This is a genomic window from Mesorhizobium sp. LNHC252B00 (assembly GCF_000502955.1).
Lineage (GTDB): Bacteria > Pseudomonadota > Alphaproteobacteria > Rhizobiales > Rhizobiaceae > Mesorhizobium.
The window spans coordinates 171890-228798 of record NZ_AYWO01000001.1 but is presented as its reverse complement, the minus strand read 5'-3'; the positions used below and the strand labels follow the sequence as shown (position 1 = coordinate 228798).

Sequence of the window (56909 nt, the reverse complement as noted above, 5' to 3'; positions counted from 1 at the left end):
GTAGCGGGTCGGCAGGTTGGTTCCGGTGCCCGCAATTTCGGAAGGGATTGGCTTTGGATTGTTACTGTTTCCGACGCGATGATTGATATTCCAATAAGTGGTGAAGTCCCAATTGCCATCGCCCATGCGTCCGCCCAAATATGGACAATTTGCTGTAGCAAAGCAGTTGTCCAAGCCAAGGCTTTGTGTCTTTCCCGTTACGTCAAAAGTGAAGTCACTTAAGGACGGGCAAGTATTACCACTGTTATTTCGGTAGCCGCCTTTGCGTACGTTCGTGGCAGGACCGAATTCGGGAGTCTTGAAGGCGTTGTGTGTACTGGGCTCTTCCATGCCAAACCGCAGATTTATTGCCGCCTTTACCTTTCCGGCCTTCTCGCCAGTCTCCGTGGTTACGCCACGCTTGCTAAAGCAAGCCTGCGGCTTTGATGATGCCAGTGCGGTCGCCAGATCTTTCGCGCCGTTCCCGTCGGTGCTCAGGAATCCAAAATTGCCGGGGAAATAGGCAGCTCCTCCGCCAACGCTTCGCAGTTGAATGAGCCGCCGTCGGTATTGCCTCTCCGCTACGGCCTGCTGCAGTGTGATACCCCCGGCACTATTGGTGCCATTGACCATTTCGTACGGATTGCACATGAAAACAGGAGTAAGGTCACACACCGCGCTGTTGAACCCGGCGACGGCCTTGGCTCCGACAGTGAAGCTGTTGCTGGCGGTATTTCCCGAGAGGAACGACGCCGGAAATATTGCCGCGAAACCCGTTGGCGTTACAGTCACTTCGATAAAGCGAGCGAGGGTCGCATCCGTGGTCACGTTTGCGTTGGCGATAGGGTCGCTGTCGTTGGCCGGCAGGCTGCTTAGATAGCGCCGGGTAATGCCGCTCGACGCCAATGTTTGCTGGCTGCCCTGAGCGGAGAAGCGGTATGTGTTGTAGACAAGCGTGGCAAGAGCGCTGTCCGCGCGAGTTATCGCATCGGTCCCGCCATCGAGCTCAGCCGCCGCGGCGAGTGCAAACGCATCGGCGCCCTTCTGAAGGTCGTTATGCAGGCTGTTGGCGCGGGCCATGTCGATGACCAGCAGGGCAAAACCGATGATCACCGGCAGCATGATAGCCACCAGGATCATCGCTACCCCGCGTTGATCGTTCCAGAATGCACGAATGGTCCCCAACATGACCTTACTCTCTGCCTTCTTGCGCCAGAGGCCCTCGCATGCCCGGCGCCCTCCGCATCCTTCCGTTCAGTTCACTGTGTCACGCCCGACCCACCGACATTGACCGTGATCGCCGGCGGCGGTGGCGGTGGCGGTGGAAATTTGTAATTGTGCGCAACAATTGCGGCGCGCGTGCCGTCGCCTTCGATGTGTGTGTTCCTGGAGGCTGGGTTGAGCGGGTCGACCGTCTGCAGCAGCGAATTGAATTTCTGTGTGTCGCCGGCAGCCAGGGTCACCGAATCATAGTGGTTCAGATAGTCCGCGGCACAGCCCGACAGCGCAGCGGCGCATAGGATGAGGATCAAGGCGCTATTTCTTGACATAGAGCATCTTGTCCTTCGATTTGAAGTCGAGCATGTGGCCATAGGGGCCGGTGACGCCGTCGCCCGTTTCGTATTTTCGGATCATGTCCTTGTTCACCTCGAGCTGGCCGAGCACGAAAAATTCCGGATCGTTGGCCGGCCGTGTCTTGTCGAAGGGCGTCGCCAGCTGCTCGCCGGGCTTCACCGGCCGCACGATATGCGGCGTGACGACGACCACCAGCTCGGTTTCTTCCTTCTGATTGCTCGAATTGCGAAACAGCGTTCCGATAATCGGCACCTGGCCGAGCCACGGAACCTGGTTCTGAAGCTTGGTGGTCTTGCTGGACAGAAGCCCGCCGACGGCGAAGCTCTGGCCGTCGCGCAGTTCGACGACGGTTTCCAGCTTGCGGTTGGTGAAGATCGGGTCGCCGGCGGTGGTGAAGCCGTTCAGGTCGCTGACCTCCGGCGCCAGCCTCATATGGATCTTACCTTCGTCGAGCACGACCGGCGTGAACAGAAGGTTGACGCCGAATTGCTTGTACTCGATCTGGACTTCGCCATCCTTGTTGACGCTGCGGATCGGCACCTGGCCGCCAGCATTGAAGCTGGCCGGCTCACCGGAAAGCGTGGTGAGGTTGGGCTCGGCCAGCGTGCGCACCACGCCCTTGGCCTCCAGCGCCTCGATGATCAGGTCGACCTTGATGTTGCTGTCGATAACCCGGGTGATCAGCGCCGCGAACGGATTGGTGTTCGACAGGAGGCCGCTGACCAGATTGCCTGGCCCAAGCACTACATTGTCTTCGTCGACGGCAGCAATACCGGTACCTGTACGGGTCGTGCCATCCCCGTTCTTGCTCCTAATCGACACGCCGAGGTCGCGCCCGGCATTCCGCTTGGCTTCCAGCACGCGCACTTCGAGGTTGACCTGCTGGCTGTCATCTACGATGACGGAATTGATGATGGCGTCGGGGCCATATTCCTGCGCAACTGCCATGATCGCCTCCAGCGTCGCGCCGTCCTTGACATGGCCGCCGAGCCTGACCCTGCCGTTGACCGAGCCGATTTCGATGCGCGACCTTGGCGCCACCTGGCGGATCGCCTGCGCCATGTCGCTGACATCGACGCCGACCTCGACCTGGAGGGCGCCGAGCGAGCGCTTGTCCGTGGAGAAAAGATTGACCGTGGTTGTGCCGGCGCCCTTGCCGATGACATAGAGCGTGCGGTCGGTCATCGGCTGGGCATCGGCGATCTTCTCGTCGCCAACGACGATGTCGCCCAGATTGGCACTCACCTGGACCGTTACCGATTGCGACATCGGCAGGAAAATCCGATGGACGCTTGGGGTCGATACGTCGATGAACCGGTCGGCTGCATCGGCCGTCAGGCTCGACAGCAACAGCGCCGCCAGACCGGGCAACGCGGCCGCCGCCATCCTCAACCAAGTCCCCTGCATCCCCATCTCCCCAATCGCTGCCTATGGCAGCCCCGTTTTATTTGCCGCACTCTATCATGGTTGTCGCGGCACGTCATATGTCTCGAGTTTCACGCCCCGAAAAACGCCCACGGTAGCACGCGACGGTGGCTCGGGTGTGACATATTTGACGACTTCCTTAACGACTTCCCGTACTTCAGGAGCCGACGCCACGGCCGGAGCCGGCTTGACCTTGCTCAGATCGTCCAGCTTGCTTCCCACCCGGTCTACGGCTTGGGCCAATCCGGCAATCTTGTCATCGGCGCGCTTGCGATCATCCTCCGCGCGCTGGCGATCGGCTGCGGCAGCAGCGTCGGCTGCAGCCTGTTTGGCGAGTTCGGCTTGCCTTTTGGCGACGTCAGCCGGCATTTCCCCGGTCAGGTCGGAAAGAGTCACCCGCTCGGTGGTCTCGCCCTTGCTGGCAGCTGCCTGGCGAAGCGCCAGGGACAACTGGCCGGCGCCGGCGGCCAAGGTGAGCTTCTGCGCGTCCTTGGTGCTGGCCTCGACCGTCACCGATTTGACGACAGTCGGGCTGTCCTTGCTCTCGTCGGCAACCTGGTCGACGGCGAGCACTTTCATGCTCTGCAACAGCACGTCGACAAAACTCTTGTCCGCGCCGTCTTCGCCGCGCACCGTGCGCGTCAGCAGCACATCGACGCGGTCACCCGGGAAGATGAAGCCGGCGACGCCCAGCACGTCGTTGACGCGGATGGACACTGCCTTCATGCCTTCGCTGAGCACTGCCGAAAGCGTGGCGCGTTGGCCTGGGCCGGTGATCTTGGTGGCGAGAACGGGTTCGTTGACGCCGATCGTCTGCAAAGCCTGCTTTGTGCCTCCGCCAGCCGGAAGGTCCTTCGTCAGAAGTTCTTCTGTCGTCTTGAAGGCGCCGGCAGGAACCGCGCCCGCCGGCCATGCGACTTCACGCAATTTGTCGGCGGACAGAATGTCGCCGAACTTCAGCGCCACCGCAGCCACCACGACCGTGTCGCGCTCGACGCCGTTGGTCTGCGCCATGGCGCTGCGCTGATTGGCCAGCCAGATATTGGCGAGCACAACCGCTAGTACGCCGAACACGCCGGCGAGGAATATCATAATGAGTGTATTGGCGCGCATTTTTCCAAACCCCAAGCCCACTATGCGGGAATTTCGCCCGCCACGACAGGTCTCAGGCCCGGGTCATGCAACCCGGGCCTGAACGCCAATTCTAGAGTGCCGCCTGAAGATTATTCCACTGGGTGCTGACCCATCCGCCGACAAACACGATGGCGGCGATTGTGGCTACGGTGATAATCCCGATCAGGATAGAGTATTCGACCATGGCAGCGCCGTTCTCATCGTCGCGGAACTGCCGGGTCATCGTCATGAGCTTCTTCATGATAATTTCTCCCTTTGGAGGTTTGAACCCGACGAGACGAGCCAAGGATGAAATCCATACCCAAGCATCCCCCGTCATCTCAATCCTAGGTCCCACGAAAAAGCAGAGTCAAATGCGATTAAGGGTCTGTTAAGGTTTCAATACCTGATCTATCGAAGTTTGAGCCGACTTCAATTTCAACAAGATCTTGATTCGACTAATTTTTCAAGCGTCCTTAACCATTCGTTCACAATTCCATCGCAGTTGCGGATGTGCCGCTAGTACATTAGGCGTAGTGCATATTCCTTTATATCTAAGGGGTTACGAACTGTTTTGGGTGCCGCCCCGCCTGTTGCGGTTTGTAAGGTTCCGTGAGGCTGGGCAGGCGGGCGCCTCGGGTAAGATAAAACGACATTTTCGGCCGAGGGCCTTAACTATGTTATAAGTATTGGCTTTCAGCTCGTCGCTAGGCGCTTGCCCGCCTCCGTGGTTAATGGTTAGTTTAAGCGTTACGAATTTAGCGGGAGGCTAACTTTCTATGTTGGGTCGATCGGAAGCGGGGCAGGCGAGGAGTTGGCAGGGGTTCGCGAGGCCGCAGGATCTCGCACGTCACATGACCCAGTTGCGCCTCGCCGGCGTGTTGGTCGGCGGCGCTGCCTCGCGGTCGACAGACAGTTTCCGGGCAAGGGAATTCGGGGGGCGCACAAAATGCTAGGCCGATTCATGAAGGGGCCAGCCGAGCCGCTGGCGCAGCAAGTAACCCAATATGTGCCGCTACCCGTTGCAGCGCCGCCGCCACCAATTCCGGATCTTGCACCGCATGGCGACGAGTTCCTGGCGTTGAAAGTCGATTTGCATCGACATTTGATCGACCGGTTCAATCTTGCGGCACTTGAAAGCGCGTCGAAGGATGAGATCCTCAACGAAATCCGCCCCATCGTGCGCGAATTCGTGCGTGGTCGCAATGTGCCGTTGAATGCACGCGAGCTCGATCAATTGACCAGTGACACCGCGGACGAGATGCTGGGACTCGGGCCGATCGAACCCCTGCTCAAGGACGATTCAATCGCCGACATAATGATCAACACCCATAAGCGCGTCTTCATTGAGCGCCGCGGCATGATCGAGGAGACGGCGATCCGCTTTCGCGATGAGGCGCACCTGCTCCGTATCATCAACAAGATCGTTTCGGCCATCGGCCGGCGTGTCGACGAATCCGCGCCGATGGTCGATGCCCGGCTGGCGGACGGCTCGCGTGTCAACATTGCGGTGCGCCCGGTCTCGGTAGACGGGCCGCTGGTGTCGATCCGCAAGTTCTCCAAGAATCCCTATTCGCTGGAACGCCTAATGGCATTCAATTCGATCCGGCAGCCGATGGTCGATCTGCTGCGCATCGCCGTGCAGGCGCGCAAATCGATCCTGGTTTCGGGCGGCACCGGCAGCGGCAAGACGACCTTGCTCAACGCGCTGTCGAGCTACATCCCCTCGAAAGAGCGGCTGATCACCATCGAGGACGCGGCAGAACTGCAATTGCAGCAGCCGCATGTCGGCCGCCTGGAGACGCGGCCCCCCAATGTCGAGGGCAAGGGCGAGGTGCGCCAGCGCGAATTGCTAAAGAACGCGTTGCGCATGCGGCCGGACCGCATCATTGTGGGCGAGGTGCGCGGCGAGGAAGCCTTTGACATGTTGCAAGCGATGAACACCGGCCACGAGGGATCGATGACCACCATCCACGCCAACACGCCGCGCGACGCGATCTCGCGGCTGGAGCAGATGGTCGGCATGGCCGGCATGCCGATGAGCAATGATTCCATCCGGGCGCAGATCGCTTCCGCCATAGACATCATCGTGCAGACGCAGCGCCTTTCCGATGGAGGAAGGCGGGTCGTATCTATATCGGAATTGACTGGCATGGAAGGCAATGTCGTCCAACTCCAGGAGCTTTATCATTTCGTTCGCCGCGAGGTGACGGCTGAAGGCCAGATCGTCGGCGAGTTTCGCGCTACCGGTATTCGTCCGCGCTTTGCTCAGGAAGCGGCGACGCTCGGCCATCATTTTGCCAAGGATGCTTTCAACCCACAGGCTCCGCTTTGATGCCGACCAATCAGACGCTGCTGTATTTCATCTATGTGTTGGCAGCGGCGTCGGTTATCCTCGCGGCCGAGGCTCTCTACGTTACCTATGCCAAACGCCGCTCCAGGGTCAGCACGATCAATCGTCGGCTGAACCGGCTCGCCGATGAAGTTCCGGCCGAGCAAGCCTTGCAAGGTTTGCTGCGCGAGCGTGGGCTTACCAATTCGGGCGATTTTCTTTTCAGTATGGTTGGACTGAACAGACTATACACTCAATCCGGTATAATCGGTAATCCGCTTTCGTTTGTCGCAATGTTTGTTTCCTCCGGATTTGTATTGGCGCTGGTGTTTGCGTTCCTACTCCACTTCTCTGCCATATTCTCGATGATCGTTTTTTTGTTGACCACATTTGTGCTCCCGTTTTTCGTTCTCCGGCGCGCGCGAAACAAGCGTATCCAGAAATTTGCAAAGCAGTTGCCGGATGCACTCGACATGATCGTGCGTTCGCTGCGGGCCGGACATCCGGCCTCCGTGGCGATAAGCCTTGTCGCCCGTGAAATGCCCGACCCGATCGGCACTGAGTTCGGCATTGTCTCGGACGAAATCACTTTTGGCCTCAGCATTGAAAATGCGGCGCGGAAACTTTCCCAACGTGTCGGTTTCGAGGGTCTTCAATTACTGTCGGTGTCGCTATCGATTCAGGCCAAGACAGGCGGCAATTTGACCGAGATCCTGTCCAATCTCTCGTCGGTGCTGCGCGAACGACAGAAACTGCGTTTGAAAATCAAGGCGCTTTCTGCCGAGGGCCGAATGTCGGCGTGGATCATCTCACTGTTCCCGGTGGTAATGTTCTTGATCCTCCAGTTAATTGCGCCTTCTTACTACGGCGCAGTGTGGAACAGTCCTATCGTAATGCCGGTCTTCGTTATTTTCGGCTCACTTGCGCTATTTGGCGTATTCATTATGTATCGGATGGTCAATTTCGATTTCTGACGGGAGCGAGACATAAACCTGTTTTCGAACACTGACGACCTGAGCCTCGTGGTCTCCATAGCCGTTTTCGTAGCGGCAGTGGCGCTTTTTCTCTTCGGCGCGCTCATCTTCTTGCCGGCGCTGCAGACGCGGAAACTCGTTGTGCAAAGTCTGATGGCCGACGGAATTGCCAACCGCCGCTCCCTTGTGGGCCAGGAAGAATTGGCGAGGATTTCAGCTCAGCGGCCAGTCGAGGCATATTTCCGATCGATGGAGAAGGAGCGGAATGAGCCCAGCGCTTTGGAAGCGAAACTCTTCCGCGCCGGCTTCTATCAGTCGAGCGCCCCGCTGATTTATACCATTTCGCGGCTTGGCGCCGTCTGTGCCGGCTTTCTGGGTGCCTATGCGCTGCTGTCGCGGATATTGCCACCGCAGCTGCCGGGTCTCGTAGCCTTTGGTGGGGCTGCCTTTTTTGGACTTGGCTGCATTGTCATTCCAAGTATTCTGCTTGATCGCTTCGAGAATGGGCAAAAGCAGATCTATCGTCGCGGGTTCCCGGATTTTATGGATATGATGATTACCTGCGCCGATGCCGGGATGAGCCTGGAGGCGGCAGTCGAGCGTGTCAGTCAGGAATTGGCCGGCACCCACAAATGGCTCGGCATCCAGCTTTCGATTATGACTCTACAATTGCGCGCCGGCAAACCGTTGCGTGAGGCTCTCCGAGATCTCTCAGATCGTCTTGGCCTCGACGAGGCTCGGGCGCTCTCGATACTGTTCCGGCAGTCGGAAGAACTGGGTACGAGCCTGACGGATGCCCTGCGCACTTATAGCGACGAAATGCGCGGGCAGAGAATTATGAATGCCGAGGAGCGAGCTAATGCCCTGCCGGTCAAAATGATGATTCCATTGGGGTTGTGCATCTTCCCGGTTGTGATGATGGTCATCATGTTGCCTGTCATTATCCGAATGAGAGGTGTTTTCTTCTAGTTAGGTATATGCTTTGGTCCTAAAACGAGTCGGGGACCCTCGAGGGGAATTATATGAAAAGGGTTATCGCTGTCGCAGCCTGCCTGTTGACGGTAGTGCTTGCCGGCTGCCAGACAAATGGGGCAGCCGATGGTGTCGTTCGCACCAACGAGCCATCGAAGGGTGATGTCACATCGTTCGGCGATGCCTTCGACGGGCTGAAGACGGTCGGTGACGTCGAATATTACGCCTCGGACCAGGCCGTGGCCGAAGCCAAGAACCAGTTCCGCGCGGAAAACTATGGCAATGCCGGCGCGCTGTTCTTCAAGGCGACTCAGCTGGCGCCCAATGACGGCGGCGCCTGGATGGGGCTGGCCGCCTGCACCGACCGGATCCACCGCTTCGATCTGTCCGACCGGGCCTATGCCCGTGCGTCCAAGCTGGTCGGCGCGACGCCCGAATACTATAACAATGTCGGCTATTCCTATCTGCTGCGCGGCAAGCTGCAGGATGCACGCTCAAATTTCCTCAAGGCATACGAACTGGCGCCCAACGATCCGACCGTCGCCAACAATCTGAAGCTTCTGTCATCAAGCGTGCAGAATATCGAGCGCTAGCATGTTGCTCGTCGAAGCGCTGCTGCTGAAAGTCCTCACCATTCCTCTGCTGGCAAGGATTGCCTGGCTCGACTTCACCACCCAGAAGATATCCAATCGCGACGTGCTGCTGCTGCTCTGCCTGGGGGCGGGGGGCATGCTGCTGCTGTCGCTCCAATCCGGATCCTGGTGGGACACGGGGCTCAGTGCCATGGCCGGACTTTTGCTGTTCGTCGCGCTCTTCCCGTTCTGGGCCTTGCGCAAGATCGGCGCCGGCGATGTCAAGCTGATGGCGGTGGTGCCATTTCTGATCGGAGGAAGCGATCTGATCGTGTTTTCCGCACTGCTGCTGGTTTTCGCCCTAGCCACGGCGTTGATCGTGAAAACTCCCTTCATGCTGCCGCAAAGCGCATTCCGCCTTTACGTTCAACATCTGGATCACAAAGGCGTCGTGCCGTTTGGCGTGCCGATTTCAGCAGCGGCGATCTGCACGATCGCATTCCAAGCCTACAGCGACGCGATGGTTCTTGGTGGCGTATCGGTCTGAGAGCCCGAGAGATCGTCGCAACCGCCAATCGGTCGTTGCCCAGGAAGCACAGCGACAGAGGAGTTAACTCTTTGCAAACCATTTCCTTGTCGGCGCGCGGAAGTGGTGCTTCAATGTCCATCTCGAGTGGGTGGGCAAAATGTTAACTGAGGATTTTTTCGGCCGCGTTGCCATCGTCTTTGTCATCACGGTTTTGGCGATATTTAGCGCGGCTCCTCTGTTCTTCTATTTCCACCAGGACACCACGGCAAGTTCGCTGGCTGTCGTCACAAAGGCGGCGGGAACTGTCTTGTTGTTGTTGCAGATTCTCATGACAATCGGCCGCCTTCCGCCAAAGGGAACGGCTCGGGGACTTGAACCAAGGATTACATCGGTAGCTGGGTCTTTCATGATATTGGCGGCGATGTTTCTGACGCCCGCGCTGGACAGCGAAGCAGCGCAAGTGGTGGCTCTTTGCTTGATTTTCATTGGCACGGCCAGTTCGATTTTTTGTCTTTACTGGCTTGGGCGCTCTTTCTCGGTCATGGCTACGGCCCGGCGTCTGGTTACAACAGGGCCATACTCAATTGTTCGCCATCCACTGTACATATGTGAGGCTGTCTTCGTTATCGGTATGATCATTTCACATTTTTCGATGCTGATGGTGGCGCTCGGTGCGCTGCAGTTTCTGTTCCAGTATCGGCGCGCCAGAAATGAGGAAGCCATCCTGCGGCAAACCTTCCCCGAATATGATGGATATGCTCGGCGCGTCCCCATGCTTCTGCCGCGATTCCCAGGCTCGGCACTGCCGGCATCTGGCCAGCGATAGTCGGCATTGGGCTGGCCCTCTGGAACTTGCCGCCGACTGCCAAAACGGTTCAATCTATGTGGGCATTGGCTTGATCTGGTCTCTGCAAATACTTCGGTTCATCGCCGCGCTCATGGTCGTATATGTCCATGCGGCTCAGACTGCCGTTCTGGCCACCGGGTCCAATGGTCTACTGCCTCATGATTTTCAGGTGGTCGGTCGCGCAGGCGTAGATATCTTCTTCGTCATATCAGGCGTGATCATAGCAAGAACGGCACCGGGTTTGACCTGGCGATCTTTCGCTTGGCGGAGGTTCCGGCGCATTGTTCCGCTCTACCTGCTGACCAGCATCCCGTATGCGATCGTCGCTTACAAAACCGGCTTCGGCTGGCGGGACGCAGTGGCGACGCTGCTGCTCTGGCCGGCTACCGATCAGATGACCGCGCCAGCGCTGCCGGCGGCCTGGACGCTGTGCTTCGAGATGCTGTTCTACGCCGCAGCGACCGTTGTCCTCGTCGATCGGCGGCTGTTGCCGGGACTCCTTGGCATCTTCGGCCTTGCAATGATATTTCGCTCGGCGGGTCCAGTGCCGCAGTTTCTTGGCAACCCGCTGATCATCGAGTTCGGCTTTGGCGTCGTTCTCGCCTACGTGCCCAGGTGGAGACCGGCGGTGTGGTGCCTGCCTGTCGGCGCCGCGGCGATGATAGCCGCCGGATTCATCGGGATAGCCCCGCAAGGGGGGACCATGGAGTTCCTCGCGGGCGACAACGGCTTCCAGCGCGTGCTGGTCTACGGTCTCCCAGCGGCAATGATCGTTTTCGGCACGATGCAGATCGACGCGAAGCCGAGCGTCTGGACGGTTCTCGGTGACGCCTCCTATATGCTCTATCTGATCCACACTCTGCCGATAACGCTGCTTCTGATGGTGTGGACTGCTTTTCCGGTTCCCCCAGACCTTATCATCGTGATCGGCACGGCTACATCAGTTCTTCTGGCCTGGCGGATGTACATTCGGTTCGAGTTGCCGCTACGCAAATTCCTGCGCCGGCATGATCCCCATCTGAAGACAGGCCGCCAACCATCCGGCTTGGCATTACGGGACTGAACGAAAAACCCGCCTGTGCGGCGGGGTCACTGGCGCAAATCAGCACCATGGGCAAATATGTACCATAGCTGAGGTCGCGAATCAAGGAAAAAATTCCTATCACGGCACAAAAGCCGCCGGCGCCGTCGGCTGTCGTCAGGTCTTTTGTCAGCCTGAGTTCGGAGCCCGGGGACCTTGCCCGGCAATCAGGTCGATGGCTAAATAAACGATCACAGGGAGAAGGCAGCATGGCACTTCACCTTTCGGCGGATGCCTCGGTTTCAGTCGCCCCGCAGAAATATCTCTTTGGTCCGTTCATCGACTTTTTCATGCTTGGCGGGAGCGCGCTCGTGATCCTGCCGGTGCTGTATTTTGTGCCGCTCAAATACGAAGGTCTGGTGGCGCTGACGGCGTTCCTGCTGTCGCATCTCATCAACCAGCCGCACTTTGCGCATTCCTACCAGATTTTCTATCGCAACTACGCGCGCAAGGTGCGCGGTGAAGGGTACGACAGGAGCCTCCAGCTTCGCTACATTTTCGCGGGCATTGTCGTGCCGCTGATCATGGGCGCCTTCTTCGCCTATGGCTCCGTAACCGGGAACGCTCGCCTGCTGGGATATGCCACCAATGCGATGGGCTTTTTCGTCGGCTGGCACTACGTCAAGCAAGGCTACGGCATGCTGATGGTGGACGCCGTCTTGAAGCGCAAATTCTTCAGCGATCAGGACAAGAAGGTGCTGCTGTTCAACGGCTATGCCGTGTGGCTGTTCGCGTGGCTTCAGACGAATGTGGTGATCACCGAACGGCAGTTCTGGGGCCTGGACTACTACACATTCGCCGTCCCGCCATGGCTCCTCAACATCGCCGTCGCGGTCGCCGCTGCGTCCTCGGCGGCCACCGTCGTGATGTTTGCCAATCGCTGGCGCAAGCATGGTGGCGCGCTGCCCTATAACGGCGTCGTCGCCTATGTCGTCACCCCTCTATGCCTGGATCCTGTTCGTGACGATAAATCCGCTCTGGCTGCTTGTGGTGCCGGCGCTCCATTCGTTGCAGTACCTGGCGGTGGTCTGGCGTTACCAGACCAATGTCGAGCGCGACCGCGCGGATGCCGCCAGGGATCCGGGATTCAAGGTCCTGTCCATTCTCGGGCCGCTGTACAGGCTGCGGGTGCTGATATTCATCGTCGCCGGCACAATTCTTGGCGCGCTTGGTTTCTGGCTCGTGCCGATGGCGCTGACCGCCTTGGTCCCCTACGACAAACAGGTGCTCGGCTCGTCGCTTTTCCTCTTCATAGCGTGGATATTCATCAACGTGCACCACTACTTCCTGGACAATGTGATGTGGCGTCGCGGCAACCCGGAAGTGTCGAAATATCTGTTCCGCTAGCTGCTATTGGACGATATCGCGCTCGAAGGACGGTCCACGCGACGCATTGCGGGCAAAATAGCAGCTTGGAACATTATTTGCCGACAGGCCATCATATGCAGCGCTGGCGTTCTTCCATTCGGACCAGATTGGAGCGCCCGTTGCTTTGATCGGCAGCCACCGCGTGCCACTTTTGGAGGCGCGATCCGTGCCCGGATCTCCTGCCTGTGGTCGCTTCTACTTCTCCCAGGCAAGGCAGAGAATGGAAGGAACCTGACCATGCCCAGAATTGTGCCGGTGCTCGATCTCAGCCGTCTCGAACAAGGTGCGTCCGAGCATCGCACCTTTCTCCTGGACCTGCGCACGGCGGCCCGGGACGTCGGCTTCTTCTATCTCAGCGGCCACGGAATTTCCGCCGCGGAGATCGACGACGTGCTCGATGCCTCGCGCCGGTTCTTCGCATTGCCCGAAGCCGACAAGCTGGCCATCGAAATGGTCAAATCCCCGCAGTTTCGCGGCTACACCCGCGCCGGCGGCGAACTGACCAGGGGCACCGCCGACTGGCGTGAACAGCTCGACATCGGCGTCGAGCGCCAGCCGATAGCGCAAGGGCCGGGAGTAGCACCCTGGACGCGGCTGCAAGGGCCGAACCAGTGGCCCCGGGCCCTGCCGGAGCTCAAGCCGGCGCTGTTGGCATGGCAGACCAAGGCGACGGCGGTGGCGATCCGCTTGCTGAAGGCCTTCGCGCTGTCGCTCGACCAGCCCGAGGACGCCTTCGACGCAATCTACCGGGATTCGCCCAACCATCGCATGAAGATCGTGCGCTATCCCGGCCGTCAGGCGACCGGCACCGACCAGGGTGTCGGCGCGCACAAGGATGGCGGCTTCCTGACCCTGCTGCTGCAGGACGACAACAAGGGGCTGCAGGTCGACTATGATGGAAGCTGGGTGAATGTCGACCCGCTCCCCGGAACGCTGGTCGTCAACATTGGTGAACTGCTCGAACTGGCATCGAATGGCTATCTGCGCGCCACCGTGCACCGCGTCGTCACGCCGCCTGCCGGCGTCGAGCGGATTTCCGTTCCCTTCTTTTTCAGCGCGCGGCTGGATGCCATCATCCCGCTCCTCAGCCTCTCCGAGGAACTGGCGGCGCAGGCACGCGGACCGGCAAGCGATCCCGACAACCCACTGTTCCGCGATGTCGGCACCAATGTGCTCAAAAGCCGGCTGCGTTCACATCCCGACGTGGCACGCCGCCACTATGCCGATCTGCTCGAGACCGGAGCCGCGGGCTCGTGAGGGCCCTATGGTGCCGAGCACGAATTTTTGCCAATTTGCGCATTTTTTGGAATTCCATTCGTGGCCGAGGCGCAGAAATAAGCCCAGACTGGCAAAATCGTTCGGCGGTTTCCTCCCATTCCGCCGGACGGTGTTCCCCTCTGAAGGTTTGACCTTCTTTTGGCCGGGCCGTCTTCGCGCCCGGCCATTTTTCGTCCTGGTTTCGGACGGCGCAAGACGGAAATGCCGCAAAAGCCCGTCAAACACCCGTGTCGTGCTCATTTCCGCATCAAGGCAGTGTTGAGGCATAGGTTGTTCAGCCAGCCGAACCCCACATGGCATCCGGCACCACAACCAGCTTGCCGACGAAATCCTTGGCGACAAAATCCGCCTGCGCATGGTGGAAATCGGAGAGCTTGTAGACGCCGCCGACCAGCGGCCGGATTTTCTTCGCCTCGATGTACCCGACGATGCGGCGGAAATCCGCGCGCGTGCCTTGGCTCGAGCCATGCAACTGCAATTGCTTCAGGTACATGGTCCTGAGATCGAGCTGGACGACCGGACCGGCGATCGCGCCGGCGGTGGTATAGCGGCCCTCGGGCCTGAGAATACGCAACAGATCGTTGAAGATGGCGCCGCCAACGAGGTCGGCCACCACATCGATCGGCTGGCCGCCAGTCGCCTCGTTCACGGCATGCGGCAGGTCGGCAATGCCACGCGTGATGACGGCCTCGGCGCCGATGTCGCGCACCGCCTGTTCCTTGCCCTTGCCGACGATGGCGTAGGGAATGGCGCCGCGCGCCCGAGCCAATTGCACGATGCCGGAGCCGACGCCGCCCGAAGCACCGGTGACAAGCACGCGTTCACCGGCCTTGAGCGCGGCCCGTTCCAGCATCTGTTCGCCGGTCAAATAGGCGCAGCAGAAGGTGGCGAGCTCGACGTCTGTCATGTTCGTATCGACGAGATGAGCATTCTCGGCCGGCACGGCCTGGTATTCGGCATAACCGCCGTCGCGGCCGTGGCCCATATAGTCGATGTCGGCGAGCGAATCGTCGTCTCGGTTGTAGATCGAGAAATCGACCATCACCCGTTCGCCGATGCGGTCAAACGAAACGCCTTCGCCAACGGCGGCGATGGTGCCGACAGTGTCGGTGCCCTGGATACGCGGGAAGCTCAGCGTGTTGCCCTGGCGCCGCCAGGTCGACACCGCAGCCGCGTCCTCTTCCGTGCCATAGGCGCCCTGGCGCACCCAGACATCGGTATTGTTCATCCCGCAGGCGCTGACTTTCACCAGCACCTCACCAGGAGCAGGCGAGGGCACTTTGACATCGCTGCGGTAGACGAGTTTTTCCGGACCGCCGTGCCCGGTAAGCAGCACGGCGGCCATGGTGGCAGGAAGGGTTTTGGTCATGGCATTCATGGTCGATCTCAGAGATTGGCAAACACGCTCTTGACCGCGTCGGCGGTCTTCGAAACGATGATGTCGGCTTCTTCGCGGGTCAGGCAGAGCGGCGGCGCGAAGCCTAGAATGTCGCCCTGCGGCATGGCGCGGCCGATGACGCCGCTTGCCGCAAGTGCTGTTGCCACCTGCGGTCCGATCTTGAGCGAAGCGTCGAAGAACACCCGGTCGTCCTTGTCGGCAACGAACTCGACCGCCGCCAGCATGCCGTCGCCGCGCACGTTGCCGACATGTTTGTGACCGCCGACCGCCTTGGCCAGCTCGGCGCGGAAATAGGCGCCGGTTTCGCGGGCATTGGTCACAAGATCCATCTCGTCGATCAGTTCGAGATTGGCGACGCCGGCGGCAACGCAGATCGGATGCGCCGAATAGGTCCAGCCATGGCCGAGCGAGCCGAGCTTGTCGGAGCCTTGCACCAGCACCTGCCACATCTTGTCGGCGACGATGACGCCCGACAGCGGCGCATAGGCCGAGGTCAGGCCCTTGGCGATGGTGATCAGGTCCGGCTTAATGCCGTAATGGTCGGAGCCGAACATGGTGCCCAGCCGGCCAAAGCCCGTCACCACCTCGTCGGCGACGAGCAGCACGTCATACTTCTTCAGCACCGACTGGATCTTTTCCCAGTAGCCCGCCGGCGGCGGCACGATGCCGCCGGTGCCGAGGATCGGCTCGCCGATGAAGGCGGCGACCGTTTCCGGCCCCTCGGCCAGGATCATCTCCTCGAGCTTGTCGGCGCAATGCTGCGAAAACTGCTCCTCGCTCATCGAGCGGTCGGCGCGGCGGAAATAATACGGCGCCTCGGTGTGCAGGATCGGCGCGCGCGGCAGGTCGAAGGCGTTGTGGAACAAGTCGAGCCCGGTCAGCGATCCCGTCATCACGCCCGAGCCGTGATAGCCGCGCCAGCGCGAGATGATCTTCTTCTTCTCCGGCCGGCCGAGCACGTTGTTGTAGTACCAGATCAACTTGATGTTGGTCTCGTTGGCATCCGAGCCCGAGAGGCCGAAATACACCCTCGACATGCCCTTCGGCGCGCGGTCGATGATCATCTTGGCGAGCGTGATCGAGGCCTCGGTGCCGTGGCCGACATAGGCGTGATAATAGGCGAGGTTTTTCGCCTGGGCGGCGACGGCGTCGGCGATCTTCTGCCGGCCGTAGCCGACATTGACGCAATAGAGGCCGGCGAAGGCGTCGAGGCTCTTCTTGCCATTGTCGTCCCAGACGGTGACGCCTTCACCGCCGGCCATGATGCGCGTCGGGCTCTCGCCGCGCGCATGCGTGCCCATATGGGTCGAGGGATGGAACAAGTGATCGCGATCCCAGGCGGCGAGTTCGTTGGACTGGTCGAGCATTTTTTGACTCCTTGAGGGATGGCCGGACGATTTACGAGATGTCCAGGCAGAGATACTTCAGATCGGTGAAGGCTTCGAGCCCGTGGCGCGAGCCTTCGCGGCCGATGCCGGATTGCTTGATGCCGCCGAAGGGTATCGGCGCGCCGGTGATCTTGACGCGGTTGATGGCGACCATGCCGTAGTCGAGCGCGCGGCCCATGCGCTGCTGGCGGGCGCCGTTCTCGGTCACGACATAGGCGACGAGGCCATATTCGGTGGCGTTGGCGCGGGCGATTACCTCGTCCTCGCTGTCGAACGGCGTCACGGCGGCAACCGGTCCAAACGTTTCCTCGCGCATGATCAGCGCTTCATCGCTGACATCGGCCAGCAGCGTCGGCTGGTAGAACAACGGCCCGGCTTGATGCCGCGCGCCGCCGGCGAGGCAGCGCGCGCCATGGGTGAGCGCGTCGGCGACCTGTTCCTCGACTTTCTTGACGGCGCGCTCATGCATCAGCGGGCCGATGTCGATTCCCTGAGCAAGGCCATTGCCGGTCCGCAACGTCTCAATGCGCCTGGCGAAGGCGGCGCAGAAGCGATCATAGATCGGCCGCTGGACATAGATGCGGTTGGCGGCGAGGCAGTCCTGGCCCGATGTGGCGAATTTGGCGTCAATGGCGATGTTCACCGCTCTGTCGATATCGGCGTCGGCAAAGACGATCAGCGGCGCATGGCCGCCAAGCTCCATCACCAGCCGCTTCATCGTCGGCGCGCTCTGGGCGGCGATCAGCCTGCCGATTTCGGTCGAGCCGGTGAAGCTCATGGCGCGAACGCGTGGATCTTCGCACATCCGTCCGACGATGGTCGAAGCCTTGCCAGTGACGATGTTGAAGACGCCGGCGGGCAGGCCGGCGCGCTCGCCAAGTTCGGCCAGCGCCAGCGCCGACAGCGGCGTTTCCGAGGACGGATGCGCAACGATGGTGCAGCCGGCCGCTAGTGCTGCCGCTGCCTTGCGGGTCAGCATCGCCGACGGAAAATTCCACGGCGTGACGACGCCGACGACACCAAGCGGTTCGCGCCGCACCATCATTTCGGCGTTCGGCAGATGGCTGGTGACGCTCTCGGCGTTCAGACGTTTTGCTTCTTCCGCATACCATTCGACGAAGGAGGCGGCATAGTCGATTTCGCCCAGCGATTCCTGCAGCGGCTTGCCCTGTTCCAGCGTCATCAGCAAAGCGAGGTCTTGCTTGGCGGCAATGATCAGCTCGAACCATTTTCGCAGGATTTTCGAGCGCTCCTGCGGCAACAGCGACCGCCAGGCCGGAAAGGTGCGCGCGGCGGCATCGATCGCCTTTGTCGTCTGCCGTGCATCGAGCGCGGCGACGAAAGCGACAGTCGTGCCGGTGGCCGGATCGGTGACCTCGAAGCTTTCAGCAGCCTCGCTTGCCGTCCAGTGCCCATCGATATAGGCGAGCTCACGAAGCAGCCGGCGGTCGGCTAGGCGATCGAGCGCTTCATGGCGATGCGAGCGGGCAAAATGCGCGGACATGGTCGAGGCCTCCCGGTTCGGACTGATGCGGGAAGACTATTCGTCCTATGCAGACAGAGGGGCTGTTTGGATGCCCTGATGTAGAGAGTTTCTCTCTATTGCGTCCTTGGGCGAGACGATCTCTCCGATCCCTATGGCGAGACCGGCAACAGGTCCGCTACAGGCAGCGCAATCTCGTCCTTCACCGTCTTGATGACGATGTAGGTGAAGTAGCGATCGATGCCGATCTCGCGGTCGAGCAAGCCATCCACCAGACGCTGGTACGCGTCGATGTCACGTGCCATCACTTTCAGCACATAGTCGACGCCGCCGCCGACGGACCAGCAGGCGACGATCTCGGGAATGTCGCGGATGACGCGCTCGAAGCGGTCGAAATCGGCCTGGCGGTGGTTGGCCAGCGTCACCTCCATCAGCACGGTTGCGACGGGTGCGACGACGCGCATGGCGATCCTGGCGTGGTAGCCCGAGACGATGCCGGCCTTTTCCAGCTTGCGCAGCCGCATCCAGCACGGCGTCGGCGACAGGCCGACCTGCTCGGCCAGTGCCAGCTTGGTGATGCGTCCGTCGCGCTGGATGGCGTCGAGGATTTTCAGGTCGATCGGGTCGAGTTTCGCGGCAGTCATCAGCATCCACTTTTCGTCGACTGCACCATGACGGCGCATTATTTCGATTGTCAATTGCACTGATTTCGATCTCTAATAAGTCATGACATTGTGGCATCCCGATCCCAAGCTCATCCGGCGGCCAGCGTATCAGTCGCTTGCCGACCAGTTCGCGCGCGCCATTCATGACGGGCGCCTGGCCAATGGCGCGCGGCTGCCGACCCACCGCCGGCTGGCCGACGACCTCAAGCTTTCGGTGCAGACCGTCAGCCGCGCCTATGAGGAACTGATCCGGCGCGGGTTGATTTCGGGCGAGATCGGCCGCGGCAGCTTCGTCCAGACGCAGCGCCGCGAGCCGGAACCGCCCTATCTGCCGGAGCGGCTCGGCGAAGTCATCGATCTGTCGATCCTGAAGCCGGTCTGCGAGCCGATGCATCTGGAGCGGTTGAGGCAGGCCTTGGGCTGGCTGGCCGAGAATCTGCCGTCGAGTTCAGCACTTTCGTTCCGGCCCAATATGGTGTTTCCACGTCACCGCGCGGTGGCGGTCGAATGGCTGAGACTGTGCGGGCTCGACAGCTCCGCGCAGAACATCAGCCTGACCAACGGCGCCACCGCCGGCATGACCGTGGCGCTGATGAGCGTGGCGCCGCCCGGCTCGACGGTCGCCACCGAGGCGATCGGCCACCACACGCTGGTGCCGCTCGCCCGTTATCTCGGCTTCAACCTCGAAGGCCTGCCGATCGACGACAATGGCCTTATTCCGGAGGCGCTTGACGAGGCGTGCCGGCTTTCCGACATCCGGGCCGTCTTCGTGCAGCCCTCGGTGATCAATCCGACGGCGACGCTGATGGACGCGCGACGGCGCGAAGAAATCGCCGCCGTCGCACGCAAGCACGACATCGCCATCATCGAGAACGATGTGCTCGGTCCCCTGGTAGAAGACCGGCCGCCGCCGGTTGCCGCCTTTGCGCCGGAGCGCACGCTCTACGTCACCTCCTTCACCAAGATCGTGGTGCCTGGCCTGCGCATCGGCTATCTCGCCGCGCCCGATCGCTATGTCGCCGCCGTCGCCAACCGGCATCTGGTCTCGAACTGGATGGCGACGCCGCTGGTGGCCGAGATCGCCACGAAATGGGTCACCGACGGCACCGCGATGGAGCTTGTCCACTGGCAGCGCGCGGCGCTGCGGCGACGACTGGATATCGCGGCGGAGGTGCTGGCCGGGGTCGACTATCGCGCCCGGCGCGATGGGCTGCATGTCTGGCTGCAGCTGCCGGCCAACCGCGCCGAGGAGAGCTTTGTCGCCCAGGCCCGGCTGCAGGGCGTGGCGATTGCACCTGGCACATCCTTCCGCATCTCGGATGCGCCCTGGCAGCCGGCCGTGCGCATCTCGCTGGGCTCGACCACCGAAGGGGAACTGCGCGCCGGCCTGGGCGTTGTCACCAAGCTTTTGCTTGGCGATCCGGAACATCTGTTGCTCGCCATCTAGGCCGCAAGTGCTCGGAAATTGTGCGGAATTAGAATAATTGTCATGGTATTATTTTCCCAATTGACATGATTTTGCGCGTTCCGCATCGTTAAGAGCCTAGACCTCTCCAGGACGGGGAACCGCATTGCCCACGCCCATCATCAACATCGACGCCATTTCCAAAAGCTTCGGCACTTTCAAGGTGCTGGACGGCCTGTCGATGCAGGTCATGCCTGGCGAGAAGCTGGCGCTGATCGGCCCGTCGGGCTCGGGCAAGACGACGATCCTGCGCATCCTGATGACGTTGGAGCGCATCGATGGCGGTCATATCCAGATCGACGGCGAGCAGCTCTATCACGTGGAGCGCAACGGCCAGTTGCTGCCCGCCGATGAGCGGCACCTGACGAGGATGCGCCAGAAAATCGGCATGGTCTTCCAGCTGTTCAACCTGTTTCCGCACAAATGCGTCATGGACAATGTCACGTTGGCGCCGATGCTGACCAAGGGCACGCCGCGCGCCGTCGCCGAAAAGCGGGCGATGGAACTGCTCGAAATGGTCGGCATGGCCGACAAAGCCAAGAGCATGCCGGCGCAGTTGTCCGGCGGACAGAAGCAACGCGTCGCGATCGCCCGTGCACTCGCGCTGTCGCCGAAGATCATGCTGTTCGATGAGGTGACGTCGGCGCTCGATCCGGAGCTGGTCGAGGAGGTGATGAACGTCATGCGCAAGCTCGCCGCCGAGACCGACATGACCATGCTGCTCGTCACCCACGAGATGGGTTTTGCCCATGATTTCGCCGACCGGGTGCTGTTCTTCGATCGCGGCAAGATTGTTGAGGAAGGCAAGCCCGACGAGATTTTCCGCAATCCCAAGCAGGAGCGTACGCAAGGCTTCCTGAAGAAGATCATCGCGGCCGGACATCGCGTCTGACCGCAATGCCAAGGGCGGCGAAACCGTCCTTCAGGCGGCAACGCCGCCCGTACAAAAGCAGGACAAGGAACAAGGAGTTGGGAACAATGAAGAAATTTGGCATTCTGGCCGGCGTCGCCGGTCTTGCGCTAGCCGCGGTGCTGGCCGCCTCGACAGCCGGTTCGGCCGACGACAGCAAGCTCGAGCAGCTCAAGACGCAGGGTTTTGCCCGCGTCGCCATCGCCAACGAGCCGCCCTATACGGCGGTCGCTGCCGACGGCAAGGTCTCGGGCGCGGCGCCCGATGTGGCGCGCGAGATCTTCAAGCGCCTCGGCGTCGCCGACATCGTCGCCTCGATCTCGGAGTATGGCGCCATGATCCCCGGCTTGCAGGCCGGGCGCTTCGACGTCGTCACGGCTGGCCTGTTCATGAAACCGGAGCGCTGCGCCGCCGTTGCCTATTCGGAACCGGTCCTGTGCGACGCCGAGGCGATGCTGGTGAAGAAGGGCAATCCGAAGGGTTTCAAGAGCTATGAGGATGTTGCCAAGGACGCGACCGCCACCATCGGCGCGCCCGGCGGCGGCACAGAAGAGAAGCTGGCGCTCAATGCCGGCGTGCCACGCGAGCGTGTCATCGTCGTGCCTGACGGCCAGAGCGGCGTGAAGATGTTGCAGGATGGCCGTATCGACGTCTACTCGCTGCCTGTTCTGTCGATCAACGACCTGGTCAAGAAGGCCAATGATCCAAACCTCCAAGTCATCGCGCCGGTGCAGGGCGCGCCGGTCTATTGCGACGGTGCCGCCTTCAAGAAGGGCGACGAGGCGCTGCGCGATGCCTTCGACGTCGAACTGGCCAAGCTGAAGACATCGGGCGAGTTCGCCAAGATCATTGAGCCCTACGGTTTCTCGGCCGCGGCCGCGATGTCGACGACACGCGACAAGCTCTGCGCGGCGAAGTAGGCGCGCCTTTCTACCCTTCTCCACGTAAACGGGAGAAGGTGTCACGAAGTGACGGATGAGCGGCGGCGCCTACTTCTGAGAGTTTAGCGTCGCCCCTCATCTGCCTGCCGGCATCTTCTCCCCGTGAACGGGGAGAAGGAGCTAAACCTAACGTTGGAACCCTCGATGACCCAGTGGTCCGGCTATTTCGGCCTGATATTGCAGGGAGCGCTTGTCACCATTGAGCTGACGCTGATGGGATCGGTGCTTGCCCTGTTCATGGCCTTTCTTGCCGGAATGGGACGGCTGTCGCGCTTCTTCATTCTGCGCGCGCTGGCCACCGCCTATATCGAATTCTTCCGCGGCACCTCGATTTTCGTGCAGTTGTTCTGGGCCTATTTCGTGCTGCCCTTCATCGGTATTTCGTTGACTCCGCTACAGGCCGGCGTGCTGGCGCTGGGCCTCAATGTCGGTGCCTACGCCGCCGAAGTGGTGCGTGGCGCCATCCAGTCGATCGGCCGCGAACAGTACGAGGCCTGTACCGCGCTCAATCTTGGCCGCTGGCAAGGTATGCGTCACGTCATCCTGCCGCAGGCGCTGCTGGTGATGCTGCCGACCTTCGGCAACAACGCCATCGAATTGCTCAAGGCGACCGCCGTCGTGTCGCTGATCTCGCTTGCCGACCTGACCTTCCAGGCGCAGGTGGTACGCTCGCAGACCGGTAACACCATGGTGCCGTTCACCACCATCCTGTTCATCTACTTCATTCTGGCGCTGCTCATCTCATGGGGCGTGCGCTCGCTGGAGCGCCGCATGGCGCGCGGCCTCGATGGGGTGCGCGTCTGATGGCCAATGCCCTTCTGATAAATTGGGCCTGCTGATGGAATGGGATTGGAATTTCGTCTGGCAAATCATGCCGACGCTGATCCAGGGGGTGAAGATCACCATCCTGGCGACGCTGCTCGGCTCGGTGCTGGCGGCGATCGTCGGGCTGGGCATCGCGCTGGCGCGCCGCTCGCCCAACAAGGCGTTGTCACGCACGGTCGGCTTCCTGGCCGAATTCATTCGCGGCACGCCGTTGCTGGTGCAGCTCTATTTCATCTTCTACGTGCTGCCCGATATCGGCATCCTGCTGCCGCCGTTGGTGGCCGGCGTCATCGGGCTCGGGCTCCACTACGGCACCTACACGGCGGAAGTCTACCGCGCCGGCATCGACAATGTGCCGCGCGGCCAATGGGAGGCCGCCAAGGCGTGCAATCTGAGCGCCGGGCAAACCTGGACCCACATCATCATTCCGCAGGCCATTCCGCCGATGATCCCGGCGCTTGCCAATTATTTCATCGCCATGTTCAAGGAAACGCCGCTGCTGTCGGCGATCACCGTGCTTGAGCTGATGAACCAGGCGAAAAGCGTCGCCAACACCTATTATCGCTACATCGAGCCGATCACGCTGGTCGGTGCCTTTTTCCTCGTCATCAGTCTGTTTTCGGTGGTGCTGCTGCGCTGGCTGGAACGCCGCTACGGCAAAATCGAGAGGTAGTTCGTGAAACTCTTGCCCGAGATCAAGGTCTATCAGAAGCGGCCAGCGCTGGATGCGCGCCCGCTTGAGCGGCGCGTTGGCCTGATCATCCTTGCCACCGATCACACCAGCGAGCCGGATTTTCGCCGCATGGTGGCGAGCGAACGGATCGGCGTCTATGTCGCGCGCATTCCCTACGCCAACCCGACGACACCAGAAAATCTGCGCAAGATGCAGCCGGCGCTGACGGCAGGCGCGGCCCTGATCCTGCCCGACGAACCGCTCGATGCGATCTGCTATTCCTGCACGTCGGCCTCGGTGGTGATCGGCGATGCCGAGATCGAGGCCGCGGTCCAGGCCGCCAAACCCGGCGTACCAGTCGTCACGCCGCCGATGGCCGGCGTGCGCGGGCTGCGTGCGCTGGGTGCACGCAAGATCAGCATTCTCACGCCCTACACGGTCGAGACATCCAGGCCGATGGCCGCCTATTTCGCCGCGCAAGGGTTCGACATCGCCAGCTTCACCTGTCTCGGGTTCGAGGACGATCGCGAGATGGCGCGCATTGCCCCGGCAAAGCTTGTCGATCTCGCGCGTGAGGCGACGGAAGCCAGCGCCGATGCCCTGTTCGTGTCCTGCACGGCGCTGCGCGCTGCAATCGCGGTCACGGGCATCGAAAAGGCGATTGGCCGCCCCGTAGTGACCAGCAACCAGGCGACAGCCTGGAATTGTTTGCGGCTTTGTGGAGATGACGCGCAGCGTCCTGAATTCGGCCGTCTGATGACACTGCCACTGCCGCGTGATTGATGATCATGACACGGGTAACCCTTGAGCACATTCGCGCCGCGCGTGAGCGTATTGCAGGCAAGGTCGAGCGTACCCCGACCGTGCTATCCCCGAGTCTTTCCGAACGGCTGGGCGCGCAAATTTACCTCAAGCTCGAACATCGCCAAATCACCTGCAGCTTCAAGCTGCGTGGCGCCTCCAATGCGGTCGCTTCGCTGAGCACTAATGAGAAGGCGCGGGGCGTGGTCGCGGCCTCGACCGGCAATCATGGTCGGGCGCTGGCGCACGCGGCAAAGCTCGAAGGCCTGCGCGCCGTGATCTGCATGTCGCGGCTGGTGCCGGGAAATAAGCTCGACGAAATCCGCCGGCTTGGCGCGGAGGTCCGCATCGTCGGCAACAGCCAGGACGATGCCCAGCAGGAGGTCGAGCGACTGGTCGCGCAGGAAGGGCTGGTGATGCTGCCGCCCTTCGATCATCCTTCCATCATCGCCGGGCAAGGCACGCTTGGGCTGGAGATGATCGAGCAGGTTCCGGATGCTGCTCTCGTTCTGGTCCAGCTCTCCGGCGGCGGGCTCGCCTCCGGCGTTGCCGCAGCCATCAAAGGCGTCAGCCCCGGGACAAAAATCATCGGTGTCTCGATGGCGCGTGGTGCGGCGATGAAGGCCAGTCTCGATGCCGGCCACCCGGTGCTGGTGGAAGAATTGCCAACGCTGGCGGATTCGCTCGGCGGCGGCATCGGCCTCGACAACCGGCTGACCTTCGCCATGTGCCGCGACCTGCTCGACGATGTCATCCTGCTAAGCGAGGACGAGATCGCCGCCGGCATCCGCCACGCCTATGCGCAGGAGCGCGAGATCGTCGAGGGCGCCGGCGCGGTCGGGATCGCCGCGCTGCTCGCCGGCAAGGTCGGGGCGAATGGGCCGGTGGTCGTGCTTCTCTCCGGCCGCAACATCGACATGAATGCGCACCGCAGGATCGTTTGCGAGGCGCCATCGTTGAAGGAGGATGCCATATGAGCCGGATGACGATCCTTACCGAAGCCGAATTGCGCTCGATCGTGACGCTGGATCTCGATGCGGTCGCCTGCGTCGAAAATGCCTTCCTCGCGCTCGCCACTCTGCCGGTGGCGATGCCGCCGATCCTGCGGCTCGACATTCCCGAGCATCGTGGCGAGGTCGACGTGAAGACCGCCTATGTGCCAGGCATTGACGGCTTCGCCATCAAGATCAGCCCCGGCTTCTTCGACAACCCCAAGCTTGGCCTGCCCAGCGTCAACGGCATGATGGTGCTGCTGTCGTCGAAAACCGGTTTGGTCGAAGCGCTGCTGCTCGACAATGGCTATCTCACCGATGTCCGCACGGCTGCCGCCGGCGCGGTCGCGGCCAAACATCTGTCGCGGTCGGACTCCTCAGTGGCAGCGATCTTCGGCGCCGGTGTGCAGGCGGGCTTGCAGCTCGAAGCACTCATGCTGGTGCGGCCGATCGCCGAGGCACGCATCTGGGCGCGTGATGCCGTCAAGGCTGAGACGACTGCTGGCGCATTGCGCGAAAAGCTCGGCATCGCCGTGCGCGTCGAACCCGATCCCGCAAACGCGGTTGCCGGCGCCGATATAATCGTCACCACCACGCCGTCGACCGAGCCGCTGCTCAAGGCGGGGTTTGTTTCCGCGGGCCAGCACGTCACCGCGATGGGCTCCGATGCCGAGCACAAGAACGAGATTGCGCCGGCAATCCTGCGCATGGCCGATCTCTATGTCGCCGACAGCGCCATCCAGACAAGGCGGCTGGGTGAACTGCATCATGCCATTGCGGCGGGTGTAATGGCCGCCGAGGAAGAGGTGACCGAACTCGGCCAGGTCATCGCCGGCGAACGGCATGGCCGGCGCTCGGCCAGCGACATCACCATTGCCGATCTGACCGGCACCGGGGTGCAGGACACGGCGATCGCCACGCTCGCCCGCGACCGCGCGCGGGCGGCAAATTCCGGAACCATTTTCGAAAGCTGATGCTGGCCGCAAGGCCCAACAAACGAGGACCAAGAACAATGCAGCCGAACCTGAAATTCTCGCGAGGCGAATACGCGGATCGCCTGGCCAAGACGCGGAAAGCCATGGAAGCGAAGGGCGTCGATCTCCTGATCGTCAGCGATCCCTCCAACATGGCCTGGCTGACCGGCTATGATGGCTGGTCGTTTTATGTACACCAGGCCGTCATCGTGCCGCCCTCGGGCGAGCCCGTGTGGTACGGCCGCGGCCAGGACGCCAACGGCGCCAAGCGCACCGCCTATCTCGCGCATGACAACATCGTCGGCTATGCCGATCACTATGTGCAGTCGACAGAGCGCCACCCGATGGACTTTCTGTCCAGCGTGCTTGCCGATCGCGGCTGGGGCCAACTCACCATCGGCGTCGAGATGGACAATTACTGGTTTTCGGCCGCCGCCTTCGCATCGCTGCAGAAGCATCTGCCTAACGCCCGCTTCGTCGATGCCACCGCGCTGGTCAACTGGCAGCGCGCGGTCAAGAGCCCGACCGAGATCGACTATATGCGCAAGGCTGCCTGCATCGTCGAAGCGATGCACCAGCGCATCTTCGACAAGATCGAGGTCGGCATGCGCAAATGCGATCTCGTTGCCGAGATCTATGATGCCGGCACGCGCGGCGTCGATGGTATCGGCGGGGACTATCCGGCGATCGTCCCATTGCTGCCGTCGGGCGCCGACGCTTCGGCGCCGCACCTGACCTGGGATGACAAGCCGATGCGGCGCGGCGAGGGCACCTTCTTCGAGATAGCCGGCTGCTACAACAGGTATCACTGTCCGCTGTCGCGCACCGTCTTCCTCGGCAAGCCGACGCAGGAATTCCTCGATGCCGAGAAGGCGACGCTGGAGGGCATGGAAGCGGGCCTGGCCGCAGCGAAACCCGGCAACACCTGCGAGGATATCGCCAATGGCTTCTTCGGCGTGCTGAAGAAATACGGCATCGTCAAGGACAACCGCACCGGCTACCCGATCGGTCTGTCCTATCCGCCGGACTGGGGCGAACGCACGATGAGTCTGCGTCCCGGCGACCGCACCGAGCTCAAGCCCGGCATGACCTTCCATTTCATGACCGGCCTGTGGTTGGAAACGATGGGACTGGAGATCACCGAGTCCATCCTGATCACCGAAACCGGTGTAGAGTGCCTGGCCAACGTGCCGCGCAAACTCGTGGTGAAGGATTGAACCCGATGTCGAGTCTACGCCCATCACCGATCGCGCCGACGGTGGATTTTGACCGTGACGGCGTCCAGCACGGTTTCCTGCGCCTGCCCTACAGTCGAGACGACTCGGCCTGGGGCTCGGTGATGATCCCGATCTGCGTCATCCGCAACGGCAAGGGGCCGGCGGCACTGCTGACCGGCGGCAACCATGGCGATGAGTATGAGGGGCCGCTGGCGCTTTACGACCTCGCCCGCACGCTCGATCCCAAGCATGTCAGCGGCACCGTGATCATCGTGCCGGCGATGAATTATCCGGCCTTCCGCGCCGGCACGCGTACCTCGCCGATCGACAAGGGCAATATGAACCGCAGTTTCCCCGGCCGGCCGGACGGCACGGTGACCGAGAAGATCGCCGACTATTTTCAACGTGAGTTGCTGCCTCGCGCCGACATCGTGTTCGATTTCCATTCCGGCGGCAGGACGCTGGACTTCGTGCCGTTCTGCGCCGCGCATACTTTGCCGGACAAGGCACTGGAGCAGAAAGCCTTCGAGGCGGTTGCGGCATTTTCCGCGCCGTTTTCGATGCGCATGATCGAGATTGATTCAGTCGGCATGTACGACACGGCAGCCGAAGAGATGGGCAAGGTTTTTGTCAGCACCGAACTTGGTGGCGGCGGGACCTCGCGTGCGCAAACCGTACGGATCGCGCGGCGCGGTATTCTCAATGTGCTGCGTCATACCGGCATCGTTGCCGGAGCGGTCGAGAAGAGCCCGACGCAGTGGCTCGACATGCCGTCGGGCGATTGTTTTTCGTTCGCCGAGGAAGACGGCATGATCGAAACCATGGTCGATCTTGGCGAGCCGGTCGAAGAAGGCGCGGTGCTTGCCCGCATCCATTCCACCGGTCGCACCGGCGCAGCCCCCCAGGAAATCCTGGCAAAAATGTCGGGCATGCTGGCGGCGCGGCATTTCCCCGGCCTGGTCAAGGCCGGCGACTGCGCGGCGGTCGTGGCTGTGCACGTCTGAAGCTTGAACCTGCGGCAAGCTTGTCCATCCTTGGCTTGTTTCCGCCCCTCGGCGCGGCGGAAAGAAGCAGGATGGCGAGCGGAGTCGACATTGCCTGAGGATGCCACTATATAGCGGCGGCTTCGACCCGCGCGCCTGAGGGCAGCGACCTCGAAGCGACTGTAAATGTGTTGTGAGTTGCGCCATCTATTGTGACGAAAATCGGCTCGAAAACCGGAAAAAAGCAAATAGAAACAGTGGCGCGACGCTGGGCGTAACCCAGCCTACGGTACCGACCCTCCAGAATCAGAAAATGCTCTTGACCCCTCGATTTCCTATGGCTCTGTGGACGTTGGACGGCATTGGCTTGCCGACTGCCCGCGACTCGGCTGGAATGGGGACATGCATCCTTTGCGGGGTGCCGACGTTTATGATTACCAACCGGCTTTGCCGCAAGGGAACAGCAGTATGAGTGAACATGCGATCGAGTTCTTGCAGGAATGGATCGGTGAGAAGGTCCACTGCCAGCCTTCCGAGGCCCGGATCGAGAAGCAGGCCGAGACACTGGCCAAGGAATGCGCCGCCAAGGCGGCCGAAGTCGGCATACCCCTGGAAGATATCCAGGAGGAAGTCGGCGACATCAAGGAACTCATCGCATCCAGGCTCGAGGAAGCAGCCGAGGCCGACGAGCGCCAGCAGGCGACCAGCAAAGCAGCGGAATGATCAAATAGGGGCGACCCCGTATGAAACACGCGGGCTTGCTTGGCCCGCGTTTTCGTTTCAACGATCAATTTCAGCCAAATTTTTCTTTCAGCCACGCCTTCGGCAGCGCCGGCACGAAATTGCCGTCGCGTCCGCTCATGTCGTCATTGGCGACCAGCGCGTTGAGGATCGCTTCCTCCACGGCCTGGATCACCGCGTCGAAAAACGGATCGATGTCTGTGTCAGGGATGAACTCGGCACTGGCGATGGTGCCTGACGGTACCAGAGCCGCTGCGGGATTAGCGGTCGAGAAGGCGAGAAAAATGTCGCCGGAGCTGTGGTAGCCGAAGCCGCCGGTCATGGAGACGCCGAGCGGCACCCGGCGTGCCAGCCGCTTCATCTGGTGCGGCAGGAACGGCGCATCGGTGGCGATGACGGCTATGATCGAGCCCTTTTCGGCGCGCGGCGCCCCTTCGCGGATCGCCGGTTCGACGAGTTCCAGCCCGGCACGCAGACCACGAATGGTAAAATTGTGTCGCTTGCCGAAATTCGACTGCACGAAGGCGCCGACGGCGTAGCCATGGCCTTGCCATTCGACGAAGCGCGACGCGGTCCCTGAACCTGCCTTGAAGCCGAAGGTGATCATGCCGGTGCCGCCGCCGACGCTGCCTTCCTCGATCGGTCCGCCGGTCGCACCGTCAAGAGCATGGGCGACGTGCTCAAAAGTCAAATGGTGGCCGTTGATATCGTTGAGGAAGCCGTCATAGGTCTCCGCCGCTACCGGTAGGCCCCAGGCGCTGTCGAGCGCCGTCGGCAGCACGCTTTGCATCCAGCGCAGCGTGCCGTCGCGTGAGACACCGCAGGAATGCGTGTTGGTGATGGTGATCGGGAAGTTGAAAGCGCCGGTTTCCTCGACGATGTGCGAGCCGGTCAGTTCGCCATTGCCGTTCTGGCTGAAGATGCCGGCGAAGACCGGCGTGGCAAGATCGGCGCGCGGCCTGGGCAGGATCGCGGTCACGCCGGTGCGCACCGGTCCCTGGCCGACGACGAGCGCGCCGTCGCCGGAAATCAGCGTCGCGTAACCGACCGCCACTCCGGGCACATCGGTGATCGCGTTGCACGGCCCGGGCGTCCCGTCGAAGACGATGCCAAAACTTCGCGCGCGCGGTTTGCCTGAAGGCGTTGCCAGATGGTTCGGATTGTCGGTCATGGCATCAGAACAGCGATCCCTGATTGCCTGGTACTTTGGCCTTGGCTGCTGGTTTGGCCAGCGCTTTCGGTTTTGCCGTGCCGCTGGTTGCAATCGCATCGGCGATGCCGTCCGCGAACTCAAGCGAAAGCGCCATTCCCGACGCCACCTCAGATGCTTGCTTGATCACCGCTCCGTCGGCGTCCTTCACCAAGGCGAAGCCGCGTGCAAGCACCGCCTTATGCGACAGCGTCGCCATCAGCCTTTCGGCTTGTACGATGCGGCCGCGCAGGCGCTCCAGCCTGAGCCCCACGGCTTGCGTGCCGCGTCTTGTTAAAGCTGTCAGCAAATCCCTCTGCACGCGTTGCCGCCGCGCTGTGGGCTCGATCGTGATGCGGCCTTGCAGCAAAGCCAATTGCTGCCTGTGCCGCTGCAGCGATGCCCTGGCGCATTTCGGCAACTGGTCCGCCGCACGATTTAATTCCGCCCGCCGGGCTCTTGCCAACGCGCGTAGCGCCACTTGTGCCCTTAAAAGATTGCGCTCATTGGAGCGCCGCACCTCGGCAATGCGCTGGGACAGCATCGCCGGTGTCAGCTTTACAGCGAAGAATCGTGCCCGCTTTCGTTCGGTGGAGACCATCAGGCCGCGGCCGAGCCTAGATGTCGCATCATCGAGGCGCCGCCGCGGCAGCGCCAGCAATTGATCGGGCGAGGGGAGAGCACGGGCGGCCGCACGGGCGGCCTGCCGCTTGCGTTCGAAATTGCGCAGGGCCGCCGCCTTGAGCCGCGCGCCGAGGCTGGCAAGCGTGGCTTCAAGGTCCGCCTTCACCGGCACTGCAATCTCGGCCGCACCGGTCGGGGTCGGTGCCCGCACATCCGCGACGAGATCGACTAGCGTCCAGTCCGTCTCGTGGCCGACAGCCGAAATCACCGGAATCGCGGAGGCGGCAACGGCACGGGCGAGCGCCTCGTCGTTAAACCCCCAGAGGTCTTCGAGACTGCCGCCGCCGCGCGCCACGATCAGCAGATCGGGGCGCTGGATGGCACCGTCCCAGGCCAGCGCGTTGAAGCCGTTGACCGCCGCAGTCACTTCCGCGCCAGACGTTTCGCCCTGCACGCGCACCGGCCAGACCAGGATATGCAGCGGAAACCGGTCCTTGATGCGGTGGATGATGTCGCGGATGACGGATCCGGTCGGCGAGGTGACGACGCCGATGACGCGCGGCATGAACGGCAGCAACCGCTTGCGGCTGGTGTCGAACAGGCCCTCGGCCTGCAGCCGCCGTTTGCGCTCTTCCAGCAGCGCCATCAGCGCGCCCGCGCCGGCTGGCTCCAGATTGTCGATGACGATCTGGTAATTGGACTTGCCGGGATAGGTGGTGAGCTTGCCGGTGGCGATCACCTCCATCCCCTCTTCGGGGCGGAACTTCAGCCGGCTCATCGTGCCCTTCCACACCACGGCGTCGAGCCGGGCACGGTCGTCCTTCAGCGCGAAATAGGCATGACCGGAGGAATGCGGCCCGCGATAGCCCGAGATTTCGCCGCGCACCCGCACATTGCCGAACACGTCCTCGACCGTGCGCTTCAGCGCGCCGGAAATCTCGCTCACCGTGTATTCGGTGGCGTTGGTGCGTGATTCGGATGATGCGTCGCTCATCGGCCGATTGGGGGACGGTTGGGCGCCCGCGTCAAGGTGGCCGCTCTCGGCCAGGCATTCATAACCCGCATGCCTGACCCGCCTACCAGCCGGGCAGGATCTGGTTCGGCTTGCTTCTCCGCAGCTTCGTGAAGGCGAGCGCTGCGAAATCGAATGTCCCGGTGTCCTCGCTGAGCGGCACGGAAATATTGTCGAGGCTTTCCGAAATATGGCGGGCGAGCGCGTCGACGATCTCGGGTCGCGACGTCTGGCCGCGCATGATGCCGATACGGCAATCGGGCAGGGCGCCGAAGCCGTCGGCCTCACCCAGCACCCGCATGCCTGGCCGCAGCGCGCATTCCGGCAGCACCGAGATCGCCAGGCCGGAAAGCACCGCGGCGGTGATGACAGTGGCCGAGAAGCTGGTGAACAGGATGCGATAATCGCGGTTCTGCTGGTCGAGCACATCGACTGCAGCGCGCCGCCAGATGCAGTTCGGCCGGCCAAAGGCCATCGGCAGCGTTTCCTGTTCATGCGTTGCATGGTTGGCCGAGGTGACCCACAGCAGCGGTTCGCGCCGCACCACCTCCGACTGGCCGCGAACGTCGTTGTGCGTCACCAGCGCCAGGTCGAGATTGCCGCGCTTGATATGCTCGACAAGCCCCGGTGTCGGCTCGCAGATGACAGTCAGTTCGACGCGCGGATTGGAGCGCGTGAACCGCGCCATGATTTCCGGAAGGAAACGGTCGGCATAATCGTCCGGCGTGCCGATGCGGATCGTGCCTTCGAGCCGCCGATCATCAAAAGCGGCGAGCGTCTCGCGGTTGAGATAGAGCAGCCGGCGCGCGTAGGACAGCAGCTTGTCGCCTTCCTCGGTCAGTCTGTTGGTGCGCCCGTCTTTCTCGAACAGCGGCTTGCCGATCCGCTCTTCCAGCCGGCGCATCTGCATCGACACCGCCGACTGCGTCCGGTGCACCTCTTCGGCCGCTCTGGTGAAGCTGCCGGTGTCGGCAATCGAGATGAAGGTCTGCAACTGATCGAGATCGAGAGGCGATTTCATCGATATGATCCATCACTAGTGTTGATGCCTAAGATTAGAAACATTCGTTGGATTAATCAATCGCATCATGTCAAATTCGCATTGTCCACATGAAAGCATGTGAATTGGGACCGGAACCGCCGCTGTTGTCAGCGCCGATTGCTGGCCTTGCTCGTTCGAGTCTGAAGGAGACCGACATGACCACGTTTGATTTCGCCACCGAGACCTCGCGCATCACCTCGCGTCCGGCCGTTGCGACGCGCGTGGCAAACACCATTTCCAACGTCTACCGCGCCTGGAAAAACCGCCGCGCCTTCTATCGCCTGGGAGAGATGTCGGACGCCGAACTCGCCGATATCGGCCTGACGCGCGCCGACCTGCATGTCGCCATCGACGTGCCGTTTGGCCGCGACCCGACGGCGATGTTGCGCGAAATCGCCAGCGATCGCATCGAGACGATCGAGGATTTCGCCCGCAAGGTCGCTTGATCGACAGCTTGTTGTTCAGGTTGCTTTGAACCTCTTAGAGGTTCGGCGCGACTGAAAAGTATGCAGGCCCCACTCCCTGCCGGATCCCCGCCGGCCGCCTGCACTCTGCCCGGTCCTCCCAGGACCGGGCTTTTCTTTTGGCAGTCAGGCGAATGCCAGCTTTCGCGATGGCCTTGGTATCGATCTGCCGAGCTCGTGCGCGGCCTCTATCCAAGATGCTATGGCGTCCTGGACATTCGCGATGGCCTCTTCAGGGGTGTCGCCGTCACTCACGCAGCCTGGCAGATCAGGCACCAAAGCCGAAAACCCCCCTCCGTCCTCTGCAGAAAGTGGCGCAATGACGACGGGATATTCAAGTCTGTCCATCATGTCTCTTTGCCTCGTCGATAAATGCCACGAGCTTTCGAATATATACGGGTTTGATCGGCCGTTTGAAAGGCACGGTCAAAATATCGGTTATTGCCGAATGATAGACCTTGTAGTGTGAGCCGCCTGACCTTGGCGGCACGCATTGGACACCAGCCTCGTCACAAACCGCCTTTACATCGGCTATCGACCAGTCGCCGCGCGGGTTGCGGCGCATCTGCTCCAGTCTCTTACCCACGGATGTCGACTACCGCCGGTCCATGTCGCGCTTGAACTGGTCGAAGATCGTTTCCACGCCCTTCTGGTAGTCGTCACGCTGCTGGGCGCCGGTCTCGAACATCTTGCCGAACAGGTCGTCGAACGGATTCTTCGGCCGACCGCTCGGATTGGTCTGAGGTGCCTGACGTTGCTGTGGGGGCGCTTGAGGCTGTTGCGGCGCCGGCTGGCCGCCCGGGACGCCGAAGCCGCCACCGCCGCCTTGCCGCAACATCTCCTCGAAGATCTTTCCCAACGGATTATCGCCATAGGGGCTCTGCGTCTGCTGTGGCTGCGCCCGGCCTTGCGACTGCGGCTGAGGCGTACCGCCGCCGAACATGTCCTGCAGCACCTTGCCAAGCGGGTTGTCGCCATAGGGATTGGGTGCCGGCTGCGGCTGGCTTTGCGGTTGGGGCGTTCCGCCCCCGAACATGTCCTGCAAGACCTTGCCGAGCGGGTTGTCCATCGGGTTCTGGGGCTGCGGCGTCTGACGTGGCTGCGGCGCCGGGGCCTGCATGCCACCACCTTGCCGCATCATCTGCTCGATGATCTCGCCGAGCGGATTGTTGCCGCCACCGCCAAAGCCGCCGGCGGCTTGCATCTGATTTGTCGTTTGCTTGAACAGCCCGCCCATGACCATCGAGGCGATCGCCGGTAGCATCTGCTGCAGGATCTGCTGGTTGACACCGCTCGCTTGCGCCGCCTGGCTGGCCACCGCGCGCGACAGATCCTTCGAGCCGAACAGGTGCCCGAGAATGCCGTTGCCCTCATCGACGCCCTGCGGCGAGAAGGCCCGGGTTGCGTCCTCGAAATACTTGGCGTGCTGGCCGCTGGCCATCGCCGTCATGAAGGCGCCGAGCCCATAGGGGTCGGCGGTGTTGCGTTGCAGCCCCTGCGAAAAGGCCGGCAGCAATGCGGCAACCGCCGCCTGGGTCTGCTGCATCGAAAGCCCGTATTGCTGGGCAAGGGCCTGCATGCCGTTGCCGTTCTGGGCCTGCGTCAGCATGTCGAACAAGGTAGGCATCGGCGTCTCCTCCGGAAATCCTCGCCGAAGAAGCCTAGTTTGTTTCGACTTCCGATTGAAGCGGCTTTTGCCGATCGATCGGCTGCGTCAAATCCGAGGGCTAATAGGCATATTCCATAAAGACCGGCTCGATCGAGCCGCCCCAGCGCGTGTGATAGGCTGACAGCATCTCCTCGGCGCTGGTTGTGCCGCGGGCGACGACCTCGTCCAAAGTGTTGAGGAAGGAGGTCTCGTCATAGCCGTCGCGGTTCTTCTTGCCGCGGTTCTTCAGCCCCATGCGCGAGATGACCAGCACGTCGCGCGCGATTTCGCGCAGCGTGGCGTTGCGGAAGGGCGCGGAAATGCCTTGTTCCGGCACCGCGTTGCGCATCGCCAGCGTTTCTTCATACGTCCAGCTCGAGGTCAGCGCCTCGGCGGCGTCCAGCGCTGCCTCATCATAGAGCAGCCCCACCCAGAAGGCCGGCAATGCGCAGATGCGCCGCCATGGCCCGCCGTCGGCGCCGCGCATCTCGAGGAAGCGCTTCAGCCGCACGTCCGGAAACAGCGTCGACAGATGGTTTGCCCAGTCGCCCATTGTCGGCAGCCCGTCCGGCACTTCATTGCGCGCGGCCCCGGCCATGAACTGGCGGAAGGTGATGTGCGTCATGTCGTGATAGTGGTCGTCGCGGATGACGAAATACATCGGCACGTCGAGCGCCCATTCGACATAGTCGGCGAAACCGAAATCGGGTGAGAAGCAGAATTCGAGCAGGCCCGAGCGCTGGTTGTCGGTGTCGCGCCAGATGTCGCCGCGCCAGCTTTGCAAGCCGTTCGGGTGACTTTCGGTGAAAGGCGAATTGGCGAACAATGCCGTCGACAGCGGCTGCAGCTTCAGCGACACCTGCATCTTGCGGCGCATGTCTGCCTCGCTCTCGAAGTCGAGATTCACCTGGATCGTGCAGGTGCGGTACATCATGTCGAGGCCCTTGGTGCCGACCTTGGGCATGTAGCGCGTCATGATCTCGTAGCGCGATTTCGGCATTTTCGGCGTCTCGGCCAGCGACCATTTCGGGCTGCCGCCGAGGCCAAGAAAGCGGATGCCCATCGGCTCGGCGATCTCGCGCACCTGCGCCAGATGGGCATTGCCCTCGCGGCAGGTCTGGTGGATCGTCTCCAGCGGCGCGCCGGACAGCTCGAACTGGCCGCCGGGTTCCAGCGAAATCGCACCCTGGCCGGTCGGTTCGACAAGGCCGATGATGCGGCCATCATCGATGATCGGATCCCAGCCGAGTTTTGACTGCATGCCTTCGAGGATGGCGCGGATGCCGCGCTCGCCGCCATAGGGCACAGGCGCGTTGCCGTCGACATAGAAGGGGAATTTCTCGTGCTCGGTGCCGATGCGCCACTTGTCGCGCGGCTTGTTGCCTTCGGCCAGATGCTCGACGAGTTCGTCGACACCTTCGATCGGGCGGAAATCGGTTGTATCGCGCGCCATTTGTAAGCCCTCAGCACATGACCGCGAAAATCTGCTTTCGATTTTCGGAAGGACCATGAACCCAATGAAATGCTACAGCGTCCTTTGTGTGTCCGAAAGGACGCGTGGCGCTATAGGACGATCGGACGATCGCCGGCGCTAAATGGACGAAATGTCAGCAGACGAGCAAGCGAAAAATCCTGAGCCACAGGTGAACAGGAATTGAACGGTGACGACGGTTCTTCCTTCTCCCACAAGGGGGGAGAAGGGAAGGGGGTAGCTCACCAGTCTCCAACCGTCGCCTGCATCACCGCGAGCGCGGCCACCGCGGCCGTGTCGGCGCGCAGGATGCGCGGTCCGAGTGGAATGGCGGTGACGAAGGGCAGGGCGCGCAGCATCTTGCGCTCGTCGTCGGAAAAACCGCCCTCCGGCCCGACCAGCAGGCCATGCTTCTTTTCCTTGACCGCCTGCAGCGCGGGCAGCGGATTGTTGGTCGAGGCATCCTCGTCGCAGAAGATCAGCCGCCGTTCCTTGTCCCAACCGGTCAGCAAACGCTCGAATTTTTCCGCTTCGAGCACTTGAGGCACCGCCAGGATGCCGCATTGTTCGGCGGCTTCGACGACATTGGCGCGCAGGCGATCGATCGAAGGCTTGGCCACTTGCGTGTGCTGGGTGATGACCGGCTGCAGGATGCCGGCGCCCATCTCGACCGCCTTCTGCACGAGATAGTCGAGGCGGCCCTGCTTCAGCGGCGCAAAGCAGTAGATAAGGTCGGGCAGCGGCGGCTGCGGCCGTTGCAGCACGGACACTTTCAGCCGCACCGCCCTTTTTGTCTTCGCCGCAATGGCCGCCGACCATTCGCCGTCGCGGCCGTTGAATACCAGGATTTCGGCACCTTCGCCGAGCCGCAGCACGTGCAGGAGATAATGGCTTTGCTGTTGACCGGCCTCAAATTCGATGTCTGGCCGCAGATCGTCGGGCACGAAGAGACGTTGCATCTTGTAGTTGGCGCGCATTGGCGAGGAATGAGCGAGCCGGCCGCCGGCGTCAAGCCTCTGCCGACGGATGCCACACGGGTCGAAAGCCTTGCCGCAGCACGGCAAGCGTCGTGGCCGGTGTCAGCAGCGAGAGCGTCTTGCCTTCGAGCAGGGCGAAATCGGCGGGTGGGCCATATCCGCCAAAAGACCAACGCAGTACCTTGCCGCCGCGCAAGGCATAAGCGTCGCCGCCATCCGCGATCAGGGCGCCGTCCGGCAGGCCGGCAAGCTCCTCAAAGGCCACCATCGCCAGCCGGCCGCCCGACGCCAGCCGCTCCTTGTGCAGCCGCTTGTCGACTTGCGGGGCGCGCGGCTCGGCAATGCCGAAAGCTTCGCCGAAGCGGCCGACGAAATCCTTGGCCTGTTCGCGCTGGCAAAAGAAACAGGGGCGATGCCCGGCCGCCAGTGCCGTCACCTCGTCGAGGAAGAACAGCTCGGTCCAGCCCGCTCTACCGCCCTCCCGGTTGCGGCCCATCGGCTCGCGCCGCACATTGCGGAATTGGCAGACGCAGATGATCCAGGCCTGAAGCGCCCAGCGCTTCTTCAACAGCGTCTTCGTCTCGGGATCGTGGATGATGCCGCGATTGCCGGTGAACAGCCCGCGCTCGGGTACGGCGTGGATGACACCGAACGGATCAACCCGGTTCTGCAGTGGCATAGTTTTCTCCCGCAATACCCACCTTGGCTGCAATACAGACGGCATGATATCGCTCGTCGCATTCATTTTCATGTCGGCAGGGTTTTGCGATGCGGGTGCTGGTGGTCCAGAACTACGACAATACCGGCCTTGGTCAGGTTGGTGCCGCGCTTGCGGAGGCGGGCGCCGATCTCGATCTGCGTCTCCCCTACAAGGGCGACAGCCTTCCGGACGACGCGACCGGGCATGATGCCATGGTGGTCCTCGGCGGTGGCCAGAATGCGCTGGCCGATGACGAGTACCCCTATTTCCCGGCACTGCTCCAACTGACCCGCGATTTCGCCGACAAGAATCGCGCCGTGCTCGGCATCTGCCTCGGCGGCCAGCTCGTTGCCCGTGCCTTCGGCGGCGAGAACCGCATCGGCGGCGCCAACGAGTTCGGCTGGCGCGGCGTGTCGCTGACGCTGGACGCCAAGGCCGATCCGGTGCTGGGCGCGCTGCCGGAACAATTCCCGATCTTCCAGTGGCATGACGACACCTTCGTGCTGCCGGAGAACGCCGTGCGGCTAGCCGGCAACGATGTCGCCGAGAACCAGGCGTTTCGAGTCGGCCGCGCGGTCTACGGCTTCCAGTTCCATTTCGAGGCCGACCGGCCCATGGTCAAGGACTGGAGCACGTCCTTTGCCCCGATCATCGCCGCGCGCCACCCCGATTGGGCCGGCACGCTCGACGGCGAAATGGCCCGCAACGGGCCCGACGCGGACGCTGCCGGCCTCGCCATCGCCCGTGCCTGGGTGGCGACGATCTGAGCATCCGTCCCTCAGGGCCTCGCCGCGTGACATAATTGGCACGCGGTGGCGAAACCGTTGGGGAAAACCGCTTTCATCCTTGGCTTGTGTCCGCCCGCTATCCTAGAAGGCGCGCGCTCCGCATCTTTTGTGCAACCGCGATGAACCTTTGGTGTGACCGGCGCGACACACCGTCGATACAGAACGTGCCTAGAAGCGCAAAATCGTCGAAATTTTGAAGCGAATTCTCCGTTTCAACGCATTGGTAACCGCCTCGTGCACAGATGCAGAAAGCTCAACAAGAGATGACCTCCGTGAAAGCAGCGCTTCTGTCCTTTGCCATGTTGTCCGCCATAGTGCTTTGCGGTCTGGGTATCTATGCCGCAGACGCGGCCAACAACCACAACGCCGTCGACGGCTACGGCGTGACTGCCTCGCTGCACTAAAGCCGAGCGTCGACGCAGCGCTCAAGCTTCCCCTATTTTCCCAGGTTTCTTGATCGTCATCGTCAGGATGCGTTTGTCCGAGCCGTCGACGACGAGCGCGGTCAGCATGCCTGATTGCCAGGCAAGCGTGTCGACATTGACGCGGTTGGCCATCACTTCCGCCTCCGGTACCGGCGTGTGGCCGTGCACCACGATCTTCGGATAGAGGCCGGTGTGATCGTGGAAGACGTCGCGGATCCAGATCAGATCCTGCGGGTTTTGCCTTTCCAGGGGGATGCCCGGCCGGATGCCGGCATGGCAGAAGAAGAAATCGCCTAGCGTCACTGAAAACGGCAGCGACCGCAGGAAGTCGACGTGGCTTTGCGGCACGGCCTCGACCAGAGCCTGATGTCCTTTGCGCACGGCCGCCTCGGCCTTGCCGAACCACGCGCTGGCGCTATCGCTGATCGCCACGCCGTAGGACTGCGCCGTCTGGATGCCGCCAAACCGGATGAAAAGTCCGTCCGGGTCGGGCCTATTGAGAAAATCGAGAAAGCCGATGTCGTGATTGCCGGCCAGCATCAGATGGCGCGGGTCGCGCTCCCGCGCTTCGATCAGGAAGTCGATGACACCCTTTGAATCCGGACCGCGATCGACATAGTCGCCAAGATGGATGACACGCCAGTCGGCGGGCGCCTGCGTCTCGATCTCGGTCTTGATGCGCTGATGCATGGCAGTCAGCAGGTCGAGCCGGCCATGCACGTCGCCAATCGAATAAACACGCACCCCCTCCGGCCCATGCGCGTCGAGAAAGTGGATACCGGTTTCCGCCAATTTCTCATTGTCTCCGTGATCAGGCTGTCACGGAACTCTAGAGCAGTTCCAGGAAAATTGTGAAACGCTTTTCCCGGAAAAAGCGCATAGCGATTTCACTTGGGAACAGCGACAAAACAAAGAGATAGAGCGTTTCTGCGTTTCGTGAAACGACGCCAGCTCTAACGCCGGAGCTGGTCTTTGCCCATGTCGGTGACCAGACGCTTTCCGCACAGCGCCAGCGTGATGTCCATCTCCTTGCGGATGATTTCCAACGCCTTGGTAACCCCTCCCTTGCCGAGCGCACCCAGGCCGTAAAGAAATGGCCGGCCGATATAGGTGCCCTTGGCCCCGAGACAGAGTGCCTTCAGCACATCCTGGCCGGAGCGGATGCCGCCATCCATATGCACCTCGATCGTGTCGCCGACCGCATCTGCGATCTCTTCCAGCACGCCGATCGATGAGGATGCGCCATCGAGCTGGCGTCCGCCATGGTTGGAAACGATGATCGCGTCGGCACCGGTCTTGGCCGCCATCAGCGCGTCTTCCTTGTCGAGAATGCCTTTGAGGATCAGCTTGCCGCCCCAGCGGTCCTTGATCCAGGCGACGTCCTTCCACGACAGATGCGGATCGAACTGCTCCGCCGTCCACGATGCCAGCGAGGACATGTTGCCGACGCCTTTGGCGTGGCCGACAATGTTGCGGAAGGTCCGCCGCTTGGTGCCGGCCATGGCGGCACACCAGCGCGGCCGGATGGCCATGTCGACGATGTTCGTCAGCGTCAGCTTGGGCGGCGCCGAAAGCCCATTGCGGATGTCCTTGTGGCGCTGGCCGAGAATCTGTAGATCGAGCGTCAGCACCAGCGCCGAGCATTTCGCCGCCTTCGCCCTGTCGATGAGGTTGAGCACGAAATCCTTGTCGCGCAGCACGTAGAGCTGGAACCAGAACGGTTTGGTGGTTACGGAGGCAACATCTTCGATCGAGCAGATGCTCATCGTCGACAGGGTGAACGGCACGCCGAATTCCTCCGCCGCCTGCGCCGCCAGCATCTCGCCATTGGCGTGCTGCATACCGGTCATGCCGGTTGGCGCCAAAGCCACCGGCATCGACACCTTTTCGCCGATCATCGTCGATGCCAGCGAACGGTTGTCCATGTCGACAAGAACGCGTTGGCGGAACTTGATCTTCTGGAAGTCCTCTTCGTTGGCGCGATACGTGCTTTCGGTCCACGAACCGGAATCGGCATAGTCGAAGAACATCTTCGGCACGCGCCGGCGCGCGAGGTCCTTGAGGTCGGCGATGGTCAGGATGTGGCTCATGGGCTTCCCGTTTCGACAGTTAGGAGCGTTTGCGCGCAGGTTCGGTGTCGGTGGCGACGACACGCTGTTTCAGCCGCAGCCTTGAGACGCGCTGCCAGTCGCCGCTGCGCTCGGCCTCCGCCATTGACCGTTCGACATAGGTGATGTGGTCCATCGCCGCTTGCCGGGCAGCGGCCGGGTCGCCGGCCTTCACCGCCGCATGGATCGCCCGGTGCTGCGCAAGCAGCGCCTCGCGCGCGCCAGGCACGCTGAACACCAGGAGCCGGTTCTGGAACACACCTTCCGACAACAGCCGGTAGCAGGATCGCAGCGTGTGCAAAAGGATGATGTTGTGCGCGCATTCGCAGATCGCGTGGTGGAACTCGACGTCGATTTCAGCCTCGTCGTCGAAGTCGCCGGTCCGGTGCGCATCGTCCATGCGTGCCATGATCTTGTCGAGCAGGGCCATGTCGTCTGGAGTGGCGCGCCGCGCCGCGTATTCGGCCGCCACCGCTTCGATCTCACGGCGGTATTCCAGATAGTCGATCACAGCCTTGCGGTGCATCGAGATCAGGTCCGTCACCGGCTTGGTGAACAGCTGGCCGATGACATCGGCGACATGCGTGCCGCCGCCGGGCCGTGTCGTCAAAAGGCCGCGCCCTTCCAATGCCTTCAGTGCATCGCGCAGGATCGGCCGCGACACGTCGAACTGGCGTGCGAGCTCGCGCTCACCCGGCAACCGGTCGCCGGTGCGCAGCACGCCTTCGAGGATGAGGCTCTCGATCTGGTGCACCACCTCGTCGGCGGTGCGCGAATGCTCGATCCTGGAAAAAATGTCGCTCAACTCGATGCCTGGAAGGTGACCCGCTGTCGCGCAGGATAAAGCCTGCGTCGCCAACTGGTCAAATTATTTATCCCCTTGGCCGAAGCATGTCGATTTTGCCGCCGGGCACCATGTCATCTTCGGCTAAACTTTGTTGTTTGCGTCACCGGGCTATTGGTTCTAGAGGGACGCGAGGGCAAGAGGGTTCAAAGAAACCCCGGGGGACAAGCCGTGTCAGACGACCCGTCCAATCTCGAGTTCCAGCCGCGCGCCAAAGGCAGCGTCATGGGGTTTCCCGCGCATGAGGGCCGGCCCGGCGCGCTCGGCGAGGTCCATGCCCGGCCGCATCCGCTGATCGAAAAGCCGCGCGTGCTGGTGCAACTCGCCTTCATGACCGAGGGCGGTTCCGGCGTCGACCACGCGGTGCTTTCGGAACTGTCGCGACGCCTCGGCATCGCCGCACCCGACCGGCAGGCCCGTCATCATGCCATGAAGTGGGGCAAGGGTTCGCTGCGCTGGGAGCGGCACACCGAATTCTCGACCTATCTGTGGGAAGGGCCGCTCTCCGAGAGCGGCAGGACGCCGGAAGATTCGCCATTCGGCAACGGGTTTTCGCCGCCGGGAACCGTCATTTCGGGCATTCGGCTCGAAATCCGCAAATGGACGCAGGTCAGCGAAAGGCTGATCGCAGGCTTTGATCCGACCAGCCTGTGCTACTCGCTGGTCGAGCGCGGCAACGCCGCCATCGTCACCGATTTCCGCCAGGATGGCGACGGCATGACCCGCATGCTGGTGCTCGACCGCGGCCTGACCCCGGCGCGCACCGGCGCACTGTCGCAGCGGCTGATCGACATCGAAACCTATCGCACGCTGGCCATGCTCGGCCTGCCGTTGGCTCTGAACCTGTCCGGCCGCGCCCGCCGCATCGAGGACCGGCTGGCGCAGACCACGTTGGAGATGAAGGTCGCTCAAACCCGCGACAGCCAGACCTTGCTGGCCGACCTGACGGAACTTGCCGCCGAACTGGAAGCCGACGCGGCGTCGAGCCTTTACCGCTTTGGTGCCAGCCGCGCCTATGACGGCATCGTCGGCGAGCGGCTGGAAGCGCTGGAGGAAGAGGCCGTACCCGGCTACGACACCTGGGGTGGGTTCCTGCAGCGCCGCGTCGCACCGGCCATGCGTACCTGCCGTTCGGTTGAGGAGCGGCAAGCCAATCTATCGCGAAAACTGACCCGCGCCACGACGCTGCTGCGCACCTGGGTCGATGTCGAGGTCGAGAAGCAGAACCGCGACCTGCTCGCCTCGATGAACAACCGTGCCCGCTTGCAACTGCGCCTGCAGCAGACCGTCGAAGGGCTCTCGGTCGCCGCCGTCTCCTATTACGTGGTCGGCCTCATCGGTTATGTCGCCAAGGGCGCCTCGATCTTCGGCCATGCCTTCGCACCGGAGGTTGTCACAGCTGCTTCGGTGCCTGTCGCCATCCTGCTGGTCTGGTGGGGCGTGCGCCGTGTGCGCCGAATGCACTCCGAGCCCGGCAAGCTGGCGGGGGAGTAGATTTGCTCACCCTCCCCCTTGTGGGGAGGGTCGGCTCATGATCGCAGCGAAGCGAAGATCGTGAGACGGGGTGGGGGTCCTCGTAGAGCGCCGCGCTGACCCCCACCCCGCTCACTTCGTTCGCGACCCTCCCCACAAGGGGGAGGGCAAGACAGCGGCAGATTGCCGCTGCGGAAGCTGTCTCGTCGGTGAGGCTGGACTTCGCACCACCGCAGCATTTGCAACCAGCGCGCTTCACTGGTAAATGATTTTGACCAGTCAAGCGAAACGAGGCTGTTGATGTCCGGCCTGGCCATGCCGAAACCAGACGACGCGACGATGCGCCGGCGCGATGAGATCGTCGCCGACATGCGCATTATCGTGCAGGGCGAGGGCGTCGTCGACGCCGCAAATTCCATGCGCGCTTTCGAGAGCGACGGCCTGACCGCCTATCGACAGCTGCCACTGGTTGTCGTTTTGCCGCAAACGGTGGCGCAGGTTTCCCGCGTGCTGAAATATTGCAACGACCGCAACATCCGCGTCGTGCCGCGCGGCTCCGGCACCTCGCTGTCGGGCGGCGCGCTGCCGCTGGAAGATGCGGTGCTGCTGGTCATGAGCCGTTTCAACCGCGTCCTTGCGATCGATTTTCCCAATCGTGTCGTCATCGCCCAGCCGGGCGTCACCAATCTCGGCATCACCACCGCCGTCGAGCAGGAGGGCTTTTACTACGCCCCCGATCCATCCTCCCAGATCGCCTGCTCGATCGGCGGCAACGTCGCGGAGAATTCCGGCGGCGTGCACTGCCTGAAATACGGCCTCACCGCCAACAATGTGCTCGGCATCGAGATGGTGCTGATGAATGGCGAGGTGGTGCGGCTGGGCGGCAGTCACCTCGATGCGGAAGGCTACGACCTGCTTGGCATCATGACCGGCTCGGAAGGGCTTCTCGGGGTCGTCACCGAGGTCACCGTGCGCATCCTCAAGAAGCCGGAGACGGCGCGCGCTTTGCTGATTGGTTTCCCGACCAGCGAGCAGGGCGGCCAGTGCGTCGCCGACATCATCGGCGCCGGCATCATTCCAGGCGGCATGGAGATGATGGACCGACCGGCGATTCACGCGGCCGAGGATTTCGTCCACGCCGGCTATCCCCTCGATGTCGAGGCGCTGCTGATCGTCGAGCTCGACGGACCGGGCGTCGAGGTCGATCATCTGATCGGTCTCGTCGAGGCCATCGCCTACAAGAACGGCTCGACCACCTGCCGCATCTCGCAATCCGAGCAGGAGCGGCTGAGCTTCTGGGCCGGCCGCAAGGCGGCTTTCCCGGCGGTCGGCCGCATCTCGCCCGATTATTACTGCATGGATGGCACCATCCCGCGCAAGGAACTGCCGCGCGTGCTCGCCGGCATGCGCGAACTGTCGGAGAAATACGGTCTCGGCGTCGCCAATGTCTTTCACGCCGGCGACGGCAATCTGCACCCACTGATCCTCTACGATGCCAATGTGCCGGGTGAGCTCGACAAGGCGGAAGGCTTTGGCGCCGACATATTGCGACTCTGCGTCAAGGTCGGCGGCGTCTTGACCGGCGAACACGGGGTGGGCGTGGAAAAACGCGACCTGATGCCGGAAATGTTCACCCAGGTCGACCTCGACCAGCAGATGCGCGTCAAATGCGCCTTCGATCCCAACCATCTGCTCAACCCCGGCAAGGTCTTCCCGCAGCTCCGCCGCTGCGCCGAACTCGGCCGCATGCACATTTCCGGCGGCAAGCTGCCGTTTCCGGACATTCCGAGGTTTTGAGGGACATGTCGGCGCTTGAACACCCCCCTCTGTCCTGCCGGACATCTCCCCCTCAAGGGGGGAGATCGGCAGCTTCGACATCTCGCCCTACCGCCTCGGTTGGGGATTGGCGAAAGCAAGACCGTCAGCAAATCTCCCCCCTTGAGGGGGAGATGTCCGGTAGGACAGAGGGGGGCGCCAAGGATCGCGGCATCTCGGTATTCACGACTGGCGCGTTCTCCTCATGACCACCTTCACGCCAACCACTTCAGACGAAGTCCTGTCCACCGTCGCCTGGGCGGTGGCGGAAGAGGCGCCGCTCGAAATCCTTGGCCATGGGTCCAAGCGCGGCATCGGCCGTCCGCTGCAAACCGAACACACGCTCGACCTGTCGAAGCTCGCCGGTGTCACGCTTTACGAACCCGCCGAACTGGTGCTGTCGGCCAAGGCAGGCACACCGCTGGCCGACATCGAGAAGTTGCTGGCGGAAAACGGCCAGCAGCTTGCCTTCGAGCCGATGGACTACGGCCCGCTGCTTGGCGACGAAGCTGGCAAAGGAACGATCGGCGGCGTGCTCGCCGCGAACCTTTCCGGTCCGCGCCGGCTGAAGGCGGGCGCGGCACGCGATCATATTCTGGGCATCAATGTAGTGTCGGGCCGTGGCGAGGCCTTCAAGTCGGGCGGTCGCGTCGTCAAGAACGTCACCGGCTATGACATGTCGAAGCTGATGGCCAACAGCTGGGGCACGCTGGCCGTGTTCACCGACGTCACTTTCAAGGTGCTGCCGGCCGCCGAGACCGAAGTCACGCTCGCCATCCGTGGCCTGCTCGACGATGCGGCCGCAGCAGCCATGGCATTGGCGCTCGGTTCGAGTGCTGAAGTGTCGAGTGCCGCCCATCTGCCGGAGCGCATCGCCGCACGCGTCGCCGGCGGCGCGCTCGGCAGCGAGGCCGCCACGCTGCTGCGTGTCGAGGGCTTTGGTCCGTCGGTCGCCTACCGCGTCGCCGCGCTGAAAACGCTGCTCGGCAAGGCCGGGCCGCTGGAGGAGATTTCCGGAGAAATTTCACGGCTGATCTGGCGCGACGTGCGCGATTGCAGGCCCTTCGCCGACAGCAGCGAGAAACCGGTGTGGCGCGTGTCGATGACGCCGGGAGCGGGCCACCAGATGGTGCTGGCCTTGCGCATGCAGGCCGCCGTCAGCGCCTTCTATGACTGGCAGGGCGGCCTGGTGTGGCTGCGCATGGAACAGGGCGATCCGGAAGCCGCATTGCTGCGCGGGCTGTTGCGGAAACATGGCGGCGGCCATGCGACGCTGGTGCGCGCCGCACCTTCCCATCGCGCCGCCTTGCCGGTGTTCGAGCCGCAGCCGCCGGCCTTGGCAGCACTCAGCCTCCGGCTGAAGCAGGAATTCGATCCTAAAAACATCCTCAATCCCGGCCGCATGGCCTAGGATCCAACGCGATGCAGACCAATTTTTCGCTTGCCCAGCTTGCCGATCCGCACGTCGCGGAATCCGAGAAGATCCTGCGCAAATGCGTGCATTGCGGCTTCTGCACCGCGACCTGCCCGACCTATGTGACATTGGGCAACGAGCTCGATTCACCGCGCGGCCGCATCTACCTGATCAAGGACATGCTGGAAAACGGCCGTCCCGCCGACAAGGACATCGTCACCCATATCGACCGCTGCCTGTCCTGCCTTGCCTGCATGACGACATGCCCATCGGGCGTCAACTACATGCATCTGGTCGACCATGCCCGCGCCCATATCCAGGAGACCTACAAGCGGCCGCTGCTCGACCGCCTGACCCGTGCCATGCTGGCCTTCGTGCTGCCCCATCCCGCGCGTTTCCGCGCTGCGCTCAAGCTTGCGAAGCTGGGCAAGCCGCTCATTGGCGTGTTCGAAAAGGTCCCGGCGCTGAAGCCGCTCGGCGCGATGCTCAAGCTCGCCCCGGCCTCGATCCCCACGGCCTCGCCAAGCGCTTCACCAGGCACCCATGCCGGGCAGGGGACCCAAAAGGGCCGCGTCGCCATCCTCACCGGCTGCGCGCAATCGGTGCTCGATCCCGCCATCAACGAGACGACGATTTCGCTGCTGACGCGGCTCGGCGTCGAGGTCGTGGTGCCGCAGGGCGAGGGCTGTTGCGGCGCACTGGTGCATCATATGGGGCGGGAGCAAGCTGCCCTGGCCTCCGCAAGGCAGAATGTCGACGCCTGGACGCGTACGATCGAACAAGGCGGCCTTGATGCCATCGTCATCACCGCGTCCGGCTGCGGCACCACCATCAAGGATTATGGCTTCATGCTGCGGCACGATCCGGCCTATGCCGACAAGGCCGCGCGCGTTTCGGCCCTGGCCAAGGACGTCACCGAGTATCTGGCGGGTCTCGACTTGCCCGAACCGGTGCGCAAACCGGGCACCGTCGTCGCCTATCATTCGGCCTGCTCGATGCAGCACGGCCAGAAGATCACCCGCCAGCCGAAGGAACTGCTGGCCAAGGCCGGCTTCATCGTGCGCGAGCCCCGCGAAGGCCACCTGTGCTGCGGTTCGGCCGGCACCTACAACATCCTGCAGCCCGAGATTTCGGCGAAGCTGCGCGACCGCAAGGTGAAAAACATCGAGGCGACGGGTGCCTCGATCGTCGCCACTGGCAATATCGGCTGCATCACGCAGATCGCTTCCGCCGCGAAGCTGCCGGTCATGCACACGATCAAGCTTCTCGACTGGGCCTATGGTGGGCCAAAGCCGGAAGGCGTGCTGGACGAGAGCTTGATCGCCGCGGAATAGCCCCGCCTGTCCCGGCGTTATCTGCCGCCAGCCTGTCGGCGGTGCCGTAGGTCGCCTCGTACAGCGCGCGCTGGCGGCTGAGCGCCACCATTGTGTTGCGCAGCAAGATGGCGACCGTGATCGGGCCGACGCCGCCCGGCACCGGCGTGATCCACGAGGCAACCTCGCGCACGCTGTCGGTGTCGACATCGCCGACGATGCGGCTGGAGCCGTCGGGTCCGATCTCGGAATTGATGCCGATGTCGATCACGGCAGCGCCCGGCTTGACCATGTCGGCCTTGATCAGCCTTGGCTTGCCGACGGCGACGAACAGCGCGTCGGCGCGCCGCGCATGGGCGGCGACCGATCGCGTCATGTGGTGGCAGACCGTTACCGTCGCGCCCTCGCTCATCAACAGGAAGGCGATCGGTTTGCCGACGATTTCCGAATGGCCGACGATCACGACTTCCAGCCCCTTGAGGTCGAGGCCGGTCTCCTTCAGCAGCTCGACCGAAGCGGCCGCCGTGCAGGGGGCGAGGTCGAGCTGATTGTAGACGATGTTGCCGATCGAGGACGGATGCATGCCTTCGACATCCTTTAGCGGATGCACCGCCGCCTGCAGCGTCCTGATTGGGATATGGGCAGGGACCGGCCGCTGGATGATGATGCCGGTGACGCGCGGATCGGCATTCAGGCCGTGGATCGCCGCTTCCAGCTCTCCGGCGGTGATGGTGGCGGGAAAGCGCCTTTCCTCGAAATCGATGCCGGCCAGTTGCGCCTTGGCGCGCTGGTTGCGCACATAGACCTCCACCGCCGCGGTGTCGCCGACGGTGATCGAGATCAGCTTGGGCGCAAAACCTTCGGCTTTGGCAATCGCCGCGTCCTCGCCGACAGTTGCGATGATGCGCTGGGCAACCGGGCCGCCCTTGAGATAACGGCTATCTTCGGACAGGGGCATGGGTGAACTCTTTTGCTCTGAGTGTTGCCGCCGACATAGCAAAAGAACACCGGCAAGGGCAGCACGAAAGCGAACCGTCATGCCTCTTGCGCGACGTACGGACGAAAGCGTCTTTGTTATGGATCAGACGCCGATCAAAACGGAAAGGGCAGCGCGGTTTCCCGTGCTGCCCTTCCTGACTGGCCGCATCCCCATACGACCCGTCCCCCGTTATCCCTAAACTGGCCCGCAAAAGCAGATTGCATTGCCGGCCAAGTGATTCGCAAGACCTATCATATCACCTCGACCGTGGTTCCGACATTGACCCGTTCATAGAGGTCGACCACGTCCTCGTTGCGCATGCGAATGCAACCCGACGACACCGCGCCGCCGATCGTCCACGGCTGGTTGGTGCCGTGGATACGGTATTCGGTCGTGCCGAGATAGAGCGCGCGGGCGCCGAGTGGGTTCTCCGTGCCTCCGGCCAGATAGGTCGGCAGATAGCGACCCTTGGCGGCTTCGCGCTTGATCATCTGCGCCGGCGGGCGCCAGTCCGGCCATTCGCGCTTGTTGGTGATCTTGTGCGTGCCCGACCATTCGAAGCCCGGCTTGCCGGTGCCGACGCCATAGCGCCGCGCCTTGCCGTCCTTCTCGACCAGGAAAAGGAAATTCTGCGTGGTGTCGATGACGATCGTGCCGGGCTTCTGCGGGCCGTCATAGTCGACCTCCTGTGGCAGGAAGATCGGGTTGATCTGCGGACGCATGGCAACACGTTTCGCGGGCGGCTGCACCGCTGCCGTCTGCACCCGGTCGGGCTGTTGCGCAGCGCGCAGCCGCGGCTGCTGCTGCACGATCTGGCGGTTCTGTCGCACGATGCCGGGCGCATGGCCGAGCTGCAGCACCCAAGGGGCGGAAAGGTCGGGACTCACCATCACCGGAGGCCTGTCGACATAGCGGTCGCCGGCAGTCGAGGGCGTGACGCCGGCGGCAAACACAGCCATGGCGCCGAGCATGGGAAACAGAATTGTCTTCATCGGAACGCACCTTGATCGTCTGATACAAACGGGTGGAAACGTCCTCCCGGTTCGGCGATCATTGGCGTGCGAGCAGCAACCGAAACATGAATCGGAATGCGTAAAATGCGCAAGTGTCAGTAAACCTTTTGGTGTGGTTACCGCCGGGTTCAGGAATCTGGTAAAGCCGCAGTAAATGCAGCCCAGAAGCATATTAACGAACGGATTTTTGCCTATGAACAAGGAAAACACCGGCCTGCTCGCCGGTCCCGACGGTGTCGCGCGCTGCTTCTGGCACGGCAATCTGCCTGATTACCTGCACTACCACGACCATGAGTGGGGACGGCCGGTGGCCGATGACCACAGGCTGTTCGAAAAGATCTGCCTCGAAGGCTTTCAGTCGGGCCTGTCGTGGCTGACCATCCTGCGCAAGCGGGAGAATTTTCGCGAAGCCTTCGCCAATTTCGAATTCGACAAGATCGCCGCCTTCACCGACAAGGATGTCGAGCGCCTGCTCGGCAATGCCGGCATCATCCGCCATCGCGGCAAGATCGTCTCGACCATCAACAACGCTAAGCGCGCCCGCGAAATGGTGGATGAATTCGGCTCGCTGGCCGCCTGGTTCTGGAAGTTCGAACCCGGCAAGGATGAGCGGCCGCAGATCGTCGATCTCGCCCATCTGCGCGCCAACCCGACCACGGCCGTCTCGGTGCGAATTTCAAAGGAGTTGAAGAAGCGCGGCTGGAGCTTTGTCGGCCCGACCACCGTCTACGCCTTCATGCAGGCGATGGGTCTGGTCAACGACCATCTCGAGGGCTGTGTCTGCCGCAAAGAGGTTGAGAAGCAGCGGAAGGCCTTTAAACGGCCGAAATAGGCTCAGGTGCCGTTGGCGCTGGCCAGCACCAGGCCGGCGACGATCGCCACCACCGTGGCCACTGTTGGATAGATCACCAGCAGCCCGGTCATCAACGCGTCGCGCATGGACGGGCTGTTGCCGGTGTCGGCCGGGACTTCGAACGGGCCGGCAGCCTGGCTGACCATTTTCGGAGCGTGGATGTCGGCCGGGCGCAAGCGTGCGGGCAATTCGCCGGCATCGCTGCCGATGGTATGAAATCTTGCTGTGCTGGTCATCGCCGCGAACCCCTCATTTCGGCGCGTTTATCGACCGCGATTGTGTCGGCACGATGCCGCGCCCATGGTGGGATTGTTTCATTCTCGGTGCGTTTCTGTTTCAGGGGCGGCTGAAACGAAGGCGGGCGCTCGCACCCATCTCTCTGAGAGAGTGCAGATGGGTGCGCCTCGGCGGCCTTGCCGCACAAAGCCGGTTCGGCTAGGACACGCGCACTTGAAACAAGTCCGCATTTACCCAACAAAAAAGATCCAGCTCATGGCCGATAAATCGGAAAAGACGAAAGCGCGACTGCCGCGCGGTTTTGCCGACCGCAGCGCAGAGGACATCCGCGCCGTCGAGAAGATGATGGCGACGATCCGCTCGGTCTATGAGCTTTATGGCTTCGAACCGGCCGACCAGCCGCTGATCGAATACACCGATGCGCTTGGAAAATTCCTGCCCGACCAGGACCGGCCCAACGAAGGCGTGTTCTCCTTCCAGGATGACGACGACCAATGGCTGTCGCTGCGCTATGACCTGACCGCGCCGACGGCGCGCTTTGTCGCCGAGAACTATGAGCGCCTGCCGAAACCCTATCGCAGCTATCGCTCCGGCTGGGTGTTCCGCAACGAGAAGCCGGGCCCTGGCCGCTTCCGCCAGTTCATGCAGTTCGACGCCGACACGATCGGCACGCCGGGCGTGGCCGCCGACGCCGAGATGGCGATGATGATGGCAGACGTCATGGAAGCGCTCGGCATCAAGCGCGGCGACTACGTCATCCGCGTCAACAACCGCAAGGTTCTGGACGGCGTTCTGGAGGCGATTGGTCTTGGCGGCGACGAGAATGCCGGCCGCCGGCTGACGGTGCTGCGCGCGATCGACAAGCTGGACAAGCTTGGGCCGGAAGGGGTGAGGCTTCTGCTTGGGCCGGGGCGCTGGGATGGCGGCAAGGAAGGCGAAGGCGACTTCGCCAAGGGCGCCGGGTTGAACAGCGGGCAAGCCGAGGCAGTCCTTCTCGCGACGGCGAGGAATACACAGGCCGGCAAGGATGCCATGGTCAGTTCGAACGCAGTCTACCAGGAAGGTGTGGGCGAACTCGCGACGATTGAAGCCTTGGTCAGGGGGGCCGGATATGGCGAGGACCGTATTGCCATGGACCGTTCCGTCGTGCGCGGCCTCGAATATTACACCGGCCCCGTCTTCGAGGCCGAGTTGCTGGCGGAAATCCCCAATGAGGACGGCCAGATCGTGCGCTTCGGCTCGGTCGGTGGCGGCGGCCGTTATGATGGCCTGGTCTCGCGCTTTCGCGGCGAGCCGGTGCCGGCGACCGGTTTTTCCATCGGCGTCTCCAGGCTGATGACCGCGCTGAAGAACCTCGGCAAGCTCGACACCTCGGACGTGATCGCGCCGGTCGTGGTGCTGGTGATGGACAAGGATATCGACAGTCTCGGCCGTTACCAGAAGATGGTGTCGGAGCTGCGTGCCGCCGGCATCCGCTCCGAAATGTACCTCGGCGGCGCCGGCATGAAAGCACAGCTCAAATATGCCGACCGTCGCGGCTGCCCGGTCGCAATCATCCAGGGTGGCGACGAGCGCGCCAAGGGCGAGTTGCAGATCAAGGACCTGATCGAAGGCGCGCGCATGTCGGCCGAGATCACAGACAACGCCGAATGGCGCGCCGCCCGTCCGGCGCAGGTGACGGTCGCGGAGGGTGAGCTGGTTGCCGAGGTGAAGAAGATTTTGGCGGCGCAGGCTGCCGATCGCGCGAAAGGTGACGCTTGAACACCCCCCTCTGGCCTGCCGGCCATCTCCCCCGCATGGGGGGAGATCGGATGTCACGTGGGCTTTCGCCAATCTCCAGCGTTGAAGGAGAGGCGCTGAGCCTCAAGCTGCCAATCTCCCCCCTTGCGGGGGAGATGGCCGGCAGGCCAGAGGGGGGTGCCTCGCGCCCATCCGATCGATGACCTCCCGCTACCCCGCCATCGCAGCCGACATCACCAACCTCTTCGCCACCCGCGACACGCATGCCGTCGAGGTCGCGGTGCTGCAGCCGGCCGACCCGTTCCTCGACATGGCCGGCGAGGATTTGCGCCGCCGTATCTTTCTGACCGAAAGCGAGACGGGGCAGACATTGTGCCTGCGGCCTGAATTCACCATTCCGGTTTGTCTCGACCACATAAATTCGCAGGCCGGGACGCCGCGGCGCTATTCCTATCTCGGCGAGGTCTTTCGCCAGCGTCGCGAGGGCGGCAACGAGTTCTTCCAGGCCGGTATCGAGGACCTCGGCGACCGTGACACCGCTGAAGCCGATGCCCGCTCGCTGGCGGACGCGCATGCGCTGCTTTCCTTGGTGCTGCCCGGCCAGGCCCTGGCGATCACGCTCGGCGACCAGACCATTTTCGAGGCTGTGCTGGCTTCCCTTGGCCTGCCCCGCGGCTGGCGTATGCGTCTTGCCCGCGCCTTCGGTTCGGCGCCGATGCTTGAGGCGGCACTCGCAGATCTCGCCAATCCGCCGCGCAACGGTCAGCTCTCCGGCCCGGTCGCCGCCCTCGTTCTCGACGGTGATCTGGACGGACTTTCGGCTCACATCGCCGGCGGCATGGAAGAGGCGGGGCTGTCGGCATCCGCCGGCCGCCCGCCATCCGACATTGCACGGCGGCTGATCGAAAAGGCCGAACTGCGCAGCGTGCGGCTGTCGAACGAAGCCTTTGCTGCGCTGAAGGGTTTTCTGGCGATCGACGTGCCGCTCGATGGCGCGGCCGAGGCGCTGGCCTCCTTCGCCAGCGCTGGCGGGCTTTCGCTCGATAGCGCGCTGGAGAAGTTCGCCGCCCGCGCCAGGGCGATCGAGGCGCATGGCCTGCCGGCCGGAAACATCCGTTACGATGCCGCCTTCGGCCGTCCGCTCGATTACTACACCGGCCTGGTTTTCGAAATCGCGGCTGACAATGGCGACCGGCCGTTGGCCGGTGGCGGCCGCTACGACCGGCTGCTGACCTTGCTTGGCGCGAAGACGCCGATCCCCGGCGTCGGCTTTTCCGTCTGGCTCGACCGCATCGAGGCGTTGCGGGAGACGGCGCCATGATCACGCTCGCGATCCCGTCGAAAGGTCGCCTGAAGGAGCAGGCGCTGGAAATACTGGCCAAAGCCGGACTTGCCGTCAGCCTGCCCGGCGACGAACGCAAGTACCACGCCCGCGTCGAGGGCCTGGACAATGTCGAAGTGGTGTTCCTGTCGGCTTCCGAGATATCAGGCGAGATCGGCCAGGGCACGGTCGATCTCGGCATCACCGGCGAAGATCTGGTGCGAGAGAACCTCGCTGACTGGGAGACCCGCGCCGAAATCGTCGCCCGTCTCGGCTTTGGCAGTGCCGATGTCGTGGTTGCCGTGCCGGACATATGGCTCGACGTCGACACCATGGCCGACCTTGACGATGTCGCCGCCGATTTCCGCCAGCGCCACGGCAGGCGATTGCGCATCGCCACCAAATACTGGCGGCTGACCCAGCAATTCTTCTCGCAGAAGCATGGCATCCAAGTCTATCGCATCGTCGAGAGCCTTGGTGCCACCGAAGGCGCGCCGGCCGCGGGGCTGGCCGATGTCATCGTCGACATCACCACCACTGGCTCGACGCTACGCGCCAATCATCTCAAGGTGCTTGGCGATGGCCTCGTCCTGCGATCGCAGGCCTGTCTCGTGGCCTCGAAGAAGACACGGGCGGCGGCGGATGAAGCGATCCTGCGCGACATTGCCGTGAAGGTAGCGGCAGCGGCCGGATAGCGGCGGCCCTTCCCGCCCGCCACATCCTTGGGGCTTCGAACCCCAGCTTGACAAGAACCCTGACGGCGGCCGGTCCGGCAATGTAGATGCCTTTGTGCCGGCAGCGTTTCATTGACTTGTGAGGGCAGTTATGCTACTAATTTGGCCATGGTGCTGAATTGCGCCAGTGACCCGCCGCCCAGGCGGGTTTTTGCGTTTTGATGCTTCGTCAGCAAGCGCGAGTCTCCGAAGCATCGTTGACCGGATCGTTGCCTCGACACGACTTTCGGCGGGATTTTCACCACGCCCTCGGGCTGATAGGTTTGGCCAGTCCCGGGAGGAGAGAGCGATGCCAGTCCATCTCGACGAGCTGAAGAGCGCCACCAGTTTGCGCGGACGCGGAGCGCGCAATGGCGGTGTTTTCGTAGCACCTGTCGACGGCAAGGCGCATGTCTCGGGCGAGCGCAACGTGCCGCTGCTCGACATGACGATCCCGGCGCTGTTTTCCGACACGGTCAGCAAATACGGCACGCTTGATGCGGCCGTTTTCGTCGATCAGGACAAGCGCTTCACCTGGAGCGAACTGTCGGACACGGTCGACGCGCTGGCCGCCGGCTTCCTGGCGCTAGGGCTGGTAAAGGGCGATCGCGTCGGCATATGGTCGCCCAACCGCTGGGAATGGCTGGTGACGCAATTCGCCACTGCCCGCATCGGCCTGATCCTGGTCAACATCAACCCGGCCTACCGGCTGACCGAGCTCGACTACGCGCTGAACAAGGTCGGCTGCAAGGCGCTGGTCACCGCGGCCAAGTTCAAGACCTCCGACTATCTCGGCATGATCGAGACACTGGCGCCGGAGATCGCGAAGGCCACGCCGGGCAAACTCAAGGCGCAAAAACTGCCGGCGCTGAAGATCGTCATCCGCATGGGCGACGAGAACTCGCCCGGCATGTTCAATTTCGGTGATGTGCTGGCCATGGCCGGGCGCGACGAGCATGACAGCCTCGACCGCATCTCGGAGGGGCTGAGACCGGGCGAGGCCATCAACATCCAGTTCACCTCGGGCACGACAGGGGCGCCCAAGGGCGCGACGCTGACCCACAGCAACATCGTCAACAACGGCAATTTCGTCACTTCGGCGATCAAGCTCACCGTCGACGACCGGCTCTGCATCCCGGTGCCGCTCTATCACTGTTTCGGCATGTCGATGGGCACGATGGGCTGCGTGTCGAAGGGCGCCACCATGGTTTTTCCGGGCGAGGGCTTCGATGCCGGCGCCACGC

General features: G+C 62.5%; 55 protein-coding genes (2 of these 55 running past the window's edge). 32 read left to right on the top strand and 23 right to left on the bottom strand.

Annotation, left to right across the window (positions count from 1 at the left end; all coding sequences use genetic code 11):
• The 5 genes from X744_RS168075 to X744_RS168095 form a co-directional block, all read right to left on the bottom strand.
• On the bottom strand, positions 1 to 1167 hold the 5' portion of the coding sequence (locus X744_RS168075; RefSeq protein WP_023756868.1) for a pilus assembly protein TadG-related protein. Its footprint begins 387 nt before the window's first position; only the first 1167 of its 1554 coding nucleotides appear in the window; the start codon lies at positions 1165 to 1167; its stop codon lies beyond the left edge, outside the window.
• Positions 1168 to 1238: 71 nt separating this feature from the next.
• Complete coding sequence (locus X744_RS168080) at positions 1239 to 1529, bottom strand: hypothetical protein (protein WP_023756867.1); 291 nt, start codon at positions 1527 to 1529, stop codon at positions 1239 to 1241.
• Positions 1516 to 2961: a type II and III secretion system protein family protein gene (locus tag X744_RS168085; protein ID WP_023756866.1), complete on the bottom strand. Its 1446-nt coding sequence runs from the start codon at positions 2959 to 2961 to the stop codon at positions 1516 to 1518. Before X744_RS168085 ends, X744_RS168080 begins: the two co-directional genes overlap by 14 nt.
• 54 nt (positions 2962 to 3015) lie before the next feature.
• Complete coding sequence (gene cpaB / locus X744_RS168090; protein ID WP_023756865.1) at positions 3016 to 4092, bottom strand: Flp pilus assembly protein CpaB; 1077 nt, start codon at positions 4090 to 4092, stop codon at positions 3016 to 3018.
• A 91-nt stretch (positions 4093 to 4183) separates the two neighbouring features.
• On the bottom strand, positions 4184 to 4354 hold the full coding sequence (locus X744_RS168095; RefSeq protein ID WP_023756864.1) for a Flp family type IVb pilin: 171 nt from the start codon (positions 4352 to 4354) through the stop codon (positions 4184 to 4186).
• 687 nt (positions 4355 to 5041) lie between these two features.
• Here X744_RS168095 and X744_RS168100 point away from each other — a divergent pair.
• From X744_RS168100 to X744_RS168135, 9 genes are all read left to right on the top strand, one after another.
• Positions 5042 to 6427, top strand: coding sequence for a CpaF family protein (locus tag X744_RS168100; RefSeq protein ID WP_023756862.1), 1386 nt, complete (start codon positions 5042 to 5044; stop codon positions 6425 to 6427).
• A complete protein-coding gene (locus X744_RS168105; protein ID WP_023756861.1) occupies positions 6427 to 7398 on the top strand; it encodes a type II secretion system F family protein in 972 nt (323 codons plus the stop codon). Before X744_RS168100 ends, X744_RS168105 begins: the two co-directional genes overlap by 1 nt.
• A gap of 18 nt (positions 7399 to 7416) precedes the next feature.
• Entirely contained in the window at positions 7417 to 8367 is a 951-nt protein-coding gene (locus tag X744_RS168110; protein WP_023756860.1) for a type II secretion system F family protein, read from the top strand.
• Between the two features lie 53 nt (positions 8368 to 8420).
• Positions 8421 to 8963, top strand: coding sequence for a tetratricopeptide repeat protein (locus X744_RS168115; protein WP_023756859.1), 543 nt, complete (start codon positions 8421 to 8423; stop codon positions 8961 to 8963).
• A gap of 1 nt (position 8964) precedes the next feature.
• A complete protein-coding gene (locus X744_RS168120) occupies positions 8965 to 9489 on the top strand; it encodes a prepilin peptidase (protein WP_023756858.1) in 525 nt (174 codons plus the stop codon).
• A gap of 139 nt (positions 9490 to 9628) precedes the next feature.
• Positions 9629 to 10297, top strand: coding sequence for an isoprenylcysteine carboxylmethyltransferase family protein (locus X744_RS168125; protein ID WP_023756857.1), 669 nt, complete (start codon positions 9629 to 9631; stop codon positions 10295 to 10297).
• A gap of 58 nt (positions 10298 to 10355) precedes the next feature.
• Entirely contained in the window at positions 10356 to 11381 is a 1026-nt protein-coding gene (locus X744_RS168130; protein WP_023756856.1) for an acyltransferase, read from the top strand.
• Between the two features lie 227 nt (positions 11382 to 11608).
• Positions 11609 to 12895, top strand: a complete 1287-nt coding sequence (locus X744_RS01000000169095; protein ID WP_245266367.1) for a hypothetical protein — start codon at positions 11609 to 11611, stop codon at positions 12893 to 12895.
• 109 nt (positions 12896 to 13004) lie between these two features.
• Positions 13005 to 14024, top strand: a complete 1020-nt coding sequence (locus X744_RS168135; protein WP_023756855.1) for an isopenicillin N synthase family oxygenase — start codon at positions 13005 to 13007, stop codon at positions 14022 to 14024.
• Between the two features lie 295 nt (positions 14025 to 14319).
• On the opposite strand, the gene X744_RS168140 is transcribed toward X744_RS168135, so the two are convergent.
• From X744_RS168140 to X744_RS168155, 4 genes are all read right to left on the bottom strand, one after another.
• Positions 14320 to 15423 carry an alcohol dehydrogenase family protein gene (locus X744_RS168140; RefSeq protein ID WP_023756854.1) on the bottom strand — a complete coding sequence of 368 codons (1104 nt, stop codon included), beginning with the start codon at positions 15421 to 15423 and terminating at the stop codon, positions 14320 to 14322.
• A gap of 8 nt (positions 15424 to 15431) precedes the next feature.
• Positions 15432 to 16811: an aspartate aminotransferase family protein gene (locus tag X744_RS168145; protein WP_023756853.1), complete on the bottom strand. Its 1380-nt coding sequence runs from the start codon at positions 16809 to 16811 to the stop codon at positions 15432 to 15434.
• 31 nt (positions 16812 to 16842) lie between these two features.
• Complete coding sequence (locus X744_RS168150; RefSeq protein ID WP_023756852.1) at positions 16843 to 18336, bottom strand: NAD-dependent succinate-semialdehyde dehydrogenase; 1494 nt, start codon at positions 18334 to 18336, stop codon at positions 16843 to 16845.
• Positions 18337 to 18467: 131 nt separating this feature from the next.
• Entirely contained in the window at positions 18468 to 18959 is a 492-nt protein-coding gene (locus tag X744_RS168155; protein ID WP_023756851.1) for an Lrp/AsnC family transcriptional regulator, read from the bottom strand.
• A gap of 82 nt (positions 18960 to 19041) precedes the next feature.
• On the opposite strand from X744_RS168155, the gene X744_RS168160 reads away from it, so the two are divergent.
• The 11 genes from X744_RS168160 to X744_RS168210 all read left to right on the top strand — a co-directional run bounded on the left by X744_RS168160 (position 19042) and on the right by X744_RS168210 (position 29484).
• Positions 19042 to 20427 (top strand): PLP-dependent aminotransferase family protein, encoded by a 1386-nt coding sequence (locus X744_RS168160; protein WP_023756850.1) that lies wholly within the window; start codon positions 19042 to 19044, stop codon positions 20425 to 20427.
• A gap of 124 nt (positions 20428 to 20551) precedes the next feature.
• A complete protein-coding gene (gene ehuA / locus X744_RS168165; protein WP_023756849.1) occupies positions 20552 to 21337 on the top strand; it encodes an ectoine/hydroxyectoine ABC transporter ATP-binding protein EhuA in 786 nt (261 codons plus the stop codon).
• A gap of 86 nt (positions 21338 to 21423) precedes the next feature.
• Positions 21424 to 22275 (top strand): ectoine/hydroxyectoine ABC transporter substrate-binding protein EhuB, encoded by an 852-nt coding sequence (ehuB, locus tag X744_RS168170; protein WP_023756848.1) that lies wholly within the window; start codon positions 21424 to 21426, stop codon positions 22273 to 22275.
• A gap of 165 nt (positions 22276 to 22440) precedes the next feature.
• On the top strand, positions 22441 to 23100 hold the full coding sequence (gene ehuC, locus X744_RS168175; protein WP_023756847.1) for an ectoine/hydroxyectoine ABC transporter permease subunit EhuC: 660 nt from the start codon (positions 22441 to 22443) through the stop codon (positions 23098 to 23100).
• A gap of 34 nt (positions 23101 to 23134) precedes the next feature.
• Positions 23135 to 23794 (top strand): ectoine/hydroxyectoine ABC transporter permease subunit EhuD, encoded by a 660-nt coding sequence (gene ehuD / locus X744_RS168180; RefSeq protein WP_023756846.1) that lies wholly within the window; start codon positions 23135 to 23137, stop codon positions 23792 to 23794.
• Between the two features lie 3 nt (positions 23795 to 23797).
• Positions 23798 to 24577, top strand: a complete 780-nt coding sequence (gene eutA, locus X744_RS168185; protein WP_023756845.1) for an ectoine utilization protein EutA — start codon at positions 23798 to 23800, stop codon at positions 24575 to 24577.
• A gap of 5 nt (positions 24578 to 24582) precedes the next feature.
• Entirely contained in the window at positions 24583 to 25572 is a 990-nt protein-coding gene (eutB, locus tag X744_RS168190) for a hydroxyectoine utilization dehydratase EutB (RefSeq protein ID WP_198032167.1), read from the top strand.
• Positions 25569 to 26561 carry an ectoine utilization protein EutC gene (eutC, locus tag X744_RS168195; RefSeq protein ID WP_023756843.1) on the top strand — a complete coding sequence of 331 codons (993 nt, stop codon included), beginning with the start codon at positions 25569 to 25571 and terminating at the stop codon, positions 26559 to 26561. The genes eutB and eutC overlap by 4 nt, the downstream gene beginning before the upstream one ends.
• Before the next feature lie 38 nt (positions 26562 to 26599).
• Positions 26600 to 27778 carry an ectoine hydrolase DoeA gene (gene doeA / locus X744_RS168200; RefSeq protein WP_023756842.1) on the top strand — a complete coding sequence of 393 codons (1179 nt, stop codon included), beginning with the start codon at positions 26600 to 26602 and terminating at the stop codon, positions 27776 to 27778.
• Between the two features lie 5 nt (positions 27779 to 27783).
• Complete coding sequence (gene doeB, locus X744_RS168205) at positions 27784 to 28782, top strand: N(2)-acetyl-L-2,4-diaminobutanoate deacetylase DoeB (RefSeq protein ID WP_023756841.1); 999 nt, start codon at positions 27784 to 27786, stop codon at positions 28780 to 28782.
• A gap of 447 nt (positions 28783 to 29229) precedes the next feature.
• Complete coding sequence (locus tag X744_RS168210) at positions 29230 to 29484, top strand: DUF768 domain-containing protein (RefSeq protein ID WP_023756840.1); 255 nt, start codon at positions 29230 to 29232, stop codon at positions 29482 to 29484.
• A 70-nt stretch (positions 29485 to 29554) separates the two neighbouring features.
• Here X744_RS168210 and X744_RS168215 read toward each other — a convergent pair whose 3' ends face one another.
• From X744_RS168215 to X744_RS168225, 3 genes are all read right to left on the bottom strand, one after another.
• On the bottom strand, positions 29555 to 30673 hold the full coding sequence (locus X744_RS168215; RefSeq protein WP_023756839.1) for a P1 family peptidase: 1119 nt from the start codon (positions 30671 to 30673) through the stop codon (positions 29555 to 29557).
• Between the two features lie 4 nt (positions 30674 to 30677).
• The gene (gene xseA, locus X744_RS168220; RefSeq protein WP_023756838.1) at positions 30678 to 32309 is read right to left on the bottom strand and encodes an exodeoxyribonuclease VII large subunit; all 1632 of its coding nucleotides are present in this window, start codon (positions 32307 to 32309) and stop codon (positions 30678 to 30680) included.
• A gap of 82 nt (positions 32310 to 32391) precedes the next feature.
• Positions 32392 to 33348 carry a LysR substrate-binding domain-containing protein gene (locus X744_RS168225; protein WP_023756837.1) on the bottom strand — a complete coding sequence of 319 codons (957 nt, stop codon included), beginning with the start codon at positions 33346 to 33348 and terminating at the stop codon, positions 32392 to 32394.
• 176 nt (positions 33349 to 33524) lie between these two features.
• Here X744_RS168225 and X744_RS168230 point away from each other — a divergent pair, with 176 nt between their 5' ends.
• Positions 33525 to 33815, top strand: a complete 291-nt coding sequence (locus X744_RS168230) for a DUF1127 domain-containing protein (RefSeq protein ID WP_023756836.1) — start codon at positions 33525 to 33527, stop codon at positions 33813 to 33815.
• Between the two features lie 144 nt (positions 33816 to 33959).
• On the opposite strand, the gene X744_RS168235 is transcribed toward X744_RS168230, so the two are convergent.
• The 5 genes from X744_RS168235 to X744_RS168255 all read right to left on the bottom strand — a co-directional run bounded on the left by X744_RS168235 (position 33960) and on the right by X744_RS168255 (position 38608).
• Complete coding sequence (locus tag X744_RS168235; protein ID WP_050589468.1) at positions 33960 to 34181, bottom strand: type II toxin-antitoxin system HicB family antitoxin; 222 nt, start codon at positions 34179 to 34181, stop codon at positions 33960 to 33962.
• A gap of 247 nt (positions 34182 to 34428) precedes the next feature.
• Positions 34429 to 35460, bottom strand: coding sequence for a DUF937 domain-containing protein (locus X744_RS168240; protein ID WP_023756834.1), 1032 nt, complete (start codon positions 35458 to 35460; stop codon positions 34429 to 34431).
• Between the two features lie 100 nt (positions 35461 to 35560).
• Entirely contained in the window at positions 35561 to 36934 is a 1374-nt protein-coding gene (locus tag X744_RS168245; protein WP_023756833.1) for a glutamate--cysteine ligase, read from the bottom strand.
• Between the two features lie 260 nt (positions 36935 to 37194).
• Positions 37195 to 37929 (bottom strand): 16S rRNA (uracil(1498)-N(3))-methyltransferase, encoded by a 735-nt coding sequence (locus tag X744_RS168250; RefSeq protein WP_023756832.1) that lies wholly within the window; start codon positions 37927 to 37929, stop codon positions 37195 to 37197.
• A gap of 31 nt (positions 37930 to 37960) precedes the next feature.
• A complete protein-coding gene (locus X744_RS168255) occupies positions 37961 to 38608 on the bottom strand; it encodes a hypothetical protein (RefSeq protein ID WP_023756831.1) in 648 nt (215 codons plus the stop codon).
• Between the two features lie 89 nt (positions 38609 to 38697).
• On the opposite strand from X744_RS168255, the gene X744_RS168260 reads away from it, so the two are divergent.
• Positions 38698 to 39396 (top strand): type 1 glutamine amidotransferase, encoded by a 699-nt coding sequence (locus tag X744_RS168260; protein ID WP_023756830.1) that lies wholly within the window; start codon positions 38698 to 38700, stop codon positions 39394 to 39396.
• A gap of 293 nt (positions 39397 to 39689) precedes the next feature.
• On the top strand, positions 39690 to 39821 hold the full coding sequence (locus tag X744_RS1000000175865; protein WP_280948931.1) for a hypothetical protein: 132 nt from the start codon (positions 39690 to 39692) through the stop codon (positions 39819 to 39821).
• 21 nt (positions 39822 to 39842) lie between these two features.
• Here the strand turns inward: X744_RS1000000175865 and X744_RS168265 are convergent, their stop codons facing one another.
• From X744_RS168265 to X744_RS168275, 3 genes are all read right to left on the bottom strand, one after another.
• Entirely contained in the window at positions 39843 to 40634 is a 792-nt protein-coding gene (locus X744_RS168265) for a metallophosphoesterase (RefSeq protein ID WP_023756828.1), read from the bottom strand.
• Between the two features lie 161 nt (positions 40635 to 40795).
• Entirely contained in the window at positions 40796 to 41932 is a 1137-nt protein-coding gene (locus X744_RS168270) for an alpha-hydroxy acid oxidase (protein ID WP_023756827.1), read from the bottom strand.
• A 19-nt stretch (positions 41933 to 41951) separates the two neighbouring features.
• On the bottom strand, positions 41952 to 42755 hold the full coding sequence (locus X744_RS168275) for an FCD domain-containing protein (RefSeq protein WP_023756826.1): 804 nt from the start codon (positions 42753 to 42755) through the stop codon (positions 41952 to 41954).
• A 210-nt stretch (positions 42756 to 42965) separates the two neighbouring features.
• On the opposite strand from X744_RS168275, the gene X744_RS168280 reads away from it, so the two are divergent.
• From X744_RS168280 to glcF, 4 genes are all read left to right on the top strand, one after another.
• The gene (locus tag X744_RS168280; protein WP_023756825.1) at positions 42966 to 44288 is read left to right on the top strand and encodes a DUF3422 family protein; all 1323 of its coding nucleotides are present in this window, start codon (positions 42966 to 42968) and stop codon (positions 44286 to 44288) included.
• Positions 44289 to 44567: 279 nt separating this feature from the next.
• Positions 44568 to 46064 (top strand): FAD-linked oxidase C-terminal domain-containing protein, encoded by a 1497-nt coding sequence (locus tag X744_RS168285; protein WP_023756824.1) that lies wholly within the window; start codon positions 44568 to 44570, stop codon positions 46062 to 46064.
• Between the two features lie 223 nt (positions 46065 to 46287).
• Entirely contained in the window at positions 46288 to 47493 is a 1206-nt protein-coding gene (locus tag X744_RS168290; RefSeq protein ID WP_023756823.1) for an FAD-binding protein, read from the top strand.
• Positions 47494 to 47504: 11 nt separating this feature from the next.
• Positions 47505 to 48830, top strand: a complete 1326-nt coding sequence (gene glcF, locus X744_RS168295) for a glycolate oxidase subunit GlcF (RefSeq protein ID WP_023756822.1) — start codon at positions 47505 to 47507, stop codon at positions 48828 to 48830.
• On the opposite strand, the gene X744_RS168300 is transcribed toward glcF, so the two are convergent.
• Positions 48754 to 49767 (bottom strand): bifunctional 5,10-methylenetetrahydrofolate dehydrogenase/5,10-methenyltetrahydrofolate cyclohydrolase, encoded by a 1014-nt coding sequence (locus X744_RS168300; RefSeq protein ID WP_023756821.1) that lies wholly within the window; start codon positions 49765 to 49767, stop codon positions 48754 to 48756. The two genes, glcF and X744_RS168300, sit on opposite strands and share 77 nt — an antisense overlap.
• Before the next feature lie 272 nt (positions 49768 to 50039).
• Complete coding sequence (locus X744_RS168305; RefSeq protein WP_023756820.1) at positions 50040 to 50780, bottom strand: L,D-transpeptidase; 741 nt, start codon at positions 50778 to 50780, stop codon at positions 50040 to 50042.
• Between the two features lie 214 nt (positions 50781 to 50994).
• Between X744_RS168305 and X744_RS168310 the strand changes: the two genes are divergently transcribed.
• Positions 50995 to 51633: a DNA-3-methyladenine glycosylase I gene (locus X744_RS168310; protein WP_023756819.1), complete on the top strand. Its 639-nt coding sequence runs from the start codon at positions 50995 to 50997 to the stop codon at positions 51631 to 51633.
• A 2-nt stretch (positions 51634 to 51635) separates the two neighbouring features.
• Here X744_RS168310 and X744_RS168315 read toward each other — a convergent pair whose 3' ends face one another.
• Positions 51636 to 51890 (bottom strand): hypothetical protein, encoded by a 255-nt coding sequence (locus X744_RS168315; RefSeq protein WP_023756818.1) that lies wholly within the window; start codon positions 51888 to 51890, stop codon positions 51636 to 51638.
• Between the two features lie 256 nt (positions 51891 to 52146).
• Here X744_RS168315 and hisS point away from each other — a divergent pair, with 256 nt between their 5' ends.
• From hisS to X744_RS168335, 4 genes are all read left to right on the top strand, one after another.
• A complete protein-coding gene (gene hisS / locus X744_RS168320; RefSeq protein ID WP_023756817.1) occupies positions 52147 to 53652 on the top strand; it encodes a histidine--tRNA ligase in 1506 nt (501 codons plus the stop codon).
• A 178-nt stretch (positions 53653 to 53830) separates the two neighbouring features.
• A complete protein-coding gene (locus X744_RS168325; RefSeq protein WP_023756816.1) occupies positions 53831 to 54952 on the top strand; it encodes an ATP phosphoribosyltransferase regulatory subunit in 1122 nt (373 codons plus the stop codon).
• Complete coding sequence (gene hisG / locus X744_RS168330) at positions 54949 to 55647, top strand: ATP phosphoribosyltransferase (protein ID WP_023756815.1); 699 nt, start codon at positions 54949 to 54951, stop codon at positions 55645 to 55647. Before X744_RS168325 ends, hisG begins: the two co-directional genes overlap by 4 nt.
• A 328-nt stretch (positions 55648 to 55975) precedes the next feature.
• Positions 55976 to 56909 carry the 5' portion of an AMP-binding protein gene (locus X744_RS168335; protein WP_023756814.1) on the top strand. The gene runs 839 nt beyond the window's last position, so 934 of the gene's 1773 nt are visible here — the first part of the coding sequence; the start codon lies at positions 55976 to 55978; the stop codon falls past the right edge of the window.

Bases quoted from the DNA above. Each gene is read 5' to 3' on its own strand.
- X744_RS168100 (WP_023756862.1), top strand. From the start codon at position 5,042: ATGCTAGGCCGATTCATGAAGGGGCCAGCCGAGCCGCTGGCGCAGCAA.
- X744_RS168105 (WP_023756861.1), top strand. From the start codon at position 6,427: ATGCCGACCAATCAGACGCTGCTGTATTTCATCTATGTGTTGGCAGCG.
- eutB (WP_198032167.1), top strand. From the start codon at position 24,583: ATGACACGGGTAACCCTTGAGCACATTCGCGCCGCGCGTGAGCGTATT.
- X744_RS168255 (WP_023756831.1), bottom strand. From the start codon at position 38,608: ATGCCACTGCAGAACCGGGTTGATCCGTTCGGTGTCATCCACGCCGTA.
- X744_RS168225 (WP_023756837.1), bottom strand. From the start codon at position 33,348: ATGAAATCGCCTCTCGATCTCGATCAGTTGCAGACCTTCATCTCGATT.
- ehuB (WP_023756848.1), top strand. From the start codon at position 21,424: ATGAAGAAATTTGGCATTCTGGCCGGCGTCGCCGGTCTTGCGCTAGCC.
- ehuC (WP_023756847.1), top strand. From the start codon at position 22,441: ATGACCCAGTGGTCCGGCTATTTCGGCCTGATATTGCAGGGAGCGCTT.
- X744_RS168245 (WP_023756833.1), bottom strand. From the start codon at position 36,934: ATGGCGCGCGATACAACCGATTTCCGCCCGATCGAAGGTGTCGACGAA.
- X744_RS168235 (WP_050589468.1), bottom strand. From the start codon at position 34,181: ATGGACAGACTTGAATATCCCGTCGTCATTGCGCCACTTTCTGCAGAG.
- X744_RS168325 (WP_023756816.1), top strand. From the start codon at position 53,831: ATGACCTCCCGCTACCCCGCCATCGCAGCCGACATCACCAACCTCTTC.
- X744_RS168080 (WP_023756867.1), bottom strand. From the start codon at position 1,529: ATGTCAAGAAATAGCGCCTTGATCCTCATCCTATGCGCCGCTGCGCTG.
- X744_RS168115 (WP_023756859.1), top strand. From the start codon at position 8,421: ATGAAAAGGGTTATCGCTGTCGCAGCCTGCCTGTTGACGGTAGTGCTT.
- X744_RS01000000169095 (WP_245266367.1), top strand. From the start codon at position 11,609: ATGGCACTTCACCTTTCGGCGGATGCCTCGGTTTCAGTCGCCCCGCAG.
- X744_RS168230 (WP_023756836.1), top strand. From the start codon at position 33,525: ATGACCACGTTTGATTTCGCCACCGAGACCTCGCGCATCACCTCGCGT.
- cpaB (WP_023756865.1), bottom strand. From the start codon at position 4,092: ATGCGCGCCAATACACTCATTATGATATTCCTCGCCGGCGTGTTCGGC.
- hisG (WP_023756815.1), top strand. From the start codon at position 54,949: ATGATCACGCTCGCGATCCCGTCGAAAGGTCGCCTGAAGGAGCAGGCG.
- xseA (WP_023756838.1), bottom strand. From the start codon at position 32,309: ATGAGCGACGCATCATCCGAATCACGCACCAACGCCACCGAATACACG.
- X744_RS168285 (WP_023756824.1), top strand. From the start codon at position 44,568: ATGTCCGGCCTGGCCATGCCGAAACCAGACGACGCGACGATGCGCCGG.
- X744_RS168160 (WP_023756850.1), top strand. From the start codon at position 19,042: ATGACATTGTGGCATCCCGATCCCAAGCTCATCCGGCGGCCAGCGTAT.
- X744_RS168315 (WP_023756818.1), bottom strand. From the start codon at position 51,890: ATGACCAGCACAGCAAGATTTCATACCATCGGCAGCGATGCCGGCGAA.
- doeA (WP_023756842.1), top strand. From the start codon at position 26,600: ATGCAGCCGAACCTGAAATTCTCGCGAGGCGAATACGCGGATCGCCTG.
- X744_RS168140 (WP_023756854.1), bottom strand. From the start codon at position 15,423: ATGAATGCCATGACCAAAACCCTTCCTGCCACCATGGCCGCCGTGCTG.
- X744_RS168085 (WP_023756866.1), bottom strand. From the start codon at position 2,961: ATGCAGGGGACTTGGTTGAGGATGGCGGCGGCCGCGTTGCCCGGTCTG.
- X744_RS168300 (WP_023756821.1), bottom strand. From the start codon at position 49,767: ATGCCCCTGTCCGAAGATAGCCGTTATCTCAAGGGCGGCCCGGTTGCC.
- X744_RS168210 (WP_023756840.1), top strand. From the start codon at position 29,230: ATGAGTGAACATGCGATCGAGTTCTTGCAGGAATGGATCGGTGAGAAG.
- X744_RS168290 (WP_023756823.1), top strand. From the start codon at position 46,288: ATGACCACCTTCACGCCAACCACTTCAGACGAAGTCCTGTCCACCGTC.
- X744_RS168125 (WP_023756857.1), top strand. From the start codon at position 9,629: ATGTTAACTGAGGATTTTTTCGGCCGCGTTGCCATCGTCTTTGTCATC.
- ehuD (WP_023756846.1), top strand. From the start codon at position 23,135: ATGGAATGGGATTGGAATTTCGTCTGGCAAATCATGCCGACGCTGATC.
- X744_RS168250 (WP_023756832.1), bottom strand. From the start codon at position 37,929: ATGCGCGCCAACTACAAGATGCAACGTCTCTTCGTGCCCGACGATCTG.
- X744_RS168215 (WP_023756839.1), bottom strand. From the start codon at position 30,673: ATGACCGACAATCCGAACCATCTGGCAACGCCTTCAGGCAAACCGCGC.
- X744_RS168310 (WP_023756819.1), top strand. From the start codon at position 50,995: ATGAACAAGGAAAACACCGGCCTGCTCGCCGGTCCCGACGGTGTCGCG.
- X744_RS168135 (WP_023756855.1), top strand. From the start codon at position 13,005: ATGCCCAGAATTGTGCCGGTGCTCGATCTCAGCCGTCTCGAACAAGGT.
- X744_RS168240 (WP_023756834.1), bottom strand. From the start codon at position 35,460: ATGCCTACCTTGTTCGACATGCTGACGCAGGCCCAGAACGGCAACGGC.
- eutC (WP_023756843.1), top strand. From the start codon at position 25,569: ATGAGCCGGATGACGATCCTTACCGAAGCCGAATTGCGCTCGATCGTG.
- X744_RS168305 (WP_023756820.1), bottom strand. From the start codon at position 50,780: ATGAAGACAATTCTGTTTCCCATGCTCGGCGCCATGGCTGTGTTTGCC.
- doeB (WP_023756841.1), top strand. From the start codon at position 27,784: ATGTCGAGTCTACGCCCATCACCGATCGCGCCGACGGTGGATTTTGAC.
- hisS (WP_023756817.1), top strand. From the start codon at position 52,147: ATGGCCGATAAATCGGAAAAGACGAAAGCGCGACTGCCGCGCGGTTTT.
- X744_RS168260 (WP_023756830.1), top strand. From the start codon at position 38,698: ATGCGGGTGCTGGTGGTCCAGAACTACGACAATACCGGCCTTGGTCAG.
- X744_RS168155 (WP_023756851.1), bottom strand. From the start codon at position 18,959: ATGACTGCCGCGAAACTCGACCCGATCGACCTGAAAATCCTCGACGCC.
- glcF (WP_023756822.1), top strand. From the start codon at position 47,505: ATGCAGACCAATTTTTCGCTTGCCCAGCTTGCCGATCCGCACGTCGCG.
- X744_RS168145 (WP_023756853.1), bottom strand. From the start codon at position 16,811: ATGCTCGACCAGTCCAACGAACTCGCCGCCTGGGATCGCGATCACTTG.
- X744_RS168095 (WP_023756864.1), bottom strand. From the start codon at position 4,354: ATGAAGAAGCTCATGACGATGACCCGGCAGTTCCGCGACGATGAGAAC.
- X744_RS168270 (WP_023756827.1), bottom strand. From the start codon at position 41,932: ATGAGCCACATCCTGACCATCGCCGACCTCAAGGACCTCGCGCGCCGG.
- X744_RS168150 (WP_023756852.1), bottom strand. From the start codon at position 18,336: ATGTCCGCGCATTTTGCCCGCTCGCATCGCCATGAAGCGCTCGATCGC.
- X744_RS168120 (WP_023756858.1), top strand. From the start codon at position 8,965: ATGTTGCTCGTCGAAGCGCTGCTGCTGAAAGTCCTCACCATTCCTCTG.